Genomic DNA, 57,335 nt, shown 5'->3' on the forward strand with positions numbered 1-57,335 from the left:
GCGCCGCCCCTTGTGGGACGGCGCCGGCTTCTAACGGTCGCGCCGCCCCTTGCGGGACGGCGCTCCGGACTAAGAAGACTCGCCGTGAATTCCCGGCCCGGATTCTCAGAGCGTTTCACCGATCCTGTCGGATCGGAAAACGCTCTGGTTTTTTGTCAGCTCGCGCAATGCGCCCGAACAGTCTTTCGAACTTTTCGGATTGCGCTCCAAGGGCTTACTCAGCCGCGAATTGGTTCATGGTGTTGGCGTGTCCGCCCGCCTTCAGCGCGCGCTCGCCGGAAACCATCTCCTTGAAGCTGTCGCCGAGATCCGAACCCACCTCATGCTGATGCTTCACCGCCGAGACCCCGCGACGGATCTCCTCGCGCTGCACCGTCGCGACATAGGCCAGCATCTTGTCTTCGCCGAAATAGCCGCGCGAGAGTTCGTCCACCGATTTGGCGGTGAGGTGGAAGGTCGGCAGGGTGATGAGGTTGTGGAAGACCCCCGCCCGCGCCGAGATGTCGGTCTGGAAGCGGCGCAGACGCGCATCCGCCTCGCGGCCGAGATCCGTGGCGTCGAACTCGGCCTTCATGAGCTCATTGCCGTCCGGGTAGTCGCCCGCCTGAATCTTGCCCTCGGCCAGCCACTGGCTCCGCACCTGTTTGCGCAGATTCAGCGTCCAATTGAAGCTCGGGGAGTTGTTATAGGTGAGCTTGGCTTTCGGCGCCTGCTTGCGGATCTCGGCGACCATGCCCGCGATCTCGTCGACGTTGGGGGTGTCGGTCTCGATCCAGAGCAGATCCGCGCCGCCCTGATTCAGCGAGGCCACGCAATCCTCGATCACGCGGGCGCGTCCGGTGTTCTCCTTGAAGGGGAAGAGCCCGTTCGGCAAGCGCTGCGGCTTGACGAATTCGCCGCCCTGATACAGCGCCAATTCGCCCTCGCGGATGGGGTTTTCGGCGGTGATCGGCTCGGTCTTGAGCCATTTGATGTAGTCGGAGGCGAGATCGCCCGCCTGCTGGCTGACCGGCACCTTTTGCGTCAGGCCCGCGCCGAGGCTGTCGGTGCGCGCCACGATCACGCCCTGCTCGACGCCCAATTCCTCAAAAGCGAGGCGGCAGGCGCGCAGCTTCTCGATGAAGTCCTCGCGCGGCACGGTGACCTTGCCGTCCTGATGGCCGCATTGCTTGGCGTCCGAGACCTGATTCTCGATCTGGAGGCAGCAGGCGCCCGCCTTGATCAGCTCTTTCGCCAGCAGATAGGTGGCGTGTTCGTTGCCGAAGCCCGCGTCGATGTCGGCGATGATCGGCACCACATGGGTCTCGAAGCCGTCGATGGCGGCGATGGCGGCTTTGCGCTCCTCTTCGGTCTTGGCGGCCTTGAGGGTCTTGAAGAGGTCGTTGATCGCCACTTCGTCGGCCTGACGCAGCGAGACGTAGATCTCCTGAATGAGATCCGCCACGGCGGTCTTCTCATGCATCGACTGATCCGGCAGATGGCCCCAGCGATTGCGCAGGCCCGCCACCATCCAGCCCGAGAGATAGACGTAGGTTCCCTTGGCCGTGCCGCGCAGACGCTTCACCGCCTTGATCATCTGCTGCGCATGGAAGCCCGACCAGCAGCCCAGCGACTGGGTGAATTTCGAGCTGTCGGCGTCATAGGCGGCCATGTCGGCGCGCATGACCACGGCCATCTGACGGGCGATGTCGAGATGCGAGTCCCAGGTGTTCTGAAGGCGCAGTTGCAGGATGTCGTCGATGGCGACGCCGCCGGGCGCCTCGCCCGTGGGATAGCGCTTGAGCAGATCGGCGCGGATCTCGGCGGTGGAAGGACGGGTCGTCATGGGGAGAAGTCCTTTGTTCAGATCGGGAAAGGGGAGAACGGCGGTCCAGAAGGCGGGGCCGCCGAAAGACGAGGCCATGCGCAGCTCTTCCATCAGTCGAGCACGTTCAGCACGGCGTAGGCCGGGGTGGTGATGAACTCCGGGAGGGTCTCGGCGAGAACGGCCTCCTGAACGATCCGCGCGGCCGAGGCGTAATGTCCGCGATGGAAGGCCGAAGGCCCGACGCGGTCGAGGATCGCCACGATCTCCGACTGGAAGAGTTCGCCCAGCCATTCCTCATCCAGCTTGCGCGCCCCGCCGAGGCTCAGCGCGACCGCCGCGCCATGACGGCGCCATTGCCAGAGCTGCGCGCGGCCGATCTCGGCGGTGGCGGCGTCCTCCATGAGGTTGTTGATGGGCACGGCGCCGCGTCCGGAGATCCATTGCGCCAGATATTCGATGGCCACGGAGATATTGGTGCGCACCCCGGCCTCGGTGACTTCGCCGGAATGCGGCTTGAGCAGCATGGCGGGCTCGATGCGGTAGGTGTGGCGCGGAATGCGGATCTGGTTCGGGCCGGACATCTCGGCGTCGAAGATCTCGCGGGCCACCGGCACGAGGTCGGGATGGGCGACCCAGGTTCCGTCATGACCCAACTGGACCTCGCGGAGCTTATCGGCGCGGACCTTGGCGAAGGCGCGCTCATTGGCCTCCGGATCGCCCTTGACCGGGATCTGCGCGGCCATGCCGCCCATGGCGTGGATTCCGCGGCGATGGCAGACCTTCACCAGACGCGCCGCATAGGTCGCGAGGAAGGCCTTATCCATGGTGACCTCGGCGCGGTCGGGCAGCAGATAGGCTCCATGGGCGCGCAGAGTCTTGATGTAGCTGAAGATATAGTCCCAGCGGCCGCAGTTCAGCCCGGCGATGTGCTCGCGCAATTCCCAGATGATTTCATCCATCTCGAAGGCGGCGGGCAGAGTCTCGATCAGCACCGTGGCCTTGATCATGCCGCGCTGAAGCCCCGTGCGGTCCTGAGCGAAGACGAAGACCTCGTTCCAGAAGCGGGCCTCTTCATGGCTCTCCAGCTTGGGGAGGTAATAGAAGGGGCCGCGCCCCGTGGCCGCCAGAGCCCGCCCGCAATGGAAGACGTTCAGGCCGAAGTCGAAGAGCGCCGCCGAGACCGGCTGTCCGCCGATCAGCACATTGGCCTCCTGCATATGCAATCCGCGCGGGCGGACGATGAGGACCGCAGGCTCGGGCCCCACGCGATAGGATTTTCCGCTTTTCGGATCGTCATATTCCAGCGTCCCGTCGCGGTGATCCAGCATATTGGCGTGGCCCGCGACGATGTTCGGGAAGCTCGGGGCTGTGGCGTCCTCGAAATCGGCCATGAAGACCTTGGCGCCCGAATTCAGCGCGTTGATCATCATCTTGCGCTCGACGGGGCCGGTGATCTCGACGCGGCGGTCGATCAGCGCCTCGGGCGCGGGCTCGGCCCGCCAGACGCCCTGACGGATCGCCTGAGTCTCCGGCAGATAATCGGGGAGCTCGCCCCGGTCCACGCGCTCCTGACGCCGCGCGCGGGCGACCATCAGCGCATGCAACCTCAGGCCGAAGCGGCTTTGCAGCTCCGCGACGAAGGACAGAGCCTCCGGGGTCAGAACATGATCCGCGCCGGGCGCGTCGCGCAGGACGATAGGAGCGCTGGGGGGGGCGGCGATGGAGGTCGGGCGATCGAGCGGCATGACGAAGCTCCGTGACTCGGGTGTGAAGTCACGCTAGTCATGTTATGTCGCAGATGCAGCATGATCCTGACAAACAACGGATGAATAAGGGTAATTTTGTAAGTTATGTCAGAAGACATGCGTGGATTTTGTCATATTTGTAAGGCTCGCCCATGACCGCCCGCGGAGAGAAACTGATCATCGGCCAGAGGCTCAAGGCCCTGCGCCAGTCTCTGGGCCTGACTCAGGCGCAGATGGCGGCGGAGCTGGGCGTTTCGGCCAGCTACGTCACTTTGATCGAGGCCGATCAGCGCCCGGCTTCGGCGAAGCTGCTCATGCGGCTGGCGGAGGTCTACGACCTCAACGTGGCGGAGCTGGCGCCCTCGATGGACGCCCAGCTCGCCGCCGATTTCTCCGCCGCGCTGAAGGATCCCGCGCTTTCCGGAAGCGGCGCGCCCTCCCGCGTCGAGATCGAGGCGGTCCTGCAAGCCTCGCCGAAGATCGCCGCCGCCTTCGTCAAGCTGCATGACCGCTACCGCGAAGAGCTGGTGCGGCCTCAGGCCGAGGCCAATCCGCTCACCGACCGCGACAAGGTGGAGGCCCTCGCCGAGGTCTCACGGCCCGTGGAGGCGGTGCGGGCTTGGTTCTTCGCCCAGAAAAACCATGTGGATTCTCTGGACCGCGCGGCGGAATCTCTGGCCGAAGAGCTGGCGCTGCATCGCAATGAGCCGCATCTGGCTTTGACCGAGCGTCTTTCCGCCCATGGAATCCGCGCGCGGATTCTGCCCGCGCAGGTGATGGGCGACCAGTTGCGCCGCTTCGAGCCCCATCGCACGGAGCTTCTCTTCTCCGAATTGCTCGCCCAGCCGAGCCGCCGCTTTCAGATCGGCGTGTTGCTGGCGCGTCTGGAGCGTCAGGAGATGATCGACCGGCTGGTTTCCGGGGCGGGCTTCTCGGATCCGGTCACGGCGAGCCTCGCGCGGGTGAGCCTCGCCAATTATTTCGCCGCCGCGCTGATGATGCCCTACGCCCGCTTTCTGGCCGCCTGCGAATCGGCGCGTTACGACGTGGAGCTGTTGAGCCATCGCTTCGGCGCCAGCTTCGAGCAGACGGCCCATCGCATGACGACCCTTCAGCGCCCCGAGGCGCGGGGCATCCCCTTTTTCTTCGTGCGGGTGGACCGGGCGGGGAACATCTCCAAACGCTTCAGCGCGGGGCGCTTCCCCTTCTCGCGCTTCGGAGGCTCCTGCCCGCTCTGGAACATCCATGCGGCCTTCGAGACTCCGGGACAGGTGCAGACGCAGGTCATCCGCATGCCGGAGGGCGCGAGCTATTTCTCCATCGCCCGCACGGTGACGCGGGCGGGCGGCAGCCATGGAGCCCCGGCGCAGCGCTGGGCCATCGGGCTCGGCTGCGACGTGGCTTACGCCCCGCGCCTGATCTACGCCGAAGGGATCGATCTGGAGCGGATGCGTCCGGTGGACGTGGGGCTCAACTGCTATCTCTGCGAACGCCCCGATTGCTCCGCCCGCGCCCATGCGCCGATCAACCGTCGGCTCGTCGTCAACGAACGCGAGCGCAGCCTCGCGATCTTCCAGTTCGAGGGGGATCCGCCTCCGAACCGGGCGGGTCCGGCCTCCTGACGCCGCTCAAAGCCTTTTGGCTTCCGGGGTTTTCGGGTAAGTCTGGGGAGAAGCTCCCCGCCCCCGCGTCGGGAGATCAAGCGAGGAGCCTGATCCATGGGAACCGCCGGCTATCAAAGGGCGAGCTTCATCGCCCTTCTGATTCTCGTGACCATCGCCTTCATCTGGCTGATTCTGCCCTTTTACGGCGCTCTGCTCTGGGCGGTGATCCTCGCCATTTTATTCAATCCTCTGAATCGCCTGCTGACGCGCAAATCGGGCGGGCGGCGCAGCCTTGCGGCGGCGCTGAGCCTGCTGGTCTGCGTCTGCATCGTGGTGATCCCCGGCTCGTTGATCCTCTCCATGCTCGCGCAGGAGGCCGTGGGATTCTATGATCGGATCTCCCGACAGGAATTCGACGCCGCGCGGCTGCTCGCGCAGCTCCGCGACGCCTTGCCCAGCTTCGTTCTGGAGCGCCTCGACTCGCTCCATCTCCAAAGCTTTCAGGAGCTTCAGACGCGTCTCACCTCCTTTCTCGGGCAAGCGGCGCAATGGCTCGCCAGCCGGATGGTGGTCATCGGGCAGAATACGGCGCAATTCGCCATCAGCACCGGCGTGATGGCCTATGTGCTGTTCTTTCTGTTTCGCGACGGCGAGGACGTCCTGCGGAGCATCCGCGAGGCCAGCCCGCTCTCGGCGCGCCATACGGATCACGTGCTGCGGAAATTCTCCGACGTCGTGCGCGCGACGGTCAAAGGCAACGTCGTCATCGCCATCGTGCAGGGCGGGATCGGCGGAATCGCCTTTTGGGCGCTCGGCGTCGAGGGGGCCCTGCTCTGGGGCGTGATCATGACGCTGCTGTCGCTGCTGCCGGCGGTGGGCGCTTTTCTGGTCTGGGCGCCCGCGGCGTCCTATCTGCTGCTCTCGGGGGAATATCTCAAAGGCGGCGTTTTGCTGGTGGTGGGCGCCTTCATCAGCGTGGTGGATAATCTCCTGCGCCCGACGCTGGTGGGCAAGGGAACGCGCCTCTCGGATTACATGGTGCTGGTCTCGACGCTCGGCGGTCTGGCGCTGATCGGCATGAACGGCTTCGTGATCGGGCCGCTGATCGCGGCGCTCTTCGTCTCGGTCTGGTCGCTCTCGGCCGAGGAGCGCGCCGCGCAGAGAAGCCTCGAAGCGGCGCAGGAGGAGCCCCGCGCCTAGCGCGGAGGAGACGCCCCCCGCGCGCCCGGAGCCCTCTCAGAGCCGCCGCAAGGCGCGGCGCAGCTCGCTCAGAATGCGGTCGGCGGCCTCTTCGGCGGTCGCGCGGCCATAGGCGAATTCCTCAATGTTGGTGAGGAAGACCTCCTGAACCGCCGGATGCTCGATCAGCGGCGACATGGCGGGTCCGGTGGCCTCCGCCACGATCCGCGCCGCCTCGACGTTGGCCGCGCCGAGCTGTCCGGCCTCCTCCAGAGTCCGCCGCGCCACGGCGGAGGCGGGCAGGCCGCGGCTGACGCCGAGGATCAAAATCGCCTCGGGATCGTTGAGCAGGCAGTCGATCACCTGAGCGGCGGCCTGAGGATCGCGGGAGTTGCGCGACACCGCGAAGACCATGGAGGGCTTTTTATACAGCCCGTCCGTCTTGGCGCCCTCAATGCGCATCGGCGGGACGGGGGCGAGGCTTCCCTCGCGGATCGGGTCGTTGAATTTGGAATAGGTCGAATCCCAGAAGAGCGTCCCGCCGATCTTGCCCTCGCCCCAGGCGGGATCGTCGAAGACCTCGATATTGCCGACCGCCGCCGCCATGCGCCAAGGCCGGAGAATCCCTTGATCCGCCATCCATTGATAATGGTTCAGCGCTTTGACGAGATCTTCTTTCGTCCAAGCCAATTCGCCCGTCTCGGGATCGACGAACTCCACGCCGGAGGATTGCGCCGCAAGGGACTCGATGGTGAACATGAGGATCACCTTGGTCGCGTCATAGGGATAAGCGCCTTCGGGATTCATCAGTTTGGCGGCGGCGGCGAGATCCTCCCAGGTCTTCGGCAGATCGAGGCCGACGCGCTGGAAGGCCTCGACGTTGAAGAAGGGAATGGCCCCGGTCACCGAGACGGGCGCGCCGTTCAGCTTGCCGTTCAGCGTGACGGGGGCGAGATGGCCCTCGTTCCACTGGCTGAGGTCGATGGAGTCCGAGAGCTCCCGCAGATCGGCGAAGCCCGAGCCGTCGCGCGAGAATTGATGCAGCCAAGGCCAATCCACTTGCAGGATGTCCGCTTCGGTGCGGCCCGCAAGCTGGGTGCTGAGGCGCTCCAGATAGCCCTCGAAGCCGGCGAACTCCGGCTTGACGGTATGGCCGAGCTTGCCGCCGCAATATTTCAGAGCCTCCTGAGTGGCGACGTGGCGTCCGTCGCCGCCCCACCATGACATCCGCAATTCGGCGGCCGAAGCCGCGCCGACGCAGCCGAAACTCAGCGCGAAAGCGCCGAGGATGGTCTTTTTCATGGGTTTTCCTCCTGAAACAGCGCCTCTCGCGGGCGCCCTCTGATTGGGATGAGACGCCTCAACCGTATTTGCGCAGAGCGGGCGGCAGACGCTCGGCGGTGGCGGCGGCCATGGCCCGGAAGAGCCGCGCGGCGCGGTCCGGCCCCAAAGGGGCGTTCAGCGGATCGGAGAGGAAAAGCCCCTCCAGAGTCGCGGCGTCCTCCGCGAGAACCGCCGCCAGCACGGCGTTTTGCCGATCCGCATGGGGCTTGGCGAGCGCCTCCACCGCCGGAGGCAGACGCCCCGCCGCGACGGCCTGCACGCCCAAACCCGAGAATAAGGCGTTGGTCTCGACGATGGTTCCCGGCGCGAAGCCCTCAAGCTGGCCGCGATTGGGGAGATTGGCGTTGACGACCAGAGTTTCGCCCCGCGTCAAAGCGCGGATCTGAGCCACGAGCGCCTCCTCCGAAGGCGCGCGCAGAGGCGGCGCCTCATTGGCCTGCTGCGCCTCCTGAGCGGCGGCGCGCCGGGCGTCGCGATCCTTGCGGCGCCATGAGACGGGCGTCAGGCCGAAGCCCCAGCCTTCATTGTCGCCGAGATACCAGCTCGCGGGCAGGAACTCGGCGAGATGGCGGTCTCCCGCCGCCGCCGCGATCCCGAAGCGCGCCGCAAGGTCGAACTTCACGCGGTTGACGTCCTCGAAATAACGCTGGACCTCATTCTCCGGATCCAGCGGCGAGGAGCGCCAGCCCTTGGCCCGATGCTCCGCCGCGAAGGCGAGATATTCCGGCAGCATGTCCGCTCCGCCGACGAAGGCGCGATCCACGAAGGTGAAGTGATTCACCCCCAGCACGTTCGCCTGAACGTCGCGGAAGTCGTAGCGGATTTCTCCCGCCTTCCGATTGGCCAGCCAGGCGAGGATATGCCGGAGCTTGGTCACTTCATGGCATTCGCCCCAAGCCTTGATTCCCGGATAGGCGGCGTAAAGCGCGCCGGTCAGAACCGACATGGGATTGGTCAGATTGCAGACGAAAGCCTGAGGCGCATGGGCGCGGATCGCCTCGCCGATGGCGGCCATCTGCGGAATGGCCCGCATGGCGCGGAGGAATCCGCCCGGCCCCACCGTGTCGCCCACCGATTGCCGGACGCCCTCGCCTTCCGGCAGGCCGAGATCCTGCGCCATGTCCTCGAAGGAGCCCGGCAGAATCGAGACCACCACGAAATCCGCGCCGGTCAGGGCCTCGGCGAGCTTCGGGACCGCCTTATAGCGCAGATTCCGCCCATGAGCCTGAGACAGGCGCTCGCCGAGGGCGGCGTTGCGGCGGGCGGCCTCCTCGTCGAGATCATAGAGGCGAATCTCGCCGGAGACCGTGCCGTCATGGACGAGGTCGGCCATCAGCACCTGAGCCCAGTTCAAAGAGCCGCCGCCGATATAGGCCAGCGTGATTTCCGAAGTCGCGGAGCCGGACATTGAAATTCTCCATTACGCCGGAAGGCGTCAGATATAGGAGCGCAGATGCTCGGAGAGGCAGAGCAGCGCCATGGCCTGTCCATAGGGCGTCGAGGTGAGGCGGATTCCCCGGTAGTAATCGAGGTCGGCGCCCATGGCCGTCCCGAAGGAGACCTGACGCAATTCGCCGGAGGCGTCGATTTTGCCGATCACGCCTTGGACCGCCTTCTCGGCCATCGGCAGATATTCCCGCCCGAGATAGCCTTTGCGCACGGCCTTCATCAGGCCATAGCCGAAGCCCGCCGCCGCCGAGGATTCCAGATAGCTTTGCGGATCGTCGAGCAGGGTCGTCCAGAGGCCGGAGGCGTCCTGCGTCCGCGCCAGAGCCTCCGCCTGACGGCGCAGGATGGACAATAGATGTCGCCGCAGAGGGTCGTTCTCGGGCGGGTTCAACAGATCGAGGAATTCGGGGATCGCGATGGTGATCCAGCTGTTGCCGCGCGCCCAAAGGGCCTTGGCGAAATTATGATCGCCGTCGAAGGTCCAGCCGTGAAACCAGAGTCCCGTCGCGCGGTCGGCGAGATAATGGGCGTGGATGAGGAATTGATATTTCGCCTCCTCCACATATTCGGGACGGTTCAGAACCAGCCCGATCTTCGCCAGAGGCATCACGCTCATCATCAGCGTGTCGTCCCACATCTGCTGCGGGTTCACGCTGTTATAGACGATGTGCTGAAAGCCGCCTTCCTTGGTCTTGGGCAATTCATGCATGGCCCATTCGGCCCAGGTCTCCAGATAAGGAACCCAAGCCGGATTAGGCCGCATCTCATGCAGGGAGGCGAGAGTCAGGAAGGGCGCGAAGGTGTTGATGTTCTTGGTGGCCTGCTCCTCGGCGAACCGCGCCTCGAACCAATCGAGGATGATTTGGAGAAGCGCCGGATCCTGCGTGAGCCTCCATGAGTTGAAGAGCCCGTAAAGCCCGATTCCATGGGTCCATTCCCAGCCGCTCCAGCCGCGCGTGTCGATGACGCGGCCGTCCTCCAGATGGAGCAGGAATTCGCCGGTCTCGTCTTTGATCGCGGTGAGGTTCGCGGCCAGACGCCGGATCAACTCCTCGACTTCGCCGCGCGAGACGAAACGCTCCTTGCGCCGGAGCAAAGGATCCATCGTCGTTTCTCCCTGAAGATCTTCGGCTGATTTGGAATCTCGGCTTGCGGATTCGAAAGCGCCGTTTCTGGAGGTCAGCAGAGCACAGGCGATTGGGAAAAGCAATATTCATATGATGATTTTGCGGATATTTTCGCTACTCATCATATATTTATAGGGCGACCCCGTAAGATCGCCCCGATCTTCAGAGACCGCGCCTTCAGACGATGCCGCCGCCCGCGCCCGAAACCTTCGGACGCCGCGCCGCCGCCTGAGCCCGATAGCCCGAAGACCGGAAAGCGGCCACGGGATCTATGGCGGCGCCTTTCTCCAAGCGCGCCATGGCGAGAATCGGCTCGACGTCGGTGCGGAAGGCGGTCTTCAGAGTCTCGGAGGCCATGAGGGCGTCGTTGCTCTCCTGATGCGCCCGCAGGGCCGCGCGATCCACTAGCAGCGCCTGAGCATGGGCGCGCGCCACCTCCATGGCCGAAGCCATCATGCTCTCCAGCGGATCGGTGACGTTATGGCTTTCATCCAGCATATAGGCGGGAGAAAAGCCGGGCGTCCCCTCGGCGTTGACCAATTCGTTGAAGACGAGGAAGAGCCGGTAAGGATCGATCACGCCCGCGTCGAGATCGTCGTCGCCGTATTTGCTGTCGTTGAAGTGAAAGCCCGCCAGCTTGCCGAAGCGGATCAGCCGCGCCACGATCATCTCGATGTTCACGTTCGGCGCATGATGCCCGAGATCCACGAGGCAAGCGGCTTTTGCGCCCAACTCCTGCGCGATGAGATAGCTCGTGCCCCAATCCTGAACCACGGTGGAGTAAAAGGCGGGCTCATACATCTTATGCTCGACGAAGAGCCGCCAATCCTCCGGGAGGCCCGCGTAAATGCGGTGGGCGCTCTCCAGATAGCGGTCGAGCTGACGGGTGAAGTCGGCTTGTCCGGGGAAGTTCGAGCCGTCGCCGATCCAGATGGACAGCGCCTTCGAGCCGATCTTCCGCCCCAGCTCGACGCAATCCAGATTATGCGCCACGGCCTGATCCCGCACGGCCTTGTCCGTATGCGAAAGCGAGCCGTATTTGAAGCTCAAGGGGAGGTCGGGGTGATCCTGAAAGGTGTTGGAGTTCACCGCGTCGAAGATCAGCCCATGCTCGCCCGCCCGCGCCAGAAGCGCCGCCGGGTCGGCCTTGTCCCAAGGAATATGCAGCGAAATCGCCGGAGCCAGCCCCGTCAGGCGATGGACGGCGCCGCAATCGTCGATCTTGTCGAAGACGTCGCGCGGCTCGCCCGCGCCGGGGAAACGGGCGAAGCGCGTGCCGCCCGTGCCCGCCGCCCAGCTCGGGAGCGCGATTCCAAAGGCCGAGATCTTCGCCTTGATCGCGTCGATCTCGAATCCGCGCCGCGCCAGACGCTCGCCGAGGCTTTCGTAATCGCGACGCAGATCGGCTTCGCGGCGGGCGTTCGCCTCGCCGAGGACGGAGTCCTGAATCTTCATGGTTTCCTCCCTTTCCGGCGACTCAGCGCGTGAAGGCCTGCACGTTGCCCGCATCCACATTGACGATGTTGCCCGTGGATTTGGCGCTGAGGTCGGAGGCGAAGAAATAATTGGCCTCGGCGATGTCCTCGGGCAAAACCGAGCGCTTCAGAAGGCTGCGCTGACGATACATCTCCTCAAGGCCCTCCTTGTCGGTCTTATAGGTCGAGGCGCGCTGATCCAGCCATTCGCCGGACCAGATCTTCGAGCCGCGCAAGACCGCGTCGGGGTTCACCACATTGACGCGGATGCCCTCCGGCGCGCCCTCCAGCGCGAGGCAGCGGGCGAGATGGATCTCCGAGGCCTTGGCCGTGCAATAGGCCGAGGCTCCCGGCGAGGCCGCAAGCCCGTTCTTGGAGGCCACGAAGACCACGGCGCCGCCGATCCCCTGAGCCTTCAGCAGCTTGAAGGCTTCGCGGCTGACGAGGAAATAGCCCGTCGAGAGGATGGACATATTCTTGTTCCAAAGCTCAAGCGTGGTCTCCTCGACCGGCGCCGAAGAGGCGATCCCCGCATTGGAGACAAGAATGTCGAGGCCGCCGAATTCCCGCGCGACCTCCGCATAGGCCCCGATCACGCCCGCTTCATCGGTGACGTTCAGCGCGACGCTCCGCACCATGTCGGCGCCGAAGCCTTTGGCGAAGCCTTGGCGCACCTCCTCCAGAGCGGCGGCGTCGATGTCGGCCAGCATGACGCAGGCGCCTTCGCCGAGATATTTGCGCGCCGTCGCCGCGCCGATGCCGCCCGCCGCGCCGGTGATCAGCGCCACGCGTCCCGCGAGGCTTTTCGGCTTGGGCATGCGCTGAAGTTTGGCCTCCTCCAGAAGCCAATATTCGATGTCGAAGGCTTCTTGTTCAGGCAGCCCGCGATAGGCGCTGATCGCCGAGCTTCCGCGCATGACGTTGATGGCGTTGACGTAGAATTCGCCCGAAATCCGCGCCGTGGCCTTATCCAGCGCGAAGGAGATCATCCCCACCCCCGGCACCAGATAGATCACCGCATTGGGATCGCGGATGGACGGAGAATCCGGACGCTTGCAGCGCTCGTAATAGGCGGCGTAATCTTGGCGGTAAGCCTCCACGGCGGCGGGGAGTCCGGCGAGGGTCTTCTCCAGATCCGGCGCGGCGGGGTCGAACTCCACCACCAGAGGCCGGATCTTGGTGCGCAGGAAATGATCCGGGCAAGAGGTGCCGAGCGCCGCCAATTCCTCCAGCCGCTTTGAGCCGACGAACTCCAGCACCGCCTGTTGATCGTCGAAATGCCCGACCTTATGGCGCTCCTTCGAGATCAGCCCGCGAATGACCGGCATCAGCCGCGCGGCGATGCGGCGACGCTCTTCAGACGGCAGGGTCGGCTTCGCTGCGCCGCCGAAGACGGAGAGGCCCGCCGTCCTCTGTTCGAGCCAGGCGTAAGCCTTATTGATGACCTCCAGCGTGGTCAGATAGCAATCCTTGGCGTCGTCGGCCCAAGTGAAGAGCCCATGCGATTCGAGGACGCAGCCCTTGGCCTGCGGATTCTCGACCGCGAATTTCTCCAGCCAGAGGCCAAGCTCATAGCCCGGCTTCTTCCAAGGCAGCCAGCCGATGACCTCGCCGAAGATCTCCTGCGTCAGCGCCTTGGAATCGGCGGAGGCGGCGATGGCGATGATGGCGTCCGAATGCACATGGTCCACATGTTTGCGCGGGACATAGGCGTGCAAAGGCGTGTCGATGGAGGCGGCGCGGGCGTTGAGGTTGAAGGTGCAATGGGGCAGATAGCCCACCATCTCGTCCTCATGGGCGAGGCCGCGATATTTGCCCTTCAGCGCCCGCAGCTTATCCATATAGAGCGTGGAGAAGCCGTCCATCTTCATCGAGCCGATGTCTCCGCCCGAGCCCTTGACCCACAGGACTTCGACCTTCTCGCCGCTGAGCGGATCGGCCTCCATGACCTTGGCCGAGGTGTTGCCGCCGCCGTAATTGGTCACGCGCTTGTCGGAGCCGAGCAGATTCGAGCGATAGAGCAGCTTTTCGGATTCGCTCATGCCCGCCGCCTTGGCGTCGTCCCACAGGTTCTCCAGACGATTGGAGGGCGCAAGATCGGACATTGGGATATGCTCCTGAGGGAATGGTTTCTGAGGAAAGGGCCCGGCCTTTAAAAGGGATGGCTTTCCGCCGAGGCTTTCCTCAGAGCCGCACATAAGTCAATCGAAAACGATCATAATCGATCATATTGCACCTGCGAAAAGACATAAAATGATCGAAACTGATTGACAAAGCCCCAAACTCGCCCGATCCTGATCCTCAAGGAGTCGCCTTATGCACGAAACCGAGCGCCATCGAGTCATCCTGTCCGCAGTCCAATCGAAGCCCTTCGCTTCGGTGGCCGAGCTAGTGGAGTTGACCGAAAGCTCCGAGGCCACCATTCGCCGCGACATCGCCCAGCTTCACTTGCAGAAAAAGCTGCGTCGGGTGCGCGGCGGCGCCGAGGCCCTGACTCCGGCCCATGTGACCGCCCTGAACGGACGGCCCTTCTCGGTGAATATTTCGATCAATATCGCTCAGAAACGCGCAATCGCCAAAGCGGCGGCCGATCTCTGCGAGGATGGCGACACCATCATCATCAACGGCGGCACCACCACTTTTCAGATGGTCCATCCGTTGGCGACGCGGCGGCTCCAGATTCTGACCAATTCCTTTCCCATCGCCGAGCATCTGCTGAACCATACGAAAAACACCGTGATGCTCCCCGGCGGGACGATCTACCGCGAACAAAACATCGTGCTCTCGCCCTTCGAGAACGACGTGATCCGCAATTTCTACGCCCGCCGCATGTTCATGGGCGCGCAGGGAATCGGGCCGCTCGGGGTGATGGAGCAGGATCCGCTGATCATCCACGCCGAGGAGAAGCTCCTCGGGCAGGCCGACGAATTGGTCCTGCTGGTGGACAGCGAAAAATTCTCCCGGCGCTCGGCGCTGATCCTCTGTCCGCTGGCGCGGATCCACACCGTCGTCACGGATGACGGGATCGAGGACCGCCATGCTCAGATGCTCGCCGACGCCGGAGTCCGGCTGATCGTCGCGCCGGTCGCGCGCTCGGCCAAGGGAGAAGAACCGGAGGCCGAAGCCGCCGAAGGATGACGAGACGCGCGCCGGGGAAAATCAGGCGGGCGGAGAATCAAAATCATGTTTCTGGGAGGAAACAGGCATGTTCGCCAAAAAACTCATGATCGGCGCGGCCCTCGCCGCGAGCCTGATGAGCTCCGCCGCCTGGGCGCAAGATCCGGTGCGCATCGCTCTGGTCGCCAAATCGCTCGGCAACGGCTTCTTCGAGGCCGCCAACCGCGGCGCCGAAGAGGCCGCCAAAGAGCTGGGGAACGTCCAGATCATCTACACCGGCCCGACCTCCACCACGGCGGAAGGCCAGATCGAGGTGATCAACGCGCTCATCGCCCAGCGCGTGAACGCCATCGCCATCTCGGCCAATGATCCCGACGCCGTGGCTCCGGCGCTCAAGCGCGCCATGCAGCGCGGGATCACGGTGATCTCCTGGGATTCCGGCGTGGCCAAGGACGGCCGCGAGCTGCATCTCGCGCCCTCCTCCAACGAGCTGATCGGCCAGACCATCATCAAGCTCGCCGCCGACGAATTGCCCGAGGGCGGCGAAGTCGCGGTGCTGTCGGCGACCTCCACCTCGACGAACCAGAACATCTGGATCTCCGAGATGAACAAGGTCATGGACCAATATCCGAACATCAAGCTCGTCGCGACGGTCTACGGCGACGATCTCGCGGATAAGTCCTATCGCGAGACTCAGGGCCTGCTTCAGACTTACCCGGATCTCGACGCGATCATCGCCCCGACCTCGGTCGGGATCGTGGCGGCGGCTCAGGCCGTGGCCGACGCGGGCAAGATCGGCAAGGTGAACGTCACCGGGCTGGGGCTGCCCTCCGAGATGGCGGGCGCCGTCGAGAGCGGGGCCTCGAAATCCTTCGCGATCTGGAATCCGGTGGATCTCGGCTACTCGGCGGCCTATCTGGCCTATGAGCTGGCCACCGACAAGGCCGAGGCCAAGCCCGGCGCGGTGATCTCCATCGGGCGCATGGGAAGCGTCACGCTGGACGACGCCAATGAAGCGGCCATGTCCACGCCCTTCAAATACGACGCCTCGAACATCGAAGAGTTCAAGACCGTCTTCTGACCCCTTCCTGACGGCGACTCCCGCCCGCCGGATCCTCTCCGGCGGGCCTTTTCCCCGCATCCTTCGCTCAGGAGGGCTCCATGGCCGCCGAGCCTCTCGTCGCCGCCTCTGCGGCCGACGCGCCTTTCTCCGTCTCCGCCCGGCCCGTGCTGAGCCTGCGCGGAATCGTGAAGAGCTTCCCCGGCGTGAAGGCGCTTCAGGGCGTCGAGCTTGATCTTTATCCCGGTCAGGTCACGGCGCTGATCGGCGAGAACGGCGCCGGAAAATCCACTTTGGTGAAGCTGCTGACCGGCGTTTATCAGCCCGATGCAGGCGAAATCCGCATCGAGGGCCGCGCGGCGCGTTTTCCCACCGCGGCGGCGGCGGCGGCCGAGGGCGTCACGGCGATCCATCAGGAGACCGTGCTCTTCGACGAATTGAGCGTCGCGGAGAACATCTTCCTCGGCCATGCGCCGCTCAACCGCTTCGGCCTCATCGACTGGCCGCGCATGCGCCGCGAGGCGCGGGAGATCCTCGCGCGGATCGGCGCCGCGCTTGATCCGAACGCGGCGCTGAAGGATCTCGGCATCGCCAGCAAACATCTGGTCGCCATCGCCCGGGCGCTTTCGGTGGAGGCCCGCGTGGTGATCATGGACGAGCCCACCGCCGCCCTCTCGCATAAGGAGATCGGCGAGCTTTACGAGCTGGTCGAGCGGCTGAAGGCTCAGGGCAAGGCCATTCTCTTCATCAGCCATAAATTCGATGAGATCTTCCGCATCGCCGATCGCTACGCCGTCTTCCGCGACGGCGGCATGGTCGGGGCGGGGCTGATGTCCGAGATCGACGAGCGCCGCCTCGTGGAGATGATGGTGGGCCGCGCCATGGACAGCATCTTTCCCGTCCGGACTCCGCAGATCGGCGAGGAGATCCTCAGCGTCTCCGGCTATTCCCATCCGACGGAGTTCGCGGATGTGAGCTTCACCCTGCGGCGCGGCGAGATCCTCGGATTTTACGGGCTGGTCGGGGCGGGACGCTCCGAGCTGATGCAGGCGCTCTTCGGAATCTCGCGGCCTTCGGCGGGAATCTGCCGCATCGCGGGCGAGGAGCGCAGTCCGCGTTCGCCCGCCGAAGCCGTCGAGGCCGGGCTGGTCTACGCCCCCGAGGATCGCGGCCTGCAAGGCGCCGTGCGGGCTCTGCCCATCTTTCAGAACCTCACCCTGCCCTCGCTGGGACGCCTCTCACGGGCGGGCCTCCTGCGCAAGGCCGAGGAATTCGCCCTCACGCGCCATTACGCCGAAAGGCTGGATCTGCGCGCCGCCAGCCTCGATCAGCCGCTCGGATTGCTGTCGGGCGGCAATCAGCAAAAGGTGGTGATCGGGAAATGGCTCGCCACGCAGCCGAAGATCATCATCCTCGACGAGCCCACCAAAGGCGTGGACGTCGGGTCCAAGGCGGCGGTGCATGAATTCATGGCCGAACTGGCCGCCGAGGGGCTGGCGGTGATCATGGTCTCTTCGGAGATCCCGGAGATCCTCGGGATGTCGGATCGGGTGATCGTCATGCGCGAGGGCCGGATGGTCGGGGAATATCCCCGCGCGGGCCTGACGCCGGAGATCCTCGTGCGCGCCGCCGCCGGAATCGGAGTCGGAATCGGGGCGGGAGGCGACTCATGAGCGCCCTTCTCAAACGCCGGGAGTTCCTGCTGTTTCTGGCGATCCTGCTGCTGATCCTGCTGGTCCGCGCGCGCTTCCCGAGCTTCGGGAGCCCCGCCAATCTCGCGGCGATCTTCAACGACAGCGCCATTCTGATCATTCTGGCGCTCGGACAAATGGCGGTGATCCTGACGCGCTGCGTGGATCTCTCCGTGGCGGCCAACCTCGCCCTGACGGGCATGGCGACCGCCATGCTCAACGCCGCCCTGCCGGGGATTCCGGTGGGGCTTCTGTTGCTCTTCGCGGCGGGCATGGGCATGGCGCTCGGGGCCTTCAACGGGATTCTCGTCTGGAAGCTGGCTTTGCCCTCCATCGTCGTGACGCTGGGGACGATGACCATTTATCGCGGCTCGATCTTCCTGTTGTCGGGCGGGGCATGGGTCAACGCCCATCAGATGAGCCCCGCCTTCAAGGCCTTCCCGCGCGAGGTGGTTCTGGGCCTGCCGGTCCTCTCATGGATCGCGATCGCCGTGATCGCGGTCTTCGTCCTGCTCATCGGGCGGACGGGGCTCGGGCGGGCCTTCCACGCCGTGGGCGGAGACGAACACGCCGCCGTCTATACGGGAATTTCGGTCGGGCGGACGCGCTTCTGGGCCTTCACGATCAACGGCGGTCTGGCGGGAGTCTGCGGCTATCTCTGGGTGAGCCGTTACGCCGTAGCCTACACCGAGGTGGCGCAGGGCTTCGAGCTCGACGTGATCGCCGCCTGCGTGATCGGCGGAATCTCCATCGCCGGAGGCATGGGGACCGTGGCCGGGGCGCTGCTCGGCGCCTTCTTCCTCGGCGCGATTAAAAACGCTCTTCCCGTCGCCGGGATCTCGCCCTTCTGGCAAATGGCCATCTCCGGCGCGGCGATCCTGCTGGCCGTCGCCTTCAACGCCCGCGCCGAACGCCGCAAGGGCCGGATCATCCTGAAATCGGCGCAATCCGCCGCCCCCGTCATCCGGTCTTCGGGAGCCGCGTCATGACCATGGCCCCCCCTCCCCGCCCTATTCCTCCTCGCCATATCCCTGATCGCCTCAACGGCTCTTTTCTGCGCCGCCTCAAAAGCTGGGAGACGCTGCTCCTCGCGGTGGCCGCGGCGATCTTCACCTTCAACGCTCTGGCCTCGCCCTATTTCCTCGATCCGTGGAATCTCTCGGACGCCACCTTCAATTTCACCGAAAAGGCGATGATCGCTCTGGCCATGGCCTTGCTCATCATCGCCGGCGAGATCGACCTCTCCGTGGGCGCGATCATCGCTCTGGCCTCGGTGGCCATGGGCGCCGCCCGGCAAATGGGCGTCGAGACCACGGGACTCGTGCTGATCGGCGCGGGCGTGGGGCTGGCCTGCGGCGCCTTCAACGGCTTCCTCGTGGCGGGATTGGGGCTGCCCTCCATCGTGGCGACCATCGGCACGATGAGCCTCTTTCGCGGAATCGCCTATATCATCCTTGGAGACGGCGCCTATGGCGGTTATCCGGCCTCCTTCGCCTGGTTCGGCCAGGGCTACGTCTGGGGCGCGATCACCTTCGAGCTGGCGCTTCTGGCGGTTCTGGCCGTGGTCTACGGCGTCTTGCTCCATGGGACGAATTTCGGCCGTCGCATTTACGCCATCGGCAATAACGCGACCGCCGCCGCCTTCTCCGGCGTGAGGGTGCGCCGCATCCGCATGACGCTCTTCATGCTGACCGGCCTCATGGCCGGGATCGCCTCGGTCTGCCTGACCTCGCGGCTCGGCTCCACGCGACCCTCCATCGGCATGGGCATGGAGCTTGAGGTGATCACCATGGTGGTTCTGGGCGGGGTGGCGATCACCGGCGGCTCCGGCACGATCCTCGGGGTGATGCTGGCGGCGCTGATCATGGGTCTGATCACCTTCGGACTCGGATTGCTGAACGTGCCCGGCGTGGTGATGTCGATTTTCGTGGGAATCCTGCTGATCTCGGTGATCGCGCTTCCCAAGCTTCTGGAGAAAATGCGGCGATGATGGAGAAACACGCCTTCAAGATGCGCCTCAAGCCCGGCTTCGAGGCTGAATATCGCCGCCGCCATGACGAGATCTGGCAGGAATTGGCGGATCTCCTCCATGAGGCGGGAGTTCAGGATTACTCCATCCATCTCGATCGCGAGACGGGGACGCTCTTCGGCGTCCTCTGGCGGCGGGCGGATCACGCCATGGAGGCTTTGCCGGGACATCCGGTCATGAAGCGCTGGTGGGCCTTCATGGCCGATCTCATGGAGACCAATCCCGATCAATCCCCGGTCTCCGTTCCGCTTGAGACGGTGTTCCATCTGCCATGAGGCCGCTTCGCAAGATCGCCGTGCTGGATTTCGGCAAGACCAACGTGAAGCTCGCGCTGGTCGATCTGGAGCGCCGCGCCGAAATCGACCTGCGGCGACGGCCCAACCTCGTCGCGCGTTCGGGGCCCTATCCGCATCATCCCACGGCGGAGCATTGGGCCTTCATCCTCGACTCGCTGAAGGATCTGGCGGCGGCGCATGAGATCGACGCGATCTCCATCGCGGCCCATGGCGCCACGGGCGCCCTCGTCGACGCGGCGGGGGATCTGGTCCTTCCCATCCTCGATTACGAGCATGAGTTCGATCCGGGGAATTACGACGCCCTCCGCCCCGATTTCGCTGAAACAGGCTCTCCGAGGCTGGCCATGGGCCTGAACCTCGGGGCGCAGCTTTACTGGCAAGCCCGCGCCTTCCCTGAGGATTTCGCCCGCGCCGTCCACCTCCTCACCTATCCGCAATATTGGATGATGCGCCTCAGCGGCGTCCCCTCGACGGAGGCCACGTCGCTCGGCTGCCATACGGATCTCTGGAATCCGCATGCGGGGGATTTCTCCTCCCTCGTGGCGCGCATGGGCTGGCGGAAGCTCATGCCGCCCTTGCGGCGCGCGGCGGAGATCCTCGGGCCGATCCTGCCGGAGGTCGCGGCGCGGACGGGCCTGCGCCCTGAGACTCCCGTCTTCTGCGGGCTGCATGACAGCAACGCCTCGCTTTATCCGCATCTCGCCGCGCGGGAGGGGCCTTTCTCGGTGGTCTCGACGGGAACATGGGTCGTCTGCATGGCCGTCGGCGCGGAGCCGAAAGCCCTCGATCCCCGACGCGACGCCCTGATCAACGTCGACGCCCATGGCTCCCCCACGCCCTCGGCGCGCTTCATGGGCGGGCGGGAATATGAGCTGATCCGCAAGGGTCGCGACCTCGCCGCGACGCCCGAAGCCGCGGCGACGGTCCTCGCGCGAGGAATCCTGCTGCTTCCGGCGGTCGAGCCCTCTTCCGGCCCTTTCCGGGGACGCAAGGCCTGCTGGAGCTTCGCCCCCGCCGACGAAGCTCAGGAGGCGGCGGGGCTGGCCTTTTATCTGGCGCTCATGACCGCCGAATGCCTCGCGATGATCGGCGCGCGCGGCCCCATCCTCGTGGAGGGGCCTTTCGCCCGCAACGCCGAATATCGCGCGATGCTGGCCGCCGCCTCCGGACGCCCCGTCGAGGCTTCCGAAGGCGCGACGGGCACCGCCCTCGGCGCGGCCCTGCTGGCGGATTCAGGCGCGCGCCCCGCTCCGCCGCAGATAGAATCCGCGCCGCCCGCTCCGGCTTTCGCCGCCTACGCCGCCCTTTGGCGCGAGGCGCTGCGCGATGTCTGATTCACGCCGCCGCGCGCTTCGCCCTTCTGAGCCCTTCGGCGGCGGCCATCATCAGCGGCCCGACGCCTTTGGCGTCGTCGGCCACCACCTGCTCCGTGAGGTAATAGCCGGGAGTTCCGTCACGATAAGCGCCGCCGAATCCGCCGAGGCCCGCCACATGGCAGACGCCCGCGAACTCCAGCCCGCCGTCCGGTTTGGGCCGCAGGGCGTCGCGCTCCAGAGCCGCCATGGTCTTTTGCGCCGCCGCGACGGCCTCCGGCCCCGCGAGGCCCAGATCCGCCGCGCGATACAACGCATAGGCCAGCATGGCCGAGGCCGAACTCTCCTCGTAATTCCCCGGCAGCTCGGGCAGGTCGATCACCTGAAGCCAGAGCCCCGAAGGCCGCGCCAATTCGAGCAGCCGCGCCATGAGGCGCCGCGTCGGCTCCGCGATCCGCGGCGCGGCTTCCGGGCCGACCAGCGCCAGCACGTCGACGAGCGCCATGGCCAGCCAGCCGAGCGCCCGCGCCCAATGCGCCGGAGACCGCCCGGTGGCCGGATCGGCCCAAGCCTGCAAACGCCCTTCGTCCACGCCATGGACGTAAAGCCGGGTCTCCGCGCGCCAGGTCAGGCGAAGGGCGGTCTCCAGCTGGCGCAGAGCGTCCGCGACCGCGGCCTCGTCGCCCGTCGCCTGAGCCCATTCGATCTGGAAAGGCAGACCCATATAAAGCCCGTCCAGCCAGACTTGCGCCGGATAACGCAGCTTATGCCAATAGACTCCCGAGCGCGTGCGCGGATGGGCGCGGAGCTGGCTTCCGAGCAGATGCGCGGGCTTGAGCCAAGCCTCGTCTCCCGTCGCGCGCCGCAGATGAAACAGAGCACGGCCCGACAGGATGTTGTCGATGTTGAATTCAAGGATCTCATAGCCCTTCAGCCCGCCCTCCGGCGTGATCTGAGGCCCGATCAGACGGCGCAGATGCTCAAGCCAGCGGGGATCTCCGGTCGCCTCATGCAGCAGCCCGAGGCCGCGATAGACGCAGCCGTCCTCATAGCACCAGGGCCCGCCCTTATAGGGCTGATAGGCGCGGGCGTAGGCGTCGAAATAAGCGGTCAGCATGAAGGCTCTCCGAGGATGGATAGGGGGACTTCCGTCTCTTCCAGCGTGAGATCGGCGAATTGGGCCACGAGGCCCGCGTGATGAAGCAGCGGCAGGTTCAGCGCCATGTCGGGGACGTCGCCCGTCGGGCTGGCGTCGTAGCTCACGCTCAGGCGGCGGATCTCCACGCCGCGCAGAGGCGATTCCGGCAGGCCGAAGAAAGCGCCCGCCGCCACCCGGACCTCCTCCATGCGCAGCTCTTCGATGCGGAGGCCGGAGACGGCGGGGGTCAGGTCGTCCACGGGACGGGGCTCGCGGGACTGCACGACATCCGAAGTCCCGTCCGGGTCGCAGAAGTAGAAGCTGTTGACCGAAATTCCGGTCTCCACCCGGCGCATGACCGAGCGGCTCAGGCGCAAATCCGAGACCGATCCGCCCCGGCCCCGGCGCGTCTTGATCCTCAGGCCGCGATCCGTGCCGAGAAAATCGCAATCCTCGATCCCGACGTCCCGCACCCCGCCCGACATCTCCGAGCCCATGACCACGCCGCCATGTCCGCGCTCCAGCAGGCAATGACGAATCCGCAGGCCCGAACAGGGCGCCAGATGATCCGACTCGCCCTGAGGCCCGCGCTTGCCCGCCTTCACCGCCACGCAATCGTCGCCCACCGAAACATGCAGCCCTTCGAGCAGAACCTCTGCGCACATCTCGGGATCGAAGCCGTCGGTGTTGGGGCTGTCGGGCGGATTCTCAATGCGCAGGCCGAAGGCCGAAACCCGGCGACAGAGCAAGGGATGCACCGTCCATGAGGGCGAATCCCGCACCGTCACGCCCGAGAGCGTCACGTCTTCGCAGCGGCTGAGGAAGATCGTGCGGGCGCGGCGGGCGCCTTCGCGAGTCTCCTTAGGCCAGCTCCACCAATCCCCCGCCGAGCCGCCGCCCTCCAGCGCGCCGAGCCCCGTCACGGCGATCTTCTGCAGGCCGATCCCGGTGATCAAAGAGGCGTAGGAGGCTTCCGGCAGGCCCTCCCATGAAGCGAGCATGCGTCCGGCGCCGTCGCGGGCGGGGAGGATGGGAATCCGGCTGCGGTCGGGCGTCAAGGCGAGGGTCGCGCCCTCCTCCAGACGCAGCGTCAGGCCGGAGCGCAGGAAGACCGGCCCCGTGATCCAGCGTCCGGCCGGGATCAGGACCGTTCCGCCCTCGCCCGCCGCGGCCATGGCGGCGGCGATGGCCGCGCCATTGTCCTCGGAGCCTTCCCGCGCCCCAAAGCGCGAGACATCGGCCAGACCCGCGCAATCCGCCGCGCGAAAGGCCAGAGGCTCGGCGCCTTCGAGTTCGAGAAGATGCTCCGCGCCGGGAAGCAGCCCGTCGAGGATCAGCAAGGCCCGCCGCGCCGCGCCCTCGGCGATCAGACGCCCCGCAGCCGTCAGACGCCAGCCTCTCGGCGCGGCGAGGAAATGGCGGGCGCCGGGCTCGGGGATCAGAATCGCCGCATGGCGGGCGCCGAGATGGCGCGGAGCAAGGCGAAGCGGAGAATGCGAAGCCTCGGCCCGCTCCGGCGCAAGCGCGGAGAAGGAGGATGCAGGAGACATGGCGTCGCCGCCCTTCGGCGGCCCTCTCGGCTAAAAGGGAAAGGCGGCCCGAACCCGCGAAGGCTCGGGCCGCGTGAAGGGCGTCACATGCGCGTCAGAGCCCGGTTCACGCTGCGGATGATGGTCGAGGCGGCTTCCTCCGGCGAGATCTGGCCATAGGCCATTTCTTCAATGGCGTCGTTCAGAGCCTCGCGCACCGCCGGATGCTCGTTCAGCGGCGAGACGGCGGGGCCGCTGGCCTCGGAGACGATCTTCGCGGCCTCCAGCAATTCCGGCGAGAGCTTCCCCGCCTCGGTGAGGGTCTTCAGCGCCACGGCGGAGGCCGGGAGGCCGCGGGTGTCGCCGAGGATGGTCACGGCCTCGGGATCGTTGAGCAGGCAATTGACGATTTCGGCGGCGGCTTTGGGCTCGCGCGAATTCTTCGAGATCGAGAAGACCATCGAAGGCTTGCGATAAACGCCGTCGGAGGTCGCGCCTTCGACGCGGAAGGGCGGAGTCGGGATCAGCTTCCCTTCGACGAGGGGATCGGCGTATTTGCCGTAGGTCGAATCCCATTCATAGGATCCGCCGACCTTGCCGTCTCGCCAGGCGGCTTCGTCGAAGAGCTCGATGTTGCCCACCGCGACCGCCGTCCGCCAGGGACGGATGACGCCTTTTTCCGACAGGCTCTGATAAAACTTCAGCGCTTCGGCCAGTTCTTCTTCGGTCCAGGCGACTTTTCCGGTCTCCGGGTCGATCAGATCCTTGCCGGTCTGCTGAGCCGCCGCCAGAGAGACGATGAAGATCGCGTTCAGCTTCACCGCGTCGAAGGGATAAGCGCCTTCGGGATTCAGCTTTTTGGCGGCCTCCTCCAGATCGGCCCAGCTTTTCGGCAGAGGCAGGCCCGCTTTTTCAAAAACCGCGTCGTTGAAATAGAAGACGCGCCCCGTGACCGAGACCGGCAGGCCGTTGAGCTTGCCGTTCATGGTTCCGCCCGCAAGCTGATCCTCGGTCCATTGGCTGAGGTCGATGACGTCGGCGTAATCGCGCAGATCGGCGAAGGCGCTCCCATCCGCCGAGAATTGATGCAGCCAAGGCCAGTTGATCTGCATGACGTCGGCTTCGGTGCGGCCCGCGAGCTGGGTGGTGACGCGCTCGCCATGGCCCTGCCAGCCGGTGAACTCCGGCTTGACCACATGGCCGAGCTTCGCGCCGCAGAGCTTCAACGCCTCCTGCGTGGCGAGGTGGCGCCCGTCGCCGCCCCACCAGGACATGCGCAGCTCCGCCGCCGAGGCGGCTCCGATAAAGCCGAGGCTGAGCGCCAAAGCGCTGACGATGGTTTTCATGATTTTCCTCCCGAAGGCGCCTTTCATCCGGCGCCGTGATTTCCGCGACGGACTCAGGCGAGGCTGACGTTCGCGCCGCTGGCCCGGTCGAAGATATGGACGCGGTTCTCATCCGCGCGCAGACGGATCGTCCCGCCCTGAGCGGCCTCGCGGAACAGCTCGACAGGCAGCACCACGGTGAATTTCGCGCCGCCGATGGTCACATGGGCGTCCACCTCATGGCCGAGGAAATCCACCTTGCCGACCTGCGCCGCCAGCGCTTCCGGATCATTGGGCTCGGCAAGGCGGAAATGCTGCGGACGCAGCCCCAGCGTGACCGCTTTGGGCGCATCGGCCGCGATGCGGGCGTTTTGCTCCGGCCCGAGCCGCAAAACCTGATCCCCGAAGCGCAGAGCATGGCCTTCGGGGCCGCGCTCAAGCTCCGCCTCGACGAGATTCATCTCCGGCATGCCGATGAATCCCGCCACGAAGAGATTCTCCGGGCGCTCGTAGAGCGTGGCGGGATCGGCCACCTGCATGATGCGGCCCTCCTTCATCACGCAAATGCGGTCGCCCATGGTCATGGCCTCGACCTGATCATGGGTCACATAAACCACCGTCGAGGAGCGCCCCTGCGCCTTGAGCCGCCGATGCAGCTCGGTGATGCGCACCCGCATGGAGGCGCGCAGCTTGGCGTCGAGGTTGGACAAAGGCTCGTCGAAGAGGAAGACCTCAGGCTTTTTGATCAGCGCCCGCCCCAGAGCCACGCGCTGCGCCTGTCCGCCCGAAAGCTGCTTGGGCAGGCGGTCGAGCAGAGGCCCGATCTCCAGCACCTCGGCGACTTCGGCGACGCGGCGCTCGATCTCGGCCTTTTTCTCTCCGGCGAGCCGCAGCCCGAAGGAGAGGTTCTTGCGCACCTTCATATGCGGATAGAGCGCGTAATTCTGAAAGACCATGGCGATGCCGCGATCTCCGGGCGCGAGGTTGTTCACCACCTTGCCGCCGATGGAGATATGGCCGCCGGAAATAGTCTCCAGCCCGGCGATCATGCGCAAGGTGGTGGATTTGGCGCAGCCCGAAGGCCCCACCAGCACCATGAATTCGCCGTCGGCCACCTCAAGATCGACGCCATGCACCGCCTTGAAGCCGCCGCCATAGATCTTCTCCAGATTCCGAATGGATAATTGCGCCATGGGATCAGCCTTTCACGCCGCCGGCGGAGATGCCTTCGATGAAATATTTCTGCGCCATGAAGAACACGACCAGAGACGGAGCCAGAGCCAGCACCGACATCGCGAGGATGCGGTTCCAGTCGAAGGCCTCGGAGGTGTCGATGGAGAGCTTGAGCGCCAGAGACACCGGGAATTTCTCCACCGAGGAGAGGTAGATCAGCGGCCCGAGGAAGTCGTTCATGGTCCACATGAACTGAAACAGAGCCACCGAGATCAGCGCGGGCGTCAGCATGGGCGCCACGATGAAGATCAGCACCTGCCAGGATTTCGCGCCGTCGACGCGGGCGGCCTCCTCCATGTCGGGCGGAATGGAGCGCAGGAACTGCACCAGCATGAAGACGAAGAAGGCGTCTCCCGCGAAGGCCGAAGGCACCCAGAGCGGCAGATAGCTGTCGAGCCAGCCCATTTCGCTGAAGAGCAGATATTGCGGAATCCGCGTCACGACGTTGGGCAGAAGCAGCGTCGCGATGAGCGAGGCGAAGAGGATCCGCTTGCCGGGGAACTGGAAGCGCGCGAAGCCGTAGGCCACCGCCGCGCAGGAGATCACCGTGAAGATCACCTTGGGCGCGATGATCAGGAAGGTGTTCCAGAAGAACCGCCCGAAGGTGTAGGGCGTGGAGGTCTCCCAGCCCTTGACATAGCCCGAGAGCGTCGGATCCTTCGGGATGAAGCCCGGAGAGGCGAAGATCTCGGCGTTGTTCTTAAAGGAGGCGCCGATCAGCCAGATCAGCGGATAGAGCATCAGAACTCCCACCGCCGTCAGCACGGCGTAGCGGAGGATCATGGAGATCCGCCCGCGCCTTTCCTGAAGCGCGAGATGGCGGGCCGCTTCGGCGTCGGCGTCGAAGGCGGCGGAATCGTCGAGCATGGTCTGGCTCATCGGTCAGCTCCTCTTATCGCCGGCGTAATAGACCCACTTCTTCGAAGACCAGAAGGCGACCACCGTCAGAACCATGATGATCGCGAAGAGCGCCCAGGCGATGGCCGAGGCGTAGCCCATGTCGAATTTCTTGAAGGCCGTCTCGTAGATGTAGAGCGGCAGAAGATAGGTCGCGCGCAAAGGCCCGCCGTTGGTGATGACGTAAGGCCCGTTGAACTCCTGAAAGGCCTGAACCATCTGCATCACGAGATTGAAGAAGATCACCGGCGTCAGCAGCGGCAGGGTGATCGAGAGGAAGACCCGCCATTTCGACGCGCCGTCGATGGCGGCGGCCTCGTAAAGCGATTTGTCGATGGATTGCAGCGCGGCCAGAAAAATCACCATGGCCGAGCCGAATTGCCAGACGCGCAGCAAGGTGATGGTGAACATGGCCGTGGCCGGATCGCCGAACCAGTTGATCGCCTCGATCCCGAAGACGCCCAGAGCCATGTTCACAAGCCCGGTGTCGGCGAAGATATAGCGCCAGAGCACCGCCACCGCGATGGAGCCGCCTAAAATCGAGGGCACGTAATAGGCCGTGCGGAAAAAGCCGATGGCCCGGAGCTTATAATTCAGGATCACCGCGATGAAGAGCGCGAAGGCCAGCTTCAGCGGCACCGTCAGCGCCACATAGGCCAGTGTCACGTTCAGCGAACGCATGAAGGTGCGGTCGGCGGTGAAGAGATCGACGTAATTCTCAAGCCCCACGAACTCCGCGCCGCGCATCAGGCGGTAATCGGTGAAGGAGAGCCAGAAAGAGGCCACGAAAGGCACGCCCGTGAAGATCAAAAGCCCGATCACATAGGGCAGCACATACCAAAAGCCGAGGAATCTGCTCTCGCCGCTCATCTCCGCCCTTCCTTCTGTGGAAGAGGGGGCTGTGGAAAGGCGGGTGCGGCGGCGCCTGAGCGGAGGCGCGCGCGACGAAGGCGGTCCGGCGCGGCGCCGGACCTTGCGTCCCTGAATCTCATGAACTTCCTCCCGAGCGGCCTTCACAAGGGGCCGCCGTTTTATGTTAGGATTCGGCGCTCCGGGCCTCCCGGAGCGAACCCATCCTTCGACCAAGCTTAACTTATATTACAACTCGGCGAACATCGACGAATCCGGGAAAAAAGATGGAGAAAACCGTAGGCGGCGCCCTCTCCGGAATCCCACCCCACGGGCTTGCGCTGACTCTCACGCGCTCAACCATCAAAATGGATCATGCGCCCAGCTGGTGGATCGAGAAAAGCAACAGCGTCCATGACCTCGTCATCGCGCTGGAGGGCGCCGGAGATTATCGGATCGGCGAGGACGAGGCCCTTCGGCTCTCCGCGGGGGAGGCCATGCTCATTCCCGCCGAAACGCGGTTTTTCGGGCGTCACGCCGAAGGCGCGGCCTATCGCGGTGTGGCGCAGCATTTCACCTTGGATCTCTTCGGGCGCGATCTCGTCGCGCGCATGAAGCTCAGACCCAAACTGCGCTTTCGGGATTGGGAGTTGCTCCGCCCCATGGTCCGCCGCTATCATGAGATCGCCCCGCCCTCCTCGACGATCCTCGCGCAGCATCATCTTTTCATGGTGCTGCTGCTGGCCTTTCTGGAGGAGGCCTTCCTTGGCTGGCGCGCGGAGGAAGCGCCGGTCGGAGACGAGAACCGCGTCGCGGCGGCGGTAGCCATCGCCGCGAGTCAGATCGCCGCCGATCCTCTGAACGCGGAGATCGCGCAGAAGGCGGTCGAGGCGGCGCTTTATCATCCGGATTACTTCCGCCGCGAATTCCGCCGCAGGACCGGCTTCACGCCGCAGAAATTTCAGGAGTTCAAGCGCATGGAGAAAGCCATGGCGCTTTTAGAGGCCGGACGCGGCGTCGGGGAGGCGGGCGCCGCCGTCGGCTACGCCGATCCCTATTATTTCTCGCGCATGTTCCGGCGTTACGTCGGGGTCAGCCCGCTCGGCTTCAAGGAAAGCTTGCGGCGCGCGCGCGAGGGCCGTTTTCCGCGCGGAGAAGAAGACGGACAGCCCGTCTTCCCCCTGCCCCGCCCGACCCGCTGAGGCTCAGCGCGCCAGCCAGCCGCCGTCCACCGGCAAGACCACGCCATGGACGTAATCCGCCGCCGGAGAAGCCAGAAAGACCGCCGCGCCGCCGATGTCTCCGGGATTTCCCCAACGCCCCGCCGGAATGCGACCGAGGATCTCGGAGGAGCGCTTTTCGTCCTGCCGCAAAGCCTCGGTGTTGTTGGTGACGAAATAGCCCGGCGCTATGGCGTTGACGTTCACGCCCTTGGCCGCCCATTCGCAGGCGAGCAGCCGCGTCAGCCCCGCGAGGCCGCTTTTCGAGGCCGTATAGGAGGGGATGCGGATCCCGCCCTGAAACGACAGCAGCGAGGCGATGTTGACGATCTTGCCGCGCCCGCGCGGGATCATCCGCCGCGCCGCCGCCTGAGTCAGAAAGAACAGCGACTTCAGATTGAGGTCGATCACCGCGTCCCAATCGGCTTCGGTGAAGTCGAGGGAATCGGCCCGGCGGATGATCCCCGCGTTGTTCACGAGGATCTCGATTCCGCCCGAAACCTCTTCGGCCTCGGCGATCACCGGCTCCAGCGCCTCCATCTGCGCGAGATCGGCGCGGATGGCGTGGAAAGGCCGCCCGGTCGGCGCGATCAGCGACTCGGTTTCCTCCATCCCGGAGCGCCCGACGGCGATCACCCCCGCCCCGGCCTGAGCCAGAGCGACGGCGATCCCCTGTCCGATGCCGGTGTTGGCGCCGGTCACCACGGCCCAACGGCCGCTCAGATCGAAAGGAGACGACATGAATCAGGCTCCCTGAAGATCGTCGAAGAGCAATTCGTCCGGCAGGTTCTGATAGCAGACCGGGCGCAGGAAACGCCGGATCGACATCGTGCCCACCGAGGTCGCGCCGAAATTGGTCGAGGCCGGATAGGGACCGCCATGCACCATGGAATCCGCCACCTCGACGCCGGTCGGGAAGCCGTTGACCAGCACGCGGCCCGCCTTGCGCTCCAGAATGGGCAGCAGACGCCGCGCCAGAGGCGCGTCTTTCGAATCCATATGGAGCGTCGCGGTGAGCTGGCCCTCGAAAGCTTTGGCGATCTCCGGCATGGCCTCGGCCGAGGGCGCCCGCACCACCAGACCCAAAGGCCCGAAGACCTCTTCGGCGAGGGCGTGATCCGCCATGAAGGCCTCCGAAGAAATCTCATAAAGATTCGGATTGGCGAGGCGGCCTTCGCTCTGAGTGCTCAGCACCGGACGCACGGCGTTGCGCGAGTCGAAGCGCGCTTGACCGTCGCGGTAAGCCTTGGCGATGCCGTCGGTCAGCATGGTCTGAGCCGGAACCTTCTCCAGAGCCGCTTTCGCCGCGCCGACGAAGGCGTCGGCCGCAGGGCCTTCCGCGAGGATCACCACGCCGGGATTGGTGCAGAACTGCCCCGCGCCCTGAGCCAGCGAGCCCGCCCAGCCCTCGCCGAGAGCCGCCGCACGGGCCTCCAGAGCGCCGGGAAGCATGAAGACCGGATTCACCGAACCCAATTCCCCAAAGAAGGGGATCGGCTCGGGGCGCGCGGCGCACAGATCGAAAAGCGCCCGCCCTCCGGCCAGCGACCCGGTGAAGCCCACCGCCTTGATCAGCGGATGAGTCACGACCGCCTCGCCGACCTTGCGGTCTCCGCCTTGGATCAGGCTGAAGACTCCCGCCGGAACGCCCGTGCGCTTGATCGCCGCCTCGATGGCCTGAGCCACGACCTCGCCGGTGCCCGGATGGGCCGAATGGCCCTTGACCACCACAGGGCATCCCGCCGCCAGAGCCGCCGCCGTGTCGCCGCCCGCCACCGAGAAGGCCAGCGGGAAATTCGAGGCCCCGAAGACCGCCACCGGGCCGATGGGCCGCTGAACCAATCGCAGATCCGGGCGCGGCAGAGGCTGACGGTTCGGCAAAGCCTCGTCATGGCGCAAATCGAGGTGCTTGCCCTGCCGGATATGCTCGGCGAAGAGCCGGAGCTGGCCCGTGGTGCGTCCGCGCTCGCCGTTGAGCCGCGCCTCCGGGAGGCCGGTCTCCTGAGTTCCGATCAGGGTGATCGCCGCGGCGCGGGCTTCGATCTCCTCGGCGATGGCCTCGAGGAAATCGGCGCGGGCGGCGCGGCTGAGGGCGGAATAGGCCGGGAAGGCCTCTTCGGCGGCGCGGGCGGCGCGATCCGCCAGCGCCGGAGTCCCTAAGGCGAAGTCATGCGAAGGGCCATGGGCGGGAGAGGACGAAAACTTCTCGCCCCCGCCGACCCATTCGCCCGCGATGAAATGTTCGCCGCGCAGGGCGAGAGGGGAAGCGGAAGCGGTCATGTCAGTCCTCTTGAAAAATCGGGTTGTCGATGAAGACGCCGCCCTGATAGCGGGCGACGGCCTCGTCAGGCGCGGGCCTCGGGCCTGCGGCCTCGATTTCAGCGCGCCAGGCTTCGGCGTTGTCCTTCGGACGCCAGCCAAGATAAGCCGAAGCGGCGTTGTCCCACCAGCCCGCGTCATTGGCCGAGGCGCCCCAAATCACCGGGCATTCCAGACGCGGCGCCCGGAAGACGCAAGCCGCGAGCCCGGCGAAATCGTCATAAGAGAGCCAGCTCGACAGCATCCGATGGTTGCTCGGCTGGGGCGTGCAGGAGCCGATCCGCACCAGCGCCGATTCCTGCCCGAATTTCTCATAATACATCCGCGCCAGAGCCTCGCCGAAGGCTTTGGAGACTCCATAAAGCCCATCGGGGCGCGGAGGCTCGTCGCCCTTCAGCCGCTGGCTCTGGGGGTAATAGCCGATCACGTGATTGGAGCTGGCGAAGAGGATCCGCGGGCGGCCATGAGCCCGCGCCGCCTCGTAAAGATTATAAAGGCCGAGCAAATTGGCCTGCATGATCTTGGAGAATTTATCCTCGACGGAGATTCCGCCGAGATGGATGATTCCGTCGCAGCCCTCCACCAGATCCATGACCGCCGCCGCATCGGCCAGATCGCAGATCCGCGCCTCTTCGTTGAGGCCGGGCGCGCCGGGATCCGCGATGTCGGAGAGGCGGAGGATCTCCGCGAGGCCCGCAAGACGCGGCCGCAGCGCGCGTCCCATGGCGCCTGCGGCGCCGGTCAGCAGAAGTCGTTTCATAGCTTCCTCTTTTGCGGCGTCATCATATGGACCCTCCGGAATCCGTCAACTCGTATTATATCACCTGCGGAGGCGTCGCTTGACCGCCCGGGCCTCCCCGGCCTATCTCCAAGCTTCGGGCGGCGGTCGGAGGATGGCGCATGGCGGGACGGGCGAAGGCGGCGGGCAAAGGAAGTCTGGTGTCGCAGGTGAGCGAGGCTTTGCGCAAGCGCATCCTCGCCGGAGAATACGCGCCCGGCGCGCGGCTGCCCTCCGAGGCGCAGCTCACCGAGGCTTACGGCGTCAGCCGCACCGTGATCCGCGAGGCCATGGCCGCGCTGAAGGCCGACGGGCTGGTCGAGCCCCGGCAAGGCGCGGGCATCTTCGTGCTGGAGGCGCCGCCGCCCTCGATCTTCTCGCCTCAGGCTCTGGACCCGGCGCGCATCTCCTCGACCATAGAGATTCTGGAGCTGCGCACCGGCGTCGAGGCGGAGGCCGCAGGTTTGGCGGCGCTGCGCCGCTCCCCCGCCCAAGAGGAGACGATCCTCGAACGCCATGACGCCCTGCGCGCTTGTCTGAAGGCGGGCGAACCCACCGCCGAGGCTGATTTCGCCCTGCATCTCGCCATAGCCGAGGCGGCGAATAATCCGCGTTTCCGCGAATTCCTCGAAGCCCTCGGCGCGGCGGTGATCCCGCGCGCCGCGCTCAAGGCCGAGGAGACCGAGGAGGCCGCCGCCGCCTATATCGCCCGCCTCGACGAGGAGCATGGACGCATCGTCGCCGCGATCTCCAACGGCGACGAAGAGGGCGCCCGAACCGCCATGCGCGCCCATCTGCGCGGAGGTCAGGCGCGCTATCGGGCTTTGCTGCGCGCCGGACGTCTGGCTCACGCCCCGGACCAGACCGGAAAGCCGTAAAGCTCCTGCGGATTCTCGACCAGCGCCCGGCGACGGGCCGCCGCGTCGGGGAGCCAATCGAGCGCCGTCGCCGCGAGCAAGGCGTCGTCGGGGAGCGGCTCGCCTTTGGCGCGCGCGAGGTTATGCGGCCAATTCGTGCCCCAGAGGATCCGCTCCGGCGCATGGGCGCCGATCACGCGCGACACAGCGGCGACGTCGGCGAAATCCGGGCCGCCGAGGCGGCTGGATTCGTAGCATCCGGCGAATTTGAACCACATCCGCCCCCGGTCGATCAGGCGCAGGACCGCCGCGACCTCCGGGCCGTCGGGCGCGGCGCCGGAGAAGAATTTCCCGTGATGGTCGAAGACCCAGCGCGAACGCAGAGCCTCCAGCCGGGGCAGATGCGCCACGATCTGGCTTCCGTCGAATTGCACGGCGATCATCCAGCCGAGTTCGGCGGCTTTGGCGTCCACGGCCTCCAGATGATCCAGACCAACCGCGCCGCCGGGCAGATCCATGATCCGCGCCCCGACCGCCCCCGCCTGAGCGAGGCGCTCAAGCTCGGCGTCGGATTCCGTCCCGTCGATCACCGCCACCCCGCGCGAGATCGCGCCGAATTCGGCGAGGCAGGCGAGGAGGCAGGCATTGTCCTTCTGATAGGCGTTGGCCTGAGTGACCACCACCCGCGCAATCCCAAGCTCGCGCATCGCGGCGCGGTAGAGCTCCGGCGTGGGGAGATCTCCGGCGGGCAGCCCCGGACCTCCCGGCAGCGGCGGAAAGCCGGGGAGATAGGCGTGCATCTGCGTGTCGATGGTTCCTGAAGGCGGATTCCAAGGCGCGGTCATGCTTCCTCCTTCGGTTTGAATTCGCGCAAGGCCGCGCGGTCGATTTCAATCCCGAGGCCGGGACCGTCGGGGATGGCCACCACGCCGCGCTCATGTTCGATGGGCCGCGTAACCACAGCCTGACGAAAGGGATTATGCGTGCGGTCGAATTCGAGGATGGGCTCGATGGGCTCGCGCCGCACCGGAGAGGGGACCATCGCCGCCATGAATTGCAGCGCCGCCGCGATCTGCACCGCCGTGCCCCAGACATGCGGCACCACCCGCAGCCCATGCAGCGCCGCCAGATCCGCCACGCGCCGCGCTTCGGTGAAGCCGCCCACGCCGCAGATGTCCGGCTGCACGACGTCCACGGCGCGGGTCTCGATGGGCTCGCGGAAGCCCCAACGCCCATGCCAGGTCTCGCCCGCCGCCACGGGGATGGGCTGCTTCGCCTTCACCTCGCGATAGGCCGCCAGATGCTCCGGCGTCACGGGCTCCTCGAACCAGTCGATCCCGCATTCCGCCGCCGCCTGACCCAGACGGATCGCCTCCAGAGCGTCATAGCCGTGGTTCGCGTCGATCATCAGCCGCATCTCCGGCCCGACCGCCTCGCGCACCGCCCGGATCACCCGCAGATCCTCCGCCACGCCGAAGCCGATCTTGAGCTTGGCGGCGTGGAATCCGGCGGCGGCGTGGCCCGCCATCTCCTCGGCGTTGTCTTCGATGCGGTCCACGCCGTCGCGGCGGAAGGCGCCGGTGGCGTAGGCCTTCACGCTTGCGCGGAAGCGCCCGCCGAGCAGCGTCGAGATCGGGACGCCGAAGCGCTTGCCCTTGATGTCCCAGAGCGCCACGTCGACGCCGGAGAGCGCGGTGAGCGTCAGGCCGCGCTGGCCTTGGTCGCGCAGCGCGTTATAGAGGACCGCCCAGATCTTTTCGGTCTCCAGCGGATCCATCCCGACGAGCCATCCGGCGTAAGTCTGAACCACCGCCGCATTGGCCCGGGCCGGGCCGAGGCATTCGCCCCAGCCCGTGGTCCCGTCGTCGCAAACCACCTCCACCAGCAGATGCAGGCGGCGGTCGAAACGCATGGAGGCGCTTTCGAAAGCGGTCTCCAGCCGATGCTCCAGCAGATGGGTGCGGATCGCGGCGATCTTCATCGGCTCACTCCGCCGCGGCGGCGGTCTGGCGACGCCAGGGCGCGATGAGCTTCGCGAGGATCTCCTCCTCGGCGGGGGTCAGATCGTCGAGCGGCGCGCGCACCCGGCCCGCCTCGAAGCCCTGAAGCCGCACGCCCGCCTTGACCGCCGCCACCGCATAGCCCTTGCGGCGGGCGCGCAGCTCCATGAAGGGATAGAAGAAATCCCGCAGAATGCGGGCGCATTCGTCATGTTTTCCGGCGCGCAGGGCTTTGTAGAAGCTCACGGCCAATTCCGGCACGAAGTTGAACACCGCCGAGGAATAGGTCGTGAAGCCAGCGCCTAAATAGGCTTCGGCGAAGAGTTCGGCGGTGGGCATGCCGCCCAGATAGGTCAGACGGTCGCCGAGCAGCGCCGTGACCTGACGCACCTGTCCGATGTCGCCCACGCCGTCCTTGAAGCCGACGAGATTGGGGCAGACCTCGCAGAGCCGCGCGAGAGTCTCGGCCTTCAGCACCGCGTTGTCGCGGTTATAGACCATCACGCCGATCCCGACCGAGTCGCAGACGCGCTTCACATGGGCGTAGAGCCCTTCCTGCGGAGCGTCGATCAGGTAATGCGGCAGCAGCAAGATGCCCTCGGCCCCGGCCTTTTCGGCGGAGCGGGCGATCTCCACGGCCATTTCGGTTCCGTAGCCGCAGCCCGAGACGATGGCCGTGCGGCCGTTCGCGGCCTCTTTGGCCGCCTTGACGATGTTCGGAATTTCGCTCGGCGCGAGGGAGAAGAATTCGCCCGTGCCGCCCGCCGCGAAGAGCACCGGCGCCTCATAGCCGCAGAGCCAATCGATATGGCGCTGATAGCTGTCCGGGCGGAAGGCGCCTTCGGCGTCGAAATGAGTCACGGGGAAGGACAAAAGCCCGGCGCCGAGCGCGGTCTTGATCTCCTGAGGGGTCATCCTGAGCGTCTCCTGAACTGCGTTTTGCGGATCATTCCCGGGAATCGGATTGGGAGTCAAGAGTTATATGATGAATTTTCGAGAATCTGGCCGAACTTGCGCGAAAATCGAAAAATCGGGGTTATTCCAATAAAATTGAGCATCTGCAGCATGAAATTTTCGCCCCAAAAGCGCTTTTCCGGCTTCACGAGCGCCGAATCCTCCGCTATCAGGAGGCGGACACATCATATGTATCAGCGCAGAATTCTGAGAAGACGCGCCGCCATGAAAAAGGGAGCCCGCCCATGCTGACCGTCGAGACCCGTCAGGCCGTCCATCCCGAACACGCCCGCGGCATGGACACCGCCGAGCTTCGCCGTCATTTCCTCGCCTCGGAGATGTTCCGTCCGGGCGAGATCCGCCTGATCTACACCCATTACGACCGCTTCACGATGGGCGGCGCCGTCCCGGCGGGGGCGCCGCTGGTCCTCGACGTGGTGGCCGAGACCAAGACCCCGAATTTCCTCGACCGCCGCGAGCTCGGCGTGGTGAACGTCGGCGGGACCGGAACCGTCTCGGCGGGCGGCGAAAGCTGGACGCTCGCCTGCGGCGACGTGCTGTATCTCGGCATGGGCTCGGGCCCCGTGACCTTCGCGGGCGAGGGGCGGTTTTATCTGGTCTCGGCGCCGGCGCATCGCAGATTCCCTTCGCGGCTGGTGCGGCTCTCCGACAGCAAAGAGGTGAAGCTCGGCGCGACGGAGACCTCTAATAAGCGGACGATCAATCAATTCATCCATCCGCTGGTCATGGAGAGCTGTCAGCTCGTGCTGGGCTACACCACGCTGGAGGATGGCTCCGTCTGGAACACCATGCCCGCCCATGTCCATGACCGCCGCATGGAGGCCTATCTCTATTTCGGCATGACGCCCGAAGCCCGGGTTCTGCATCTCATGGGCGAGCCGCAGGAGACGCGCCACCTCTTCATCGCCAATGAGGAAGGCGCCTTGTCTCCGCCCTGGTCGGTGCATGCGGGGGCGGGAATCGGCGGCTACACCTTCATCTGGGCCATGGCGGGCGACAACGTGGACTACACCGACATGGAGTTCATTCAGCCCAAGGATCTGCGATGAACCCTCTCCCGACGCAGGGAAAACAGGGCGGCCCGCCGAGGGTCGCCTGTCTCGGCGAATGCATGATCGAGCTGCGGACGCGGGCGGACGGGCTGATCATCCGCGGCTTCGGCGGCGACACGCTGAATACGGCGGTTTATCTCGCGCGGCTCGGCGTCCCGACGGATTACGTCACGGCGCTGGGTCAGGACGGCTTCAGCGCCGAAATGCTGGAGGCTTGGCGGGCGGAAGGCGTCGGGACGGAGTTCGTCCCGCGCCTCGCCGGACGCTCGCCCGGCCTTTATATGATCGAGACCGATCCTCAGGGCGAGCGCCGCTTCCATTATTGGCGCGATCAGGCGCCGGTCCGCGATCTGCTGAATCTGCCGCAATGGCCGGATCTGGCGGCGCGGATCATCGCCGCCGTGGACGTGCTTTATCTCTCGGGGATCACGCTGTCGCTTTATCGCGGCGGCGCTCTGCCCCGTCTGCTGGATTTTCTGCGGGCGTTCTCGGCTCAGGGCGGCGCGGTGGTCTTCGACACGAATTTTCGTCCGCGCGGCTGGCCTGATCCCGCCGAGGCGGGGCGCGTCTTCGCCGAAGGGATTGCGCTTTCGGCGCTGACTCTGGCGGGCGCGGAGGATCTCGCGCCCATCTGGGGCGAGGCCGAGCCGGAGGCTCTGGCGGCGCGTCTGGAGAAGCTGACGCCGGAGGCCGTGCTGAAATTCGCCCGTCCGGGCTGCCTCACGCTGGCGGAAGGGCGCCGGACGGAAATCCCCGCGCTGAAGGTCGGGAAGGTCGTCGACACCACGGCGGCGGGCGACAGCTTCGCGGCGGGCTATCTGGCGGCGCGGCTGCAGGGCGAGCCGCCCGAGGCGGCGGCGCGGGCGGGCCATCTTCTGGCGGCGGAGGTGGTGCGCCATCCCGGCGCGATCATCCCCCGCGCGGCCATGCCGTGAGAGAGGTTCCCATCCGCCCGCTCCCGCTTTAGGCTGAGGCGCCATGCGGGAGATCGAACTCATCTGTCAGGACGGCGTGCGGCTCGGGGGGCGTCTTCGGCCCGCCGAAGGCCCTTTGCGCGCCGCCGTGATCGTCAATTGCGCGACGGGCGTCCTCGCGCGCTATTACCATCGCTACGCCGACTTCCTCGCGGCGCGGGGCTTTGAAGTCCTGACCTATGATTATCGCGGCGTAGGCGCCTCGCGGCCAGAGAGCTTCAAGACGAGCCTCAGAGGCTGCGGCTGGCGCTGGCGCGATTGGGGCGAGCAGGATTTCGAGGCCGCCCTCCGCTTTATGAAGGCCCGGCGCCCCGAGGCGCCCCTGATGGTCGTCGGGCATAGCATCGGCGGCTTCCTGCCCGGCATGGCCGAAAGCGCGCCGCTCGTCGACCGGATGCTGACCGTCGGCGCGCAATACGCATGGCTGATGGATTACGCCCCGCGCCAGAGGCTCGGCTTCTGGCTGAGATGGCATGTCTTCATGCCCGCGGTCACGGCGGCTTACGGTTATTTCCCCGGCAAGCGGCTCGGCTGGCTGGAGGATCTGCCCGCCGGAGTCGCCCATGAATGGAGCTTCCGCGGCCCCCGCTTCGAGACGAGCCATCCCCACGCCGAACGGGCGGAGGCCGTCGCGCGGATGGGACGGGTCCGGGCGCCGATCCTCGCGGTTTCGGTCTCCGACGATCCCTTCGCCACGCCCCCCGCCCTGCGCCGCGCCTTGCGCTATTACGCGGGCGCGGAGCGTCAGGCGGTCATGCTGGAGCCCCTCGCCGATCTCGGGCGGGAGTCGGTCGGGCATTTCGACCTCTTCCACGACCGCCACGCCTCGGGCTTCTGGACGCAATCCCTCCGCTGGCTGGAGGAAGGCGAAAACCCATGGCCGCATCGGCGGCTTGCGCTCTAGAGTTTTTTCCGACCAGGTTGGGTCGTTCAAACGCTCCAACCTTTTGTTTGGTCGCGTTTTCACGACGCGAAGCCGAAGCGGCTTCGCTGGAAAACGCTCTAGACGATGGTCAGCCCCGGCTCTCCCGCCTCGACCGCGCCGATCACGGCGGCCTCCTCGAAGCCATGGCTGCGGAAGATCGCCAGAACCTCCGCGACGGCCTCCGACGCGCAGGAGACGAGCAATCCGCCGCTGGTCTGGGGATCCGAGAGCAGAGCCTGATCCACGGCGCTCATCGCCCGGTCGAAGCGGATATGCGCGCCGTAGCTCGCCCAATTGCGCCCCGAGGCTCCCGTGACGAAGCCCGCCTCCGCCAAATCCCGCGCGCCCTCCAACAGCGGGACCGCCGCCCAGTCGATCCTCAGGCGCAGGCCCGAGCCGCGCGCCATCTCCCAGCCATGGCCGCCGAGGCCGAAGCCCGTCACGTCGGTCATGGCGTGGAGCCCCGGCAGCCGCGCCAGATCGGGGCCGGGCGTGTTGAGCCGCGTCGTGGCGGCGATCATGCGGGCGTAGGCGGCGGCGTCGAGCTTCTCCTTCTTCAGCGCCGCCGAGAAGACGCCCACCCCCAGAGGCTTGCCGAGAATCAGGACGTCTCCCGCCTGAGCCTCGGCGTTGCGCTTGAGATGGGTCGGATCCACCAGACCGATCGCGACCAGCCCGTAAATCGGCTCGATGGAATCGATGCTGTGGCCTCCGGCGATGGGGATTCCCGCCGCGCGGCAGGCCGCCGCTCCGCCGTCGAGGATCGCGCCGATGGTTTCCGTCGAGAGCTTATTGATCGGCATGCCCACCAGAGCCAGCGCGAAGATCGGCGTCCCGCCCATGGCGTAGACGTCGCTCAGGGCGTTGGTGGCGGCGATGCGGCCGAAATCCTGCGGATCGTCCACGATGGGCATGAAGAAATCGGTGGTGGCCACGATGGCCTGACGCTCATTCAGCCGATAGACCGCCGCGTCGTCGGAGGTCTCGATTCCCACCAGCAGCTCCGGCGGGACCGGCAAAGGCGAAGCGCCCTTGAGAATCCCCTCCAAAACGCCCGGCGCGATCTTGCAGCCGCAGCCGCCGCCATGGGCCAGAGAGGTCAGCCGGGGTTCGGAGACGGGGGAAGCTTCGAGGTCGCTCATGGGGAAAGGTCTCCCTGCGCAGGGCGGCGCGGACCCTCCGCAGCCGCTTCAAACCTCCTCTTGCCAGCGCCCGAAGCCCGACGCAAGTGCGCCCGGACCCATCTCGTTTGCGGACGGCTTTCCCATCCGGGCGATGTCCTTGACTTATGAGACGATAAGAAGCGACTATGAGAGAGACTTTCACCCATCTGCGAGACAGGCCGCAAGCCTGTCCGCGCGACAGGCAAATTAGGGAGGTCCCGTTGAACATCGACCTTTCCCGCCGCAGCTTCCTCAAGCTGTTCGGCGCGGGGGCGGCGGCGACATCGCTCGGGGCCATGGGCTTCGGCGCCGCCGAGGCGGCCGTGGCTGCGCATGTGCGTCAATTCAAGCTCGCCGCCACCACCGAAACCCGCAACATCTGCACCTATTGTTCTGTGGCCTGCGGAATCATCATGTATTCCAAGGGCGACCTGAACGCGGGCGAAAAAGCCGAGCTGATCCACATCGAAGGCGACGCGGATCACCCCACCAATCGCGGCACGCTCTGCCCCAAGGGCGCGGCGCTGAAGGATTACGTCAAGGCGGAGACCCGCCTGACCAAGCCGCGCTATCGCGCGCCGGGCGCGGACCAGTTCCAGGAGATCACCTGGGACGAGGCGCTCGATAAGATCGCCCGCGCGCTCAAGGACGACCGCGACGCCAATCTCATCGAGAAGAACGCCGCCGGGACCACGGTGAACCGCTGGACCTCCACCGGCTTCCTCGCGGCTTCGGCGACCACCAACGAAACCGCATGGCTGACCTATAAGACGGTCCGCTCCATGGGAATCGTCGGATTCGACAATCAGGCCCGCGTCTGACACGGCCCCACGGTGGCCAGTTTGGCCCCGACTTTCGGCCGCGGAGCGATGACGAACTCTTGGACCGACATTAAGAACACCGATCTCGTGGTCGTCATGGGCGGCAACGCCGCCGAAGCCCATCCTTGCGGCTTCAAATGGGTCACCGAGGCGAAGCAGCGTCGCGGCGCCAAGCTGATCGTCGTGGACCCGAGGTTCACGCGCACGGCCAGCGTCTCCGATTATTACGCGCCGATCCGCCCCGGCTCGGACATCGCCTTCCTCATGGGGGTGATCCGCTGGTGCATCGCGAACGACAAGGTGCAGTGGGACTATGTCCGCAACTACACCAACATGGCCTATCTGGTCCGCGAGGAGTTCGGCTGGTCGGACGGCATGTTCACCGGCTATAACGAAGAAACCCGCAGCTACGATCAGAGCAGCTGGGAATATCAGATCGGAGAAGACGGCTACGTCCTCACCGACGAGACGCTTGAGAATCCGCGCTGCGTCTGGAATCTGCTCAAGGCCCATGTGGACGTCTACACGCCGGAATTCGTGGAGCGGATCTGCGGCACGCCGAAAGACCGTTTCCTGAAGGTCTGCGAGATGATCGGCGAATGCGCTTCGCCGACCAAGACCATGACCTCCATGTACGCGCTCGGCTGGACGCAGCACTCCAAGGGCTCGCAGAACATCCGCGGCATGGCGATGCTCCAGCTTCTGCTGGGCAACATCGGCGTGGCCGGAGGCGGAATGAACGCCTTGCGCGGGCATTCCAACATTCAGGGCCTCACCGACGTCGGGCTGATGTCGAATCTCATTCCGGGCTATCTCGCGATCCCCACGGAGCGCGAGCCGGATTTCGAGACCTATATGTCGACGCGGGCCAATAAGCCTCTGCGGCCCAACCAGATGAGCTATTGGCAGAACTACCGCAAGTTCATGGTCAGCTTCCTCAAGGCGATGTGGGGGCCCGCCGCCACCGCCGAAAACGGATGGGGCTATGAATGGCTGCCCAAGCTCGACATCGCCCAATATGACGGGCTGCGCATGTTCGACATGATGTCGAAAGGCGAAGTGAACGTCTATTTCTGCCAAGGCTTCAACCCGCTCCTCTCCTTCCCCAACCGGGGCAAGCTCACGGAGGCCTTCGGAAAGCTGAAGCTTCTGGTGGTGATGGATCCTCTGGCGACCGAAACCGCCGCCTTCTGGGAGAACCACGGGATCTATAACGACGTCGATCCGTCGAAGATCCAGACCGAGGTGCTGGAGCTGCCCACCACCTGCTTCGCCGAGGACGAAGGCGCCACGGTGAACTCAGGGCGCTGGCTGCAATGGCATTGGGCGGGCGCGACGCCTCCGGGCGAGTCTCAGACGGACGTCTGGATCATGTCCAACATCTTCCTGCGGCTGCGCGAGCTTTACCGCAAGGAAGGGGGCAAGGCTCCTGAGCCGATCCTCAATCTGACTTGGGACTACGCCGATCCCGAAGACCCCACCGCCGCCGAACTCGCCAAGGAGCTCAACGGCCGCGCTCTGACCGACGTGCCGGACCCCAATGATCCGACGAAGCTTCTGCTTCAGGCGGGCAAGCAGGTCTCCAGCTTCGGCCAATTGCGCGACGACGGGACCACCATGGGCGCCTGCTGGATCTATGCGGGCTGCTTCACGGAGGCGGGCAACATGATGGCCCGGCGCGACAACGAAGATCCGAGCGGCATGGGCGTTTATCAGAACTGGTCCTTCGCCTGGCCGGCCAATCGGCGCGTCCTCTATAACCGCGCCTCCTGCGATCTCGACGGGAACCCCTGGGATCCCGAGCGCAAGCTCATCGCCTGGGACGGCGCGAAATGGGCGGGGCCGGACATCCCGGACATCGCCGTGACCGCCAAGCCGCGCGAGGTCGGGCCCTTCATCATGAACCCCGAAGGCGTCAGCCGCTTCTTCTCGCGGCGGCTCATGCGGGACGGGCCTTTCCCGACCCATATGGAGCCCTTCGAGAGCCCGGTGGCCAATCCGCTGAACCCGGAGATGCGGGGCAATCCCGTGGCCCGGATGTTCCCCGGCGACGTCGCCCAGCTCGGCGACCGCTCGGAGTTCCCGCTCGTGGCGACCTCCTATCGCCTGACCGAGCATTTCCACTATTGGACCAAGCACAACAAGGTCAACGCCGTGTTGCAGCCGGAGTTCTTCGTGGAGATCAGCGAGGAATTGGCGGCGGAGCGCGGCATCGCAAAGGGCGGACGCGTGCGCGTCTGGTCCAAGCGGGGCGAGGTCTGGGCCAAGGCCGTGGTGACGAAGCGGATTCGTCCGCTGATCTGCGACGGCCAGACGGTCCATGTGGTCGGCATCCCGATCCACTGGGGCTTCAAGGGCGCGGCGCGCAAGGGCTTCGGCCCGAACACGCTCGGGCCCTTCGTCGGAGACGCCAATATCGAGACGCCTGAATTCAAGGCTTATCTCGTGAACATCGAACCTGCGGAAGGGAGCGCCACGTCATGACGACCGAAAGAGCGCCTCAACCCACCACGGCGGCGGCGAATCCTCCGATTCAGCCGATGGCCTCGAACCTCTTGCCCAGCGACGTGGTGCGCGCCTCGGCGATGCGGGATCTCCCCGCGCCGGAGCGCCAGCTCACCAAGGTGGCCAAGCTCATCGACGTGTCGCGCTGCATCGGCTGCAAGGCTTGTCAATCGGCCTGCATCGAGTGGAACGACACCCATCCGGACGTCGAGGAGAACGTGGGGGTTTACGAAAACCCCCATGACCTCACGCCCGAGATGTTCACCCTCATGCGCTTCACGGAATATGCGAATCCCGAGACTCACGAACTCGAATGGCTGATCCGCAAGGACGGCTGCATGCATTGCGAGGATCCGGGCTGCCTCACGGCTTGTCCGGCGCCCGGCGCCATCGTGCAATATTCGAACGGCATCGTGGATTTCATCTCCGACAACTGCATCGGCTGCGGCTATTGCGTGGCGGGCTGCCCCTTCGACATCCCGCGCATCCATAAGACGGCGCATGTCTCCAAGAAATGCACCCTCTGTTCGGATCGCGTGGCGGTGGGCCAAGGACCGGCCTGCGCCAAGGCCTGCCCGACGCAGGCCATCGTCTTCGGAACCAAGGACGAGATGATCGCCCACGCCGAAATGCGCATCGAGGATCTCAAAGAGCGCGGTTATGAGAAGGCCGGGCTTTACGATCCTCAGGGCGTGGGCGGAACCCATGTGATGTATGTGCTGCATCACGCGGACAAGCCCTCGCTCTACGCCGACCTGCCCGACGACCCGAAGATCTCGGCGGTGGTCAAGGGCTGGAAGGGCGCGGCCAAGGACGTGGGGCTCGCGGCCATGGGAATCGCCGCGGTGGGCGCCATGGCCCATGGCGCGCTCGCCCGGGCCAACGAGGTTTCGGCGCATGACGACGCCGAGGCTCAGGAGATGGTCGCCCACGCCGCCGAGCGTCTGGCCGTCGAGCCGCAGGAGGCCGCAAGGCCGCAGGAGGGCGCGCCATGACCGAAGAGCGCCAATATTCCGCCCCCGGCGACGAGATCGAGACCCGCAAGCCGGTGACCGTCTCGCGTTATCGGGGGATCACGCGGCTGAATCACTGGGTCACGGCCTTCACCATGATCGGGCTCATCCTCTCGGGGATGGCCCTCTTCCACCCGAGCCTCTATTTCCTGACCGGCCTTTTCGGCGGCGGCCCGACCACGCGCTGGCTGCATCCGCTGATGGGGATTCTGCTCTTCTTCAGCTTCCTGCTGCTCTTCCTTCAGATGTGGCGTCTGAACCTGCCCAAGCGGGAGGACGCCGAATGGCTGGCCAACATCAAAGAGGTGGTCAAAGGCGAGGAGGAGAATCTCCCCGAACTCGGGAAATACAACGCCGGACAGAAATTCGTCTTCTGGGGCATGTCCGGGCTGATCCTCGTGATGATCGTGACCGGCGTGATGATCTGGGAGCAATATTTCCCCGGACTCGTCAGCATTCCGGTGCGGCGCGTCGCGGTGGCGGTTCACGCCTTGTCGGCGGTGGCGGCGGTGCTGATCTTCATCGTCCATGTCTACGCCGCCATCTGGACGCGGGGCACCATCCGCGCCATGACCCGCGGCACCGTCACGGGCGGCTGGGCCTATCGGCATCACCGCAAATGGCTGCGCGAACTGGCTGGACGACGCAAGACCGATCCGGCAGAGTGACGGCCTGAGCCCTTCGCCCCTGCGCCGCAGTCGGCGGAGGGCTCGCGCCCGAACCCATGCGAGAGGCCCCGAGGGCCCCGGAGGCCCCATGACGAAGACCCCGCAAGCGGATCCCTCGATGATCGGCGGCGTGCCGGAGCCGCCTTTCGTTCTGCTTCCCGATCCGGCGAAGCTCTTCGAGACGCGGGCGAAGCGCTTCGCCTTCCTCGCGCGGCATGACGCGAATCTCGCGCCTTATCTGACCTTCCTCGCCGATCTGACCGCGCTTCAGGCGAAGCTTCTCGCGAGTCTGCCGCCGGTCCCGCCGATTGCGCCTGAGAAGGCCAGGCAGGCCCGCGAATTCTCCATGCCGCCCGTCGAGCGCGCGTCTCTGGCGGAGGATCCGACCCTCGTCGCGACCTTCGTCGCCCTGATCGCGGCCGCCGCCGATCTGGAGATGCCCGAATCCGCGCGTCAGGCGCTGAGCGCGGTTTGGGCCGCCGACGAGGAGGATCGCCGCTGGCTGCTCTCCAACATCCTTTCAGACCAGATTCCCGAGGGCGCGGCCGCGCCGCATCTCTTCGCGGCGGCGGCGGTTCAGATCCATATGGCGCGTCTGGCGGCCGCTCTGGATCCCAAGGCCCTGATCCCGGTCGGCGTGGGAATCTGCCCCTCCTGCGGCGGACGCCCGGCCACCTCCTCGGTGACGGGGGGTCAGGAGATCGACAATCTGCGTTACGCCGCCTGCGCCTGCTGCGCCACGCGCTGGAACGAAGTGCGGGTGAAATGCCTCTGCTGCGGCTCGACCAAGGGCCTCGCCTATCGCTCCGCCGCCACCCATGAGGCCACGGTGAAGGCGGAATCCTGCGCCGAATGCGGCTCATGGGTGAAGATCCTCTATCAGGTGAAGAATCCGAGCCTCGACCCCATCGCCGACGACGTGGGCAGCCTCGGGCTGGACATCCTCATGAAGGATTCCGGCGCGACGCGCGGCGGCTTCAATCCCTATCTCGCGGGATACTGATGTCAGGATTTCGGGCGCTGCCTTCGGCGGATCAGTTCCTTTCCTCGGAGGCCGGGCGGGCGCTGGCCGAGGCTCATGGCCGGACGCCGACCCTCGCGGCCTTGCGCGCAAGGCTCGACGCCATGCGCGCGGCGATCCGCGACGGCGCGGACGGGGCGGCTCTGGCGGCGGGGCTGCCGGAGCTTCTGGCGGCGGATCTCGGGGCGGCGGCGCGCTCGGCTCTGCGTCCGGCGCTGAATCTGACCGGCACGGTGCTGCATACGAATCTCGGGCGGGCGATCCTCGCGGAGGAGGCGGCGAAGGCGGCTCTGGCGGCCATGCGCAATCCGCTGGCTCTGGAGTTCGACCTCGAAAGCGGCGGGCGCGGCCAGCGCGACGACCATCTGCGCGGCCTTCTGCGCGAGCTGACCGGCGCCGAGGACGCCGCCGTCGTCAACAACAACGCCGCCGCCGTGCTGATCGCGCTGAACGCTCTGGGCCAAGGCCGCGAGGCGATCGTCTCGCGGGGCGAGCTGATCGAGATCGGCGGCGCCTTCCGCATGCCCGACATCATGGCCCGCGCCGGGGTCAGACTGGTCGAGGTCGGGACGACCAACCGCACCCATCCCCGCGATTACGAAGACGCGATCACGCCGGAGACAGGGCTGATCCTCAAGGTCCACACCTCCAATTACCGCATCGAGGGCTTCACCGCCGAAGTGGAGGCGCCGAGGCTGGCCGAGATCGCCCGCAGGGCGGGGGTTCCGCTGCTCAACGATCTGGGCTCGGGCTCTCTGGCGGATCTCTCGATCTACGGCCTGCGCCGCGAGCCCACCGTGGCCGAAGCCGTGGCCGAGGGCGCGGATCTCGTGACCTTCTCCGGCGATAAGCTCTTAGGCGGGCCGCAGGCGGGCTTCATTCTCGGGCGCAAGGATCTCATCGCGGCGATCAACAAGAATCCTCTGAAGCGGGCGGTGCGGCTCGACAAGATCCGCATCGCGGCCTTAGAGGCCACCTTGCGGCTCTATCGCGACCCGGAGCGCCTGACCCGACGCCTCCCGACTCTGCGGTTTCTGGCGCGGCCTCAGGCGGAGATCCGGGCTCAGGCGGAGCGGCTGGCGCCGCAGGTCGGGGGGCTGCTGGCGGGTCTGGGCTATGGGGCGCGGGCGGCCGATTGCGCCAGTCAGATCGGCTCCGGCGCCTCGCCCACCGACGCGATCCCGAGCGCGGGCCTGCGTTTGACGGGGAGAGGCGGCGACGCCCCCGACCGCCTCGCGGCGCTTCTGCGGCGTCTGCCGCGCCCGATCATCGGCCATATCCACGACGGGGCGCTGATCCTCGATCTGCGCTGTCTGGAGCGGGACGCGGATCTTCTGGAGGCTCTGGAGGCGCTATGATCGTCGGGACGGCGGGCCATATCGACCATGGCAAGACGGCGCTGGTGAAGGCTCTGACCGGCGTCGACGGCGACCGTCTGGCCGAGGAGAAGGCGCGCGGCGTCACCATAGAGCTCGGCTTCGCCTATGCGGATCTGGGCGGCGGCGCCGTCACGGGATTCGTGGACGCGCCCGGACATGAAAAGCTGATCCACACCATGCTCGCGGGGGCGGGCGGAATCGACATGGCCTTGCTGGTCGTGGCCGCCGACGACGGAATGATGCCCCAAACCCGCGAGCATCTGGCGATTCTCGATCTGCTCGGCGTGCGGCGGGGAATCGTGGCTCTGACCAAGGCCGACCTCGCCGGGCCGGAGCGGCGCGAGGAGCTGACCGGGGAGATCCGCGAGGCCCTCGCCGGAACCGGCCTGAGCGAAGCGCCGATCATGGCGGTCTCCTCTCTAACGGGCGAGGGCGTGGAGGATCTGCGCAAAGCCCTCGCCGCCGCCGAGGCCGAGACCACGGCGCGCGAGGCGGCGGGGCTCTTCCGCTTCGCCGTGGACCGGAGCTTCACCTTGGCGGGCGTCGGAACGGTGGTCACGGGGATCGTGCTGAGCGGCCGCGCGGCGCTTGAGGATTCCGTGATCGTCAGCCCGCTCGGCCTGCCTGCGCGGGTGCGGGGAATCCACGCCCAGAACCGCAAGGCCTCCGAGGGTCTGGCGGGCCAGCGCTGCGCCCTGAACCTCGCGGGCGAGGGCGTGACCAAGGACGCGATCCACCGCGGCGACCTGATCCTTGCGCCCGCGCTCCACGCCCCGACCGACCGCATCGACGTCGAGCTGGACGCCCTGCCCTCCGAGCCCAAGCCTCTGGACGTCTGGTTTCCGGCGCGGCTCCACAGCCACGCCGTCGAGACCGGAGCGCGGATCGTGCCTTTGCAAGGCCCGATCAGGCCCGGCGCGCGGAGCCTCGCGCAATTGGTTCTGGACCGCCCCATCGCGGCGGCCGTCGGCGACCGCTTCGTCCTGCGCGACGTCTCGGCCAGCCGGACCATCGGCGGCGGGCGCTTCCTCGATCTGCGCGCTCCGGCCCGCAAACGCGGAACCCCTGAGCGCCTCGCCTGGCTGGAGGCCTCCCGCGCCCGCGATCCCGCCGAGGCTCTGGCGGGGCTGGCGGCGGTCGCTCCGGTCGATCTCTCCGCTTTCCTGCGGGACCGCGCCCTTCCCGAGGCCGCCTTGCCGGAGATCCTCGCCAGAGCCGGAGCGGAGCTTGTCGGCGGGCTGGCGCTGTCGGGCGCCGCGCTGGAGGCTTTGCGCGGAGCTTTGGGCGAATCTCTGGCGGCCTTCCACGCCGAAAACCCGGATGTCGCGGGCGTCGGCCGCGAGAAGATGCGCCTCGCGCTGAAGCCCCGCCTGCCGAAAGACCCCTTCCTCAGCTTCCTGCGCGCCGAATCCGCCGCCGGACGGGTGGTTTTGGACGGCGCCTTTCTGCGTCTGCCCGGCCATGAGCTGCGGCTCTCGCCCGAGGATGAGGCGCTGTACGCCCGCATTCTGCCGCAGCTTCTGGGCGAGGGCCGCTTCCGGCCGCCGCGGGTCCGCGACTTCGCTCAGGAATTCGGCCTCGACGAGCGCGAGATCCGGCGTCTGCTGAAGCTGAGCCAGAAGCTCGGGCGGGCGGATCAGATCGCCCATGACCATTTCTTCGCCCGCGAGGTCACGCAGGAGATGGCGCGGATCGCCCGGCGCCTCGCGGAGGAGAGCGCCGACGGCTGGTTCACGGCGCCGGCCTTCCGCGATCAGGTGCGGAACGGGCGCAAAGTGGCGATTGAAATCCTCGATTTCTTCGACCGCCTCGGCTTGACCTTGCGTCGGGGCGACATGCGGCGCATAAATCCTCATCGCGCCGATCTCTTCGGCGAATGAGATGTGGAAGGGAAGCGTCCCCGGTGGGGCGGCCGGACTTCAAATCCGGTTGGGGCGGCGAGCCCGTCCCGGGCGGGTTCGACTCCCGTTCCTTTCCGCCACAACTCTCAAGCGAGTAAACAAAAGCGTTTTTCGCCTTGTCGAGAGCCTTTCCCTAAGACATCAGCATGCAGATCTTCGGTTCCCGACGGATTTCTTCAGTCGTTTAGAAATCAAAATTCAGATTCTCCTAAGATCAACCGTGAAAATTTGAATCGAATATCGAAATGGCCCCTCCCAAAACTGGGAATCCATAGCAATCGATTTATCAAATCCTGCTATATATTCTATTCGATATAAGAAAACGCCTTGGGAGGACACGCCATGCGCCGTTATCTGAAGGGTCTGCTCATCGCTTCCGCGGCGGTCCTGTTGAGCGCCGCCTCCGCTCTGGCGGAAGCGCGCAGCGTGGTCTTCATCAATCCCGGCAAGCGCGGCGAGGTCTTTTGGGAGCTGGTCGCCCAAACCATGAAGACCGCCGCCGATCAACTCGACCTTAAGCTCGAAGTCCTGTGGTCCGAGCGCAATAAGCTGACCATGCGCGATCTGGGCCTGAGCGTCGTCGCGCGGCCTGAAAAACCGGACTTCCTCGTGCTGGTGAACGAAGAGAACGCCGCTCCGCCCATCCTCGCGGCGGCGGAGCAGGCGGGCGTCGCGACCATCTTCATCTCCAGCCCGCTGTCTCCCGAGGAGCTGGCCCGGGTCGAGCGCGACCATGGGCCGACCGAGCATCTCCTCGGCGCGCTTGAGCCGGATATGAAGGCCGCGGGCTGGCGCATGGCGGAGCGGCTCGTGGCCGCCGCCGAAGCCGCCGGACTGCGCGACGCGGACGGCGCCCTGCATCTTCTGGCTCTGGCCGGAGACGAGATCACCATCGTCTCGACCCAGCGCACGCAAGGCATGCTGGATTACGTCGCGACCCGGCCCGACGTGACCGTCGACCGCCTGCTCTACGCCAATTGGAACCGCGCCGAGGCCGAGACCCTCGCCAGCCGCTATCTCGGCTTCATGCGCGCCCGGGGAATCAAGCCCGCAGGCGTCTGGGCCGCGAACGACCCCATCGCCATGGGCGCCATAGACGCGCTGAAGAAAAGCGGCCTCAAGCCGGGCGAGGACGTCTTCGTCGTCGGGCTGAACTGGTCGGCGGAGGCTCTGGACCTCATCGAGAAGAACGAGCTTCTGCTCAGCGACGGCGGGCATTTCCTCGCGGGGGGCTGGGTCATGGTGATGCTGCGCGATCTGGTCGACGGCTGCGGCTTCCTCAGCCCCGAAAGCCCCCGGCTGGAGCGATTCGAGACCAGCGCCCTCGACAAGGCCACCGAGCCCGAGCTTCTGAAGATCCTCCGGGGCGGCGCGCTGGAGCGGATCGACTTCACGAAATTCCTGACCGCGCAAACCGATTGCGGCGCTTACGACCTCTCGCGGGAGGCTTTGATCGGCGCCATCCGGCGGAGCGGCCGATGAGCGAAAGCTTCGCCGCGCAAACGCCGCAGCAGACGGAGAACGCCCAAGCCTGCGGCCGCAAGCCGATCAGCGTCATCCTCAAGCTTCTGATCGTCGTCATCGCGCTGACCTGCGCGGTGCAGGCGGGCGCCGGCTTCGTCATCGCCTTCGGCAATTCCGAGAAGGCGAGAGCTCAATTCGACGAAAAGCTGGAGTATTTCCTGCAAGCCCGCGTCGAGCTGCTCGGCGGTCTGGTCTGGCGTCTGCAATATGACGAGCTCGACCGCGTTTTGAACGCCATGCTCCGCGAGGAGGCCGTGGCCTCCATCCGGGTCTATGACGACGTCGGCTCCGTCGTCGGCGAGGTCGGGCGGCCCGTCGAGCCTCAGACGCCGACCATCCGCCGGCGGGCGGATCTGATCTATATGAACGGCCTCGTCAGCGATAAGGCCGGATGGGTGGAGGTCCTCGCCAGCATGGGGCCCGTCCACGCCGCTTTCGAGCGGGAGAAGCGTCATGCGGTGGTGCTGATGCTCACTTCGGCGGCGGCCATCGTGACGGCGGTCTGGCTGGCGGTCAGCCGCCTGATCGCGCAGCCGCTGGCTCAATTGCGCGGAGCCATCGCCCGTTCTCTGGCGGGAGAGCGCAACGTGCGCCTGCCGGAGCGCTCGCTCGACGAAGTGGGCGAGCTGTTCAGCGCCTTCAATCAGTTCATGGAGGCCAACGACCGCTCGCTGTCGAAGATCCGCGCCGCCAACGACCGCCTCCGCGACCTCGCCGAACGCGACGATCTGACGGGCCTGTTGAACCGGCGCGCGGCTCAGGCCCATTTCGCCGAATTGCGCGGCGCCACCGGCGTCTCCATCGTCTTCATCGACATCGACCTGTTCAAATCGGTCAACGAGCTGCTCGGACATAAGGGCGGCGACACCCTGCTCTGCGACATGGTCGCCCGGCTGACCCGCGAGATGAGCGAGGAGGCCGAGGCCTATCGACTCGGCGGCGACGAATTCCTGATCATTCAGCGCAACGTCGGCTCCTCCGGATGCGCCTACGCCTTCGCCGAGCGGCTGCGTCAGGCCGTGAGCGGCGAATATCACATCGGGGTCATGGCCCATGACGTGACGATCTCCCTCGGCGTCTATTACGCCGATCAGCCGCTTGAGGATTTCGACATGGTCGTGGCCATGTCGGATCTCGCCCTGCGTCAGGCCAAGCATGAAGGGCGCGGACGCACCACTTTGCTGACCATCGATCTGCTCAAGGCCGCCACCGCGCGCATCGAGATCGAGCGCAACGTGGCTCAAGCGCTCGCCGAGGGGCAATTCGAGATGTTCTTTCAGACTCAGCTCGATCTGCGCAGCGGCAAGGTCGTCGGCGTGGAGGCTCTGGCCCGCTGGCGCCATCCGCAGCGCGGTCTGGTCTCGCCGGGCGTCTTCATGCCCATCATCGAGGATATGGGGCTTTCGGTCGAGCATGGGCGTCTGGCGGTCCTGCAATGCTGCGCCGCCGCCGAACGGCTGCAGGCCGAATTCAGACGGCCGATTCCCGTCGCGCTGAACGTCAACGCGCAACAGGTGGTGCAGGCCGAATTCTGGACGACCCTGCAGCGCGAGCTCGAAAGCCGCGGGCTTTCGGCCTCCGCCATCGTGATCGAGATCACCGAAAGCCAGCTGATCGTGAACATGGAGGCCGCCTGCCGCGCTCTGGACGATTACCGCGCCGTCGGCGGCTCGGTGGCGCTGGACGACTTCGGCACCGGCTACAGCTCTCTGGCCTATCTGACGCAGCTGCCCATCGACAAGGTCAAGATCGACCGCTCCTTCGTGAAGCGCGCCCCGACCGACCGCACCGTGGCGACCATCCTGAGCGTCGCGGCGCAGCTGGCTCAGGCCATCGGCGCGGAGGTGATCGCCGAAGGCGTGGAGACCCCGGAGGAGGAGGAGGCCGTCTCCCGGCATGGCGTCCATCTGGCGCAGGGCTTCCGCTATGGGCGCCCGGTGGAGATCGAGGTTCTGATGCGCGAAATTCAGGAGCGCGAGACGGCCGCCTTCCTCAATCCGGCGACGCGGGTGTCCTGAAGCCTGATCTCCGGGCCGTCGGCGCAGTTTTCAATCGCGGACCGGCGCCCGCAGGTCAGAAAACGCCTCAAGCGGATTGACCTCCGGCCCTTCTTCTGCATCCTCTGAGCGATCCCGAGACGGCGCGTCGGATCCTCGCGGAAGGACCGCCCCCTCGGCGAAGCGCTCATGAGAACAGCAGGCCGCCCGCACGCCGGGCCGGGAGGAGCCGTCTTGTCGCCAGATCCGATCATCCGTTCGCCCTCGGCCTACGGCTATTCCATGCTCATCAAGCGGATTCTCGAAACCGGACTCCGCCGCGCCCCCAATCAGACCGTGACCTATGGCGAGAAGCGCCTGACCTATCGCGAGCTTGAGGCCCGCGTGAAGCGGCTCGCCTCGGGCCTGAGCGGACTCGGCGTGGAGCCCGGCGACACGGTCGCGGTGATGGACTGGGACAGCAACCGCTATCTCGAAGCCTTCTTCGCGGTTCCGATGATGGGCGCGGTCCTGCATACGGTGAACATCCGTCTTTCGCCGGAGCAGATCCTCTATACGATCAATCACGCCGTGGACGACGTGATTCTCGTCAACGTCGAATTCCTGCCCGTTCTCGAACAGATTTGGGATCGGGTGGAGCGCAAGCCCAAGCTCGTCCTGCTGCGCGAGGACGCCGCGACCCCGGCGACCTCCCTGCCTCTGGCGACCGATTACGAAAGCCTGCTCGCCGGAGCCGCGCCGGATTTCGTCTTCCCCGATCTCAATGAAGACGCCCGCGCCACCACCTTCTACACCACCGGCACGACGGGCCTGCCCAAGGGCGTTTATTTCAGCCATCGGCAGCTTGTGGCCCATACGCTGGGCGTGGGCGGCGAGATCTCCTGCGGGGCTCATGGCCGCTTCGACGCCGACGACGTGTATATGCCCATCACGCCGATGTTCCACGTCCACGCCTGGGGCTTCCCCTATATCGCCACCATGCTCGGCGCGCGTCAGGTCTATCCGGGGCGCGTGCTGCCGGAGAAGCTGCTGAACCTGATCGAGACGGAGAAGGTCACCTTCACCCATGGCGTCCCGACCATCCTGAACATGATGCTGGCGCATCCCCGCGCGGCGAGCGTCGATCTTTCGCGGCTGAAGATGATCATCGGCGGGGCCTCTCTGCCGCAGAGCTTGGCGAAGGAGGCTCTGGAGCGCGGGATCGACGTCTTCACCGGCTACGGCATGTCGGAGACCTGCCCCATCCTCACCCTCAGCCGTCTCAAGCCCGAGTGGATGGACTGGGATCTCGACCGTCAGGCGGAGATCCGCTGCAAGACGGGGCGTCCGGTGCGTCTGGCGGATCTGCGGATCGTGGACGATGAAATGAACGACCTGCCGCATGACGGAGTCTCGCAGGGCGAGATCGTCGTGCGGGCGCCTTGGCTGACGCAGGGCTATCTGCATGATCCGGAGAATTCGGAGAAGCTTTGGACGGGCGGCTGGCTCCACACCGGCGACATCGGCGTCATCGACGAACATGGCTATGTGAAGGTCACCGACCGCCTGAAGGACGTCATCAAGACCGGCGGCGAATGGATCTCCTCGCTGGACGTCGAGGACATCCTGCTGAAATCCGGCAAGCTGGCCGAGGCGGCGGTGATCGGGGTGCCGGATCCCAAATGGACCGAGCGGCCCTTGGCGGTGGTGGTGGCGAAATCCGGCGCCGAGGTCTCGGAGGCGGATCTGAAGGCCCATCTTCTCGGCTTCGCGGAGCGCGGATTGATCTCGCGCTACGCCGCGCCGGACCGCATCGTCTTCGTGGAGGAATTGCCCAAAACCAGCGTAGGCAAGCTGGATAAGAAGCTCATGCGCGCCACCTACGGCGCTTAGAGCGTTTTCCGACCGAATTGGGTCGTTCAAACGCTCCAAGTCTTTATTTTGTCGCGCTTTCGCGACGCGAAGCTTGGTCAGCTTCGCTGGAAAGCGCTCTAAAGCCCGCCTCCGGACGACGAATCGCTCGGGGGCGCCCTCATCGCCGCAAGCGGCGAATTGAAGACGCCCTCGAAATAGGTCTGAACGGGACGCTCCTTATAAAAGGCCCGGAAGGCGCGCACGGCCTCCTGCTCCGGCAGCCAGGCGCAGATCGCCCGGCGGAACTTCCAAGATTTCGCCGCCTTGGGCGCCCGCGAGAGCCAATGCAGATTCGGACGGCCGCGCCCATGCCAGGGGACCAGCGCGCGTCCGGAAGGCAGCGGATTGCGGGACATGACCGCGAGGAACTGATCCAGCTCCTGAGGCGTGGCGAAATACAGATCCACATCCGCGAAATTCACCTCCAGCAAAGCCCAGTGCCTGCGCTGCGTCGCGAAGGGATGCGGAATGGAGCGCGGCCTGCGGATTTGTCCTCCGGGAGTGGTCTCGCGGATCCAGCCGACGCGCCGCCAGCCCGCCCAAGGGCTGATCGGCGTCTCGGGAAAATCCTCATGCCAGGAAAGCCGCGCCGTCTTCATGATCCCGCCTCCGCCGGAGCGGCAGGATAGCCCATGGAGGGCCCGGCTTCAAACCGCCGCGCCCTCCCTTCTCCGAGGCTCAGGCCGCGCCGGGGCCGGGCGTGGCGCCGGGCGGGCATTTCCCGAGGATGATCATCCCCAGAACCTCGTCTTTGGTGAGGTTCTCCACCCGCCCCGTGCCGACGACCTGACCATTCTTCATCACCGTCACGCGGTCGGCGAGGTGGAAGACGTCGTGAATGTCGTGGCTGATGAGGAAGACGCCGATGCCCTCGCTTTTGAGCTGTTTGATCAGCTCGCCGACCTGCGCCGTCTCCTGCGGCCCGAGGGCCGCCGTGGGCTCGTCCATGATGAGGATCCGCGCGTTGAAGAGGATCGCCCGCGCGATGGCCACCGATTGCCTCTGGCCGCCCGAGAGCGCCTTGACCGGATCCTTGAAGCGCTGGAAGCGCGGATTCAGCCGCCCCATGACCTCGCGGGCCTTGGCCTCCATGGCGCCGTCGTCCAGCGTGCCCCAAGGGGTCAGCAATTCGCGCCCGAGATAGAGATTCGCCGCCGCGTCCACGTTGTCCGCGAGGGCGAGCGTCTGATAAATCGTCTCGATTCCATAGGCTTTGGCGTCGCGGGGATTATGGATCGCGGCCTCTTCGCCCCGGATGCGGATCACGCCGGAATCGCGGCGATAGGCGCCCGAGAGGATCTTGATCAGCGTGGATTTCCCCGCGCCGTTATGCCCGAGCAGGGCCACCACCTCGCCGGGATAAAGATCCACGGAAGCGCGCTCCACGGCGTGGACGCCGCCGAAGGAGATCGAAATCTCCTCCATCTCGACGAGCGGAGTCTGGTCTTTCACATGAGCGTTCATGACGGCTCCTCCCTCAGCCCGCGCGGCGCTTATAAAGCGTGTCCAGCCAGACCGCCGCCACCAGAACCAGACCCACGACCACGTTCTGCAAAGGCGCGTCCAGCCCAAGCAGGATCATCCCCGAAGACAAGGACTGCATGAGCAAAGCCCCCAGCAAAGCGCCCGCGATGGTGCCCGCGCCGCCCGCCAGCGAAGTGCCGCCGATCACCGCCGCGGCGATGGTCAGAAGCTCGTCGAGGGTGCCTTGCGAATTGGTCGCCGATTGCAGACGCGCCGAGGCCACCGCTCCGGCTATGGCGCAGAGCACGCCCATGATGATGAAGATCTTCATCGTCACCCAGCGCGTGTTGACGCCCGCCAGCTCCGCCGCCTCGGGATTGCCGCCGATGGCGTAGACGTAGCGTCCGAAGCGGGTGCGCCGCGCCACGAAGGTCATGATCACGCCCGCCGCCAGAGCGATCAGCACCGGAATCGCGATTCCATGCGAGATCTGCAAGCCGCCTTCGGGGATCGTCACGTTATTGGCCGCCGCCCATTGGCGCACGGTTCCGGCGGGCCAGTAATAGGCGTTGGCCACCGCCGCCGCGCCCAGAATCGCCCCGCAGCCGAGCGCCGCCATCAGAGCCTCGGCCCAGACGGGGCGCGTGGGGAAGCCGAAACGCCGCCTCCGGCGCCGGGA

The 57,335-nt window shown here is 66.0% G+C and carries 46 protein-coding genes and 1 tRNA gene (1 of these 47 running past the window's edge); 24 read left to right on the forward strand and 23 right to left on the reverse strand.

Annotation, left to right across the window (positions count from 1 at the left end):
* Positions 1-214: 214 nt before the first annotated feature.
* Both B161_RS0114840 and aceB read right to left on the reverse strand, forming a co-directional pair.
* The gene (locus B161_RS0114840) at positions 215-1,825 is read right to left on the reverse strand and encodes an isocitrate lyase (protein ID WP_026310467.1); all 1,611 of its coding nucleotides are present in this window, start codon (positions 1,823-1,825) and stop codon (positions 215-217) included.
* 92 nt (positions 1,826-1,917) lie between these two features.
* Positions 1,918-3,552 carry a malate synthase A gene (gene aceB, locus B161_RS0114845; RefSeq protein ID WP_018634233.1) on the reverse strand — a complete coding sequence of 545 codons (1,635 nt, stop codon included), beginning with the start codon at positions 3,550-3,552 and terminating at the stop codon, positions 1,918-1,920.
* Between the two features lie 152 nt (positions 3,553-3,704).
* On the opposite strand from aceB, the gene B161_RS0114850 reads away from it, so the two are divergent.
* Both B161_RS0114850 and B161_RS0114855 read left to right on the forward strand, forming a co-directional pair.
* Entirely contained in the window at positions 3,705-5,174 is a 1,470-nt protein-coding gene (locus B161_RS0114850) for a helix-turn-helix domain-containing protein (protein WP_018634234.1), read from the forward strand.
* 96 nt (positions 5,175-5,270) lie between these two features.
* On the forward strand, positions 5,271-6,356 hold the full coding sequence (locus B161_RS0114855) for an AI-2E family transporter (RefSeq protein WP_018634235.1): 1,086 nt from the start codon (positions 5,271-5,273) through the stop codon (positions 6,354-6,356).
* Between the two features lie 36 nt (positions 6,357-6,392).
* Here the strand turns inward: B161_RS0114855 and B161_RS0114860 are convergent, their stop codons facing one another.
* From B161_RS0114860 to B161_RS0114880, 5 genes are all read right to left on the reverse strand, one after another.
* A complete protein-coding gene (locus tag B161_RS0114860) occupies positions 6,393-7,637 on the reverse strand; it encodes an ABC transporter substrate-binding protein (protein ID WP_018634236.1) in 1,245 nt (414 codons plus the stop codon).
* Positions 7,638-7,695: 58 nt separating this feature from the next.
* Positions 7,696-9,087: a family 4 glycosyl hydrolase gene (locus B161_RS0114865; protein WP_018634237.1), complete on the reverse strand. Its 1,392-nt coding sequence runs from the start codon at positions 9,085-9,087 to the stop codon at positions 7,696-7,698.
* Positions 9,088-9,114: 27 nt separating this feature from the next.
* Positions 9,115-10,233 carry a beta-galactosidase BglB gene (bglB, locus tag B161_RS0114870; RefSeq protein WP_018634238.1) on the reverse strand — a complete coding sequence of 373 codons (1,119 nt, stop codon included), beginning with the start codon at positions 10,231-10,233 and terminating at the stop codon, positions 9,115-9,117.
* Positions 10,234-10,432: 199 nt separating this feature from the next.
* A complete protein-coding gene (gene rhaI / locus B161_RS0114875) occupies positions 10,433-11,710 on the reverse strand; it encodes an L-rhamnose catabolism isomerase (protein WP_018634239.1) in 1,278 nt (425 codons plus the stop codon).
* A 22-nt stretch (positions 11,711-11,732) separates the two neighbouring features.
* The gene (locus tag B161_RS0114880; protein WP_018634240.1) at positions 11,733-13,835 is read right to left on the reverse strand and encodes a bifunctional rhamnulose-1-phosphate aldolase/short-chain dehydrogenase; all 2,103 of its coding nucleotides are present in this window, start codon (positions 13,833-13,835) and stop codon (positions 11,733-11,735) included.
* Between the two features lie 211 nt (positions 13,836-14,046).
* Here B161_RS0114880 and B161_RS0114885 point away from each other — a divergent pair, with 211 nt between their 5' ends.
* The 7 genes from B161_RS0114885 to B161_RS0114915 all read left to right on the forward strand — a co-directional run bounded on the left by B161_RS0114885 (position 14,047) and on the right by B161_RS0114915 (position 21,257).
* The gene (locus tag B161_RS0114885; RefSeq protein ID WP_018634241.1) at positions 14,047-14,868 is read left to right on the forward strand and encodes a DeoR/GlpR family DNA-binding transcription regulator; all 822 of its coding nucleotides are present in this window, start codon (positions 14,047-14,049) and stop codon (positions 14,866-14,868) included.
* Positions 14,869-14,935: 67 nt separating this feature from the next.
* Positions 14,936-15,928, forward strand: coding sequence for a rhamnose ABC transporter substrate-binding protein (rhaS, locus tag B161_RS0114890; RefSeq protein ID WP_018634242.1), 993 nt, complete (start codon positions 14,936-14,938; stop codon positions 15,926-15,928).
* A gap of 80 nt (positions 15,929-16,008) precedes the next feature.
* On the forward strand, positions 16,009-17,580 hold the full coding sequence (locus B161_RS0114895; protein ID WP_018634243.1) for a sugar ABC transporter ATP-binding protein: 1,572 nt from the start codon (positions 16,009-16,011) through the stop codon (positions 17,578-17,580).
* Positions 17,577-18,587: an ABC transporter permease gene (locus B161_RS0114900; RefSeq protein WP_018634244.1), complete on the forward strand. Its 1,011-nt coding sequence runs from the start codon at positions 17,577-17,579 to the stop codon at positions 18,585-18,587. Before B161_RS0114895 ends, B161_RS0114900 begins: the two co-directional genes overlap by 4 nt.
* Positions 18,584-19,588 (forward strand): ABC transporter permease, encoded by a 1,005-nt coding sequence (locus tag B161_RS0114905; RefSeq protein ID WP_018634245.1) that lies wholly within the window; start codon positions 18,584-18,586, stop codon positions 19,586-19,588. Before B161_RS0114900 ends, B161_RS0114905 begins: the two co-directional genes overlap by 4 nt.
* A complete protein-coding gene (gene rhaM, locus B161_RS0114910; protein ID WP_205619270.1) occupies positions 19,588-19,902 on the forward strand; it encodes an L-rhamnose mutarotase in 315 nt (104 codons plus the stop codon). The genes B161_RS0114905 and rhaM overlap by 1 nt, the downstream gene beginning before the upstream one ends.
* Positions 19,899-21,257: an FGGY-family carbohydrate kinase gene (locus tag B161_RS0114915; RefSeq protein WP_018634247.1), complete on the forward strand. Its 1,359-nt coding sequence runs from the start codon at positions 19,899-19,901 to the stop codon at positions 21,255-21,257. The genes rhaM and B161_RS0114915 overlap by 4 nt, the downstream gene beginning before the upstream one ends.
* Before the next feature lies 1 nt (position 21,258).
* On the opposite strand, the gene B161_RS0114920 is transcribed toward B161_RS0114915, so the two are convergent.
* The 6 genes from B161_RS0114920 to B161_RS0114945 form a co-directional block, all read right to left on the reverse strand.
* Positions 21,259-22,353, reverse strand: a complete 1,095-nt coding sequence (locus tag B161_RS0114920) for a glycoside hydrolase family 88/105 protein (protein ID WP_018634248.1) — start codon at positions 22,351-22,353, stop codon at positions 21,259-21,261.
* Entirely contained in the window at positions 22,347-23,924 is a 1,578-nt protein-coding gene (pglA, locus tag B161_RS18270) for a polygalacturonase PglA (protein ID WP_018634249.1), read from the reverse strand. The genes B161_RS0114920 and pglA overlap by 7 nt, the downstream gene beginning before the upstream one ends.
* 83 nt (positions 23,925-24,007) lie before the next feature.
* A complete protein-coding gene (locus tag B161_RS0114930) occupies positions 24,008-25,249 on the reverse strand; it encodes an ABC transporter substrate-binding protein (protein WP_026310469.1) in 1,242 nt (413 codons plus the stop codon).
* Positions 25,250-25,302: 53 nt separating this feature from the next.
* The gene (locus B161_RS0114935) at positions 25,303-26,421 is read right to left on the reverse strand and encodes an ABC transporter ATP-binding protein (RefSeq protein WP_018634251.1); all 1,119 of its coding nucleotides are present in this window, start codon (positions 26,419-26,421) and stop codon (positions 25,303-25,305) included.
* 4 nt (positions 26,422-26,425) lie between these two features.
* A complete protein-coding gene (locus tag B161_RS0114940; RefSeq protein WP_018634252.1) occupies positions 26,426-27,340 on the reverse strand; it encodes a carbohydrate ABC transporter permease in 915 nt (304 codons plus the stop codon).
* A 3-nt stretch (positions 27,341-27,343) separates the two neighbouring features.
* Positions 27,344-28,228 (reverse strand): carbohydrate ABC transporter permease, encoded by an 885-nt coding sequence (locus B161_RS0114945; protein ID WP_018634253.1) that lies wholly within the window; start codon positions 28,226-28,228, stop codon positions 27,344-27,346.
* 266 nt (positions 28,229-28,494) lie between these two features.
* On the opposite strand from B161_RS0114945, the gene B161_RS18275 reads away from it, so the two are divergent.
* Positions 28,495-29,409, forward strand: coding sequence for a helix-turn-helix transcriptional regulator (locus B161_RS18275; RefSeq protein WP_040790219.1), 915 nt, complete (start codon positions 28,495-28,497; stop codon positions 29,407-29,409).
* A gap of 3 nt (positions 29,410-29,412) precedes the next feature.
* Here the strand turns inward: B161_RS18275 and kduD are convergent, their stop codons facing one another.
* Genes kduD through B161_RS0114965 form a run of 3 tightly spaced genes read right to left on the reverse strand, consistent with a single transcriptional unit; the run spans position 29,413 to position 32,506 of the window.
* Positions 29,413-30,168: a 2-dehydro-3-deoxy-D-gluconate 5-dehydrogenase KduD gene (gene kduD, locus B161_RS0114955; RefSeq protein WP_018634255.1), complete on the reverse strand. Its 756-nt coding sequence runs from the start codon at positions 30,166-30,168 to the stop codon at positions 29,413-29,415.
* A gap of 3 nt (positions 30,169-30,171) precedes the next feature.
* Positions 30,172-31,707, reverse strand: coding sequence for an aldehyde dehydrogenase (NADP(+)) (locus B161_RS0114960; RefSeq protein WP_018634256.1), 1,536 nt, complete (start codon positions 31,705-31,707; stop codon positions 30,172-30,174).
* A 1-nt stretch (position 31,708) separates the two neighbouring features.
* On the reverse strand, positions 31,709-32,506 hold the full coding sequence (locus tag B161_RS0114965) for an NAD-dependent epimerase/dehydratase family protein (RefSeq protein ID WP_018634257.1): 798 nt from the start codon (positions 32,504-32,506) through the stop codon (positions 31,709-31,711).
* Between the two features lie 140 nt (positions 32,507-32,646).
* On the opposite strand from B161_RS0114965, the gene B161_RS18280 reads away from it, so the two are divergent.
* A complete protein-coding gene (locus tag B161_RS18280) occupies positions 32,647-33,402 on the forward strand; it encodes a FadR/GntR family transcriptional regulator (protein ID WP_018634258.1) in 756 nt (251 codons plus the stop codon).
* Here the strand turns inward: B161_RS18280 and B161_RS0114975 are convergent.
* Genes B161_RS0114975 through kdgD form a run of 3 tightly spaced genes read right to left on the reverse strand, consistent with a single transcriptional unit; the run spans position 33,372 to position 36,296 of the window.
* Positions 33,372-34,226 carry an amidohydrolase family protein gene (locus B161_RS0114975; protein ID WP_018634259.1) on the reverse strand — a complete coding sequence of 285 codons (855 nt, stop codon included), beginning with the start codon at positions 34,224-34,226 and terminating at the stop codon, positions 33,372-33,374. The genes B161_RS18280 and B161_RS0114975 overlap by 31 nt on opposite strands.
* A complete protein-coding gene (locus B161_RS0114980; RefSeq protein ID WP_018634260.1) occupies positions 34,223-35,362 on the reverse strand; it encodes a mandelate racemase/muconate lactonizing enzyme family protein in 1,140 nt (379 codons plus the stop codon). The genes B161_RS0114975 and B161_RS0114980 overlap by 4 nt, the downstream gene beginning before the upstream one ends.
* Before the next feature lie 4 nt (positions 35,363-35,366).
* The gene (gene kdgD / locus B161_RS0114985; protein WP_018634261.1) at positions 35,367-36,296 is read right to left on the reverse strand and encodes a 5-dehydro-4-deoxyglucarate dehydratase; all 930 of its coding nucleotides are present in this window, start codon (positions 36,294-36,296) and stop codon (positions 35,367-35,369) included.
* A 284-nt stretch (positions 36,297-36,580) separates the two neighbouring features.
* Here kdgD and kduI point away from each other — a divergent pair, with 284 nt between their 5' ends.
* Genes kduI through B161_RS0115000 form a run of 3 tightly spaced genes read left to right on the forward strand, consistent with a single transcriptional unit; the run spans position 36,581 to position 39,286 of the window.
* Positions 36,581-37,405, forward strand: a complete 825-nt coding sequence (gene kduI / locus B161_RS0114990) for a 5-dehydro-4-deoxy-D-glucuronate isomerase (protein ID WP_018634262.1) — start codon at positions 36,581-36,583, stop codon at positions 37,403-37,405.
* Positions 37,402-38,343: a sugar kinase gene (locus tag B161_RS0114995; RefSeq protein ID WP_018634263.1), complete on the forward strand. Its 942-nt coding sequence runs from the start codon at positions 37,402-37,404 to the stop codon at positions 38,341-38,343. Before kduI ends, B161_RS0114995 begins: the two co-directional genes overlap by 4 nt.
* Positions 38,344-38,386: 43 nt before the next feature.
* Positions 38,387-39,286: an alpha/beta hydrolase family protein gene (locus B161_RS0115000; RefSeq protein ID WP_018634264.1), complete on the forward strand. Its 900-nt coding sequence runs from the start codon at positions 38,387-38,389 to the stop codon at positions 39,284-39,286.
* Between the two features lie 98 nt (positions 39,287-39,384).
* Here B161_RS0115000 and selD read toward each other — a convergent pair whose 3' ends face one another.
* Complete coding sequence (selD, locus tag B161_RS0115005; protein ID WP_018634265.1) at positions 39,385-40,449, reverse strand: selenide, water dikinase SelD; 1,065 nt, start codon at positions 40,447-40,449, stop codon at positions 39,385-39,387.
* Positions 40,450-40,691: 242 nt separating this feature from the next.
* On the opposite strand from selD, the gene fdnG reads away from it, so the two are divergent.
* From fdnG to B161_RS0115060, 10 genes are all read left to right on the forward strand, one after another.
* Entirely contained in the window at positions 40,692-43,775 is a 3,084-nt protein-coding gene (gene fdnG / locus B161_RS0115015; protein WP_276202287.1) for a formate dehydrogenase-N subunit alpha, read from the forward strand.
* The gene (gene fdxH / locus B161_RS0115020; protein ID WP_018634268.1) at positions 43,772-44,791 is read left to right on the forward strand and encodes a formate dehydrogenase subunit beta; all 1,020 of its coding nucleotides are present in this window, start codon (positions 43,772-43,774) and stop codon (positions 44,789-44,791) included. Before fdnG ends, fdxH begins: the two co-directional genes overlap by 4 nt.
* Positions 44,788-45,477, forward strand: a complete 690-nt coding sequence (locus tag B161_RS0115025) for a formate dehydrogenase subunit gamma (RefSeq protein WP_018634269.1) — start codon at positions 44,788-44,790, stop codon at positions 45,475-45,477. The genes fdxH and B161_RS0115025 overlap by 4 nt, the downstream gene beginning before the upstream one ends.
* Before the next feature lie 88 nt (positions 45,478-45,565).
* Entirely contained in the window at positions 45,566-46,480 is a 915-nt protein-coding gene (gene fdhE, locus B161_RS0115030; protein WP_018634270.1) for a formate dehydrogenase accessory protein FdhE, read from the forward strand.
* Entirely contained in the window at positions 46,480-47,856 is a 1,377-nt protein-coding gene (selA, locus tag B161_RS0115035) for an L-seryl-tRNA(Sec) selenium transferase (RefSeq protein ID WP_018634271.1), read from the forward strand. Before fdhE ends, selA begins: the two co-directional genes overlap by 1 nt.
* Positions 47,853-49,757 (forward strand): selenocysteine-specific translation elongation factor, encoded by a 1,905-nt coding sequence (gene selB, locus B161_RS0115040; protein WP_018634272.1) that lies wholly within the window; start codon positions 47,853-47,855, stop codon positions 49,755-49,757. The genes selA and selB overlap by 4 nt, the downstream gene beginning before the upstream one ends.
* 5 nt (positions 49,758-49,762) lie before the next feature.
* A tRNA-Sec gene (locus tag B161_RS0115045) sits at positions 49,763-49,858 on the forward strand.
* A 262-nt stretch (positions 49,859-50,120) separates the two neighbouring features.
* Entirely contained in the window at positions 50,121-51,260 is a 1,140-nt protein-coding gene (locus B161_RS0115050; protein ID WP_051085782.1) for an ABC transporter substrate-binding protein, read from the forward strand.
* Positions 51,257-53,320 carry a putative bifunctional diguanylate cyclase/phosphodiesterase gene (locus B161_RS0115055; protein WP_018634273.1) on the forward strand — a complete coding sequence of 688 codons (2,064 nt, stop codon included), beginning with the start codon at positions 51,257-51,259 and terminating at the stop codon, positions 53,318-53,320. The genes B161_RS0115050 and B161_RS0115055 overlap by 4 nt, the downstream gene beginning before the upstream one ends.
* A 213-nt stretch (positions 53,321-53,533) precedes the next feature.
* Positions 53,534-55,171: a fatty acid--CoA ligase gene (locus B161_RS0115060; RefSeq protein ID WP_018634274.1), complete on the forward strand. Its 1,638-nt coding sequence runs from the start codon at positions 53,534-53,536 to the stop codon at positions 55,169-55,171.
* Positions 55,172-55,269: 98 nt separating this feature from the next.
* On the opposite strand, the gene B161_RS0115065 is transcribed toward B161_RS0115060, so the two are convergent.
* The 3 genes from B161_RS0115065 to B161_RS0115075 all read right to left on the reverse strand — a co-directional run.
* The gene (locus B161_RS0115065; protein ID WP_018634275.1) at positions 55,270-55,791 is read right to left on the reverse strand and encodes a hypothetical protein; all 522 of its coding nucleotides are present in this window, start codon (positions 55,789-55,791) and stop codon (positions 55,270-55,272) included.
* Positions 55,792-55,870: 79 nt separating this feature from the next.
* Complete coding sequence (locus tag B161_RS0115070; RefSeq protein ID WP_018634276.1) at positions 55,871-56,656, reverse strand: ATP-binding cassette domain-containing protein; 786 nt, start codon at positions 56,654-56,656, stop codon at positions 55,871-55,873.
* Between the two features lie 13 nt (positions 56,657-56,669).
* Positions 56,670-57,335: the 3' portion of a sugar ABC transporter permease gene (locus tag B161_RS0115075; RefSeq protein WP_026310473.1), read on the reverse strand. The gene runs 645 nt beyond the window's last position; the window shows 666 of its 1,311 coding nt (coding positions 646-1,311); the start codon falls outside the window, past its right edge; its stop codon occupies positions 56,670-56,672.

Origin of the sequence: Neomegalonema perideroedes DSM 15528, assembly GCF_000374145.1 — a bacterium.
Taxonomy (GTDB): Bacteria; Pseudomonadota; Alphaproteobacteria; order Rhodobacterales; family Rhodobacteraceae; genus Neomegalonema; species Neomegalonema perideroedes.

Excerpts from the sequence above, each read along its gene's own strand:
- B161_RS0114975 (WP_018634259.1), bottom strand. The coding sequence starts at position 34,226 with ATGACCGCGCCTTGGAATCCGCCTTCAGGAACCATCGACACGCAGATG.
- B161_RS0114960 (WP_018634256.1), bottom strand. The coding sequence starts at position 31,707 with ATGACCGCTTCCGCTTCCCCTCTCGCCCTGCGCGGCGAACATTTCATC.
- kduD (WP_018634255.1), bottom strand. The coding sequence starts at position 30,168 with ATGTCGTCTCCTTTCGATCTGAGCGGCCGTTGGGCCGTGGTGACCGGC.
- B161_RS0115025 (WP_018634269.1), top strand. The coding sequence starts at position 44,788 with ATGACCGAAGAGCGCCAATATTCCGCCCCCGGCGACGAGATCGAGACC.
- B161_RS0114980 (WP_018634260.1), bottom strand. The coding sequence starts at position 35,362 with ATGAAGATCGCCGCGATCCGCACCCATCTGCTGGAGCATCGGCTGGAG.
- B161_RS0114930 (WP_026310469.1), bottom strand. The coding sequence starts at position 25,249 with ATGAAAACCATCGTCAGCGCTTTGGCGCTCAGCCTCGGCTTTATCGGA.
- fdxH (WP_018634268.1), top strand. The coding sequence starts at position 43,772 with ATGACGACCGAAAGAGCGCCTCAACCCACCACGGCGGCGGCGAATCCT.
- rhaI (WP_018634239.1), bottom strand. The coding sequence starts at position 11,710 with ATGAAGATTCAGGACTCCGTCCTCGGCGAGGCGAACGCCCGCCGCGAA.
- B161_RS0114855 (WP_018634235.1), top strand. The coding sequence starts at position 5,271 with ATGGGAACCGCCGGCTATCAAAGGGCGAGCTTCATCGCCCTTCTGATT.
- B161_RS0114885 (WP_018634241.1), top strand. The coding sequence starts at position 14,047 with ATGCACGAAACCGAGCGCCATCGAGTCATCCTGTCCGCAGTCCAATCG.
- rhaS (WP_018634242.1), top strand. The coding sequence starts at position 14,936 with ATGTTCGCCAAAAAACTCATGATCGGCGCGGCCCTCGCCGCGAGCCTG.
- B161_RS0114840 (WP_026310467.1), bottom strand. The coding sequence starts at position 1,825 with ATGACGACCCGTCCTTCCACCGCCGAGATCCGCGCCGATCTGCTCAAG.
- B161_RS18280 (WP_018634258.1), top strand. The coding sequence starts at position 32,647 with ATGGCGGGACGGGCGAAGGCGGCGGGCAAAGGAAGTCTGGTGTCGCAG.
- fdhE (WP_018634270.1), top strand. The coding sequence starts at position 45,566 with ATGACGAAGACCCCGCAAGCGGATCCCTCGATGATCGGCGGCGTGCCG.
- B161_RS0114850 (WP_018634234.1), top strand. The coding sequence starts at position 3,705 with ATGACCGCCCGCGGAGAGAAACTGATCATCGGCCAGAGGCTCAAGGCC.
- kduI (WP_018634262.1), top strand. The coding sequence starts at position 36,581 with ATGCTGACCGTCGAGACCCGTCAGGCCGTCCATCCCGAACACGCCCGC.
- B161_RS0114860 (WP_018634236.1), bottom strand. The coding sequence starts at position 7,637 with ATGAAAAAGACCATCCTCGGCGCTTTCGCGCTGAGTTTCGGCTGCGTC.
- bglB (WP_018634238.1), bottom strand. The coding sequence starts at position 10,233 with ATGGATCCTTTGCTCCGGCGCAAGGAGCGTTTCGTCTCGCGCGGCGAA.
- B161_RS0114865 (WP_018634237.1), bottom strand. The coding sequence starts at position 9,087 with ATGTCCGGCTCCGCGACTTCGGAAATCACGCTGGCCTATATCGGCGGC.
- rhaM (WP_205619270.1), top strand. The coding sequence starts at position 19,588 with ATGGAGAAACACGCCTTCAAGATGCGCCTCAAGCCCGGCTTCGAGGCT.
- B161_RS0114940 (WP_018634252.1), bottom strand. The coding sequence starts at position 27,340 with ATGAGCCAGACCATGCTCGACGATTCCGCCGCCTTCGACGCCGACGCC.
- B161_RS0114905 (WP_018634245.1), top strand. The coding sequence starts at position 18,584 with ATGACCATGGCCCCCCCTCCCCGCCCTATTCCTCCTCGCCATATCCCT.
- B161_RS0114995 (WP_018634263.1), top strand. The coding sequence starts at position 37,402 with ATGAACCCTCTCCCGACGCAGGGAAAACAGGGCGGCCCGCCGAGGGTC.
- selA (WP_018634271.1), top strand. The coding sequence starts at position 46,480 with ATGTCAGGATTTCGGGCGCTGCCTTCGGCGGATCAGTTCCTTTCCTCG.
- B161_RS0114945 (WP_018634253.1), bottom strand. The coding sequence starts at position 28,228 with ATGAGCGGCGAGAGCAGATTCCTCGGCTTTTGGTATGTGCTGCCCTAT.
- B161_RS0114895 (WP_018634243.1), top strand. The coding sequence starts at position 16,009 with ATGGCCGCCGAGCCTCTCGTCGCCGCCTCTGCGGCCGACGCGCCTTTC.
- B161_RS0115055 (WP_018634273.1), top strand. The coding sequence starts at position 51,257 with ATGAGCGAAAGCTTCGCCGCGCAAACGCCGCAGCAGACGGAGAACGCC.
- B161_RS0115000 (WP_018634264.1), top strand. The coding sequence starts at position 38,387 with ATGCGGGAGATCGAACTCATCTGTCAGGACGGCGTGCGGCTCGGGGGG.
- B161_RS0114900 (WP_018634244.1), top strand. The coding sequence starts at position 17,577 with ATGAGCGCCCTTCTCAAACGCCGGGAGTTCCTGCTGTTTCTGGCGATC.
- selB (WP_018634272.1), top strand. The coding sequence starts at position 47,853 with ATGATCGTCGGGACGGCGGGCCATATCGACCATGGCAAGACGGCGCTG.
- aceB (WP_018634233.1), bottom strand. The coding sequence starts at position 3,552 with ATGCCGCTCGATCGCCCGACCTCCATCGCCGCCCCCCCCAGCGCTCCT.
- B161_RS18275 (WP_040790219.1), top strand. The coding sequence starts at position 28,495 with ATGGAGAAAACCGTAGGCGGCGCCCTCTCCGGAATCCCACCCCACGGG.
- B161_RS0114880 (WP_018634240.1), bottom strand. The coding sequence starts at position 13,835 with ATGTCCGATCTTGCGCCCTCCAATCGTCTGGAGAACCTGTGGGACGAC.
- kdgD (WP_018634261.1), bottom strand. The coding sequence starts at position 36,296 with ATGACCCCTCAGGAGATCAAGACCGCGCTCGGCGCCGGGCTTTTGTCC.
- B161_RS0115070 (WP_018634276.1), bottom strand. The coding sequence starts at position 56,656 with ATGAACGCTCATGTGAAAGACCAGACTCCGCTCGTCGAGATGGAGGAG.
- B161_RS0114965 (WP_018634257.1), bottom strand. The coding sequence starts at position 32,506 with ATGAAACGACTTCTGCTGACCGGCGCCGCAGGCGCCATGGGACGCGCG.
- B161_RS0114915 (WP_018634247.1), top strand. The coding sequence starts at position 19,899 with ATGAGGCCGCTTCGCAAGATCGCCGTGCTGGATTTCGGCAAGACCAAC.
- B161_RS0114935 (WP_018634251.1), bottom strand. The coding sequence starts at position 26,421 with ATGGCGCAATTATCCATTCGGAATCTGGAGAAGATCTATGGCGGCGGC.
- B161_RS0115050 (WP_051085782.1), top strand. The coding sequence starts at position 50,121 with ATGCGCCGTTATCTGAAGGGTCTGCTCATCGCTTCCGCGGCGGTCCTG.
- B161_RS0115065 (WP_018634275.1), bottom strand. The coding sequence starts at position 55,791 with ATGAAGACGGCGCGGCTTTCCTGGCATGAGGATTTTCCCGAGACGCCG.
- selD (WP_018634265.1), bottom strand. The coding sequence starts at position 40,449 with ATGAGCGACCTCGAAGCTTCCCCCGTCTCCGAACCCCGGCTGACCTCT.
- B161_RS0114920 (WP_018634248.1), bottom strand. The coding sequence starts at position 22,353 with ATGCTGACCGCTTATTTCGACGCCTACGCCCGCGCCTATCAGCCCTAT.
- pglA (WP_018634249.1), bottom strand. The coding sequence starts at position 23,924 with ATGTCTCCTGCATCCTCCTTCTCCGCGCTTGCGCCGGAGCGGGCCGAG.